The following is a 56,614-nucleotide window of genomic DNA, read 5'->3' on the forward strand; positions in this document are numbered from 1 at the left end:
AGGTGTTTCTCTCTGCCATCGCGCTCGCGGCTCTCGTCATCTTTTGGTTATGAATCCTGACCCTAGCGTGCGGGAACTGGTCCAATAAGGTTTGGGCCAGTGGTGTTTCGCCTAGTGAGCGTTGGCAAAGGGCGCTGCATCCCCCCACAGCTGCCGCACACGGGCATCGCGGCCGCAGGCTTCACGGTAGCGTTTATAGGCGCTGGACTGTCTCTTGGGGCCAAAGCGGGTAAAGACCAGATTGTCGCCCTTGTAATAATCCTGATGGTAATCCTCGGCCCGGTAAAAGGGACCGGCTGGCAGGACTGGCGTGACGATGGTCTGCCCCAGCTCTGCCTGCGCCTTGGCCTTTGCCTGGTCTGCGGTTGTTTTTTCCGCGTCGGAGGACACGAAAACGGCGGTACGGTAGCTTTCGCCGCGATCGCAGAATTGGCCGCCCGGATCGGTAGGGTCGACGGAGCGAAAAAACAGATCCAGCAGATGCGCGCGACTTACCTTGGCCGGGTCAAAGGTGATCTGCACCGCCTCGTAATGACCGGTGCCGCCACGGCCGACCTCCTTGTAGGTGGGGTTCTTGGTGGTGCCGCCGGTGTAGCCAGAAACGGCCTCGGAGACGCCGGGAACCGATTCAAAATCGCTCTCGACGCACCAGAAACAGCCGCCCGCTACGGTCAGCGTTTCCTGCTCGGCCGCATGGGCTTCATATCCGCGCAACAGGCCCGCAGCCAGGATCAGGATGGCCAGGGAAACCTGTTTGATGTGATGCAATGTCTTCATCATCGCCTCCGTTTTTTGAAACCCTGCCGCCGGGCGCGCCTGCGCTCAACCCATGTCATCAAATGTCACGCACTGGTGAGCGCAAGTTATCGCTTGGAAATTGGATCCAATCTGGCTAGCGTGCCGCAAAAGGAGGGTCCTATGACTGAAAAAATGAGTACCCATCAGGCTGAAGAAGATCAGCGCAACGAAGAGATCCTCATCTATCTGAACGGGAAGATCGTGCCCAAGGCCGAGGCCACCGTCAGCGTCTATGACAGCGGTTTCATGCTGGGTGACGGCGTCTGGGAAGGGCTGCGCCTTTACAACGGCACCTGGGCCTTCATCGACGAACACCTGAACCGTCTGTTCGAGGCAGCAAAGGCCATAGATCTGGACATCGGCCTGACCCCGGAGGGGGTGAAACAGGCGGTGCTGGACACGCAGAAGGCCAACGGCATGACCACGGATGCCCACGCCCGGCTGATGGTGACGCGCGGCCCGAAAACGCGGCCCTTCCAGCACCCCAGCCTGTCGCAGCAGGGGCCGACCATGGTCATCATCATGGAGCATTCCCGCCCGCATCTGCCGCGCCCGATCCGGCTCGCGACCGTGCCCCATATTCGCGGCCTGCCGATGAGCCAGGACCCCAAGCTGAACTCCCATTCCAAACTAAACTGTATCCTGGCCTGCATCGCCGCCGAAAAGGCGGGCGCGGACGAAGGGCTGATGCTGGATGTGAACGGCTTTGTGAACACCACCAACGCCTGCAACTTCTTCATCGTGCGCGGTGGCGAGGTTTGGACCTCGACCGGGGATTACTGCATGAACGGCATCACCCGGCAAAAGGTGATCGATCTGTGTCGCGCCAATGACATCCCCGTGCATGAACGCAACTATTCGCTGGTCGACACCTATGGCGCCGACGAGGCGTTTCTGACCGGCACCTTCGGCGCGCAAACCCCGGTGGGCGATATCGACGGACGCCAGATCGGCACGGGCGAAATGGGTCCGGTGACCAAACGGATCAGGGCGCTCTACAAGGGTCTGATCGAGCAGGAGTGCGCCTGATGCGGATTGCAATGTGGTCGGGGCCGCGGAACCTCTCGACGGCGATGATGTATTCCTTTGGCAACCGTGGCGATTGCGCGGTGGTCGATGAGCCCTTTTACGCCGCCTATCTGAAGATGACCGGCCTCGACCATCCCATGCGCGAAGAGATCATGGACAGCCAGAGCCAGGATCCCAAAGTGGTGGCCGATATGCTGATCGGAGATATTCCGGCTGCAAAACCGGTTTATTATCAAAAGCATATGAGTCAGCACATGATCCCCGGCATGCCGCGCGACTGGATGCGGGAGGTGACGAATGTCTTCCTGATCCGTCACCCAGCGCGGGTCATCGCCTCTTATGCGGCGAAACGCGAGAATCCCAACCTGGACGATATCGGCTTTCGTCAGCAGGCTGAACTCTATGAGCTTTGCCGCAGCTGGGGGCAGGAGCCGGTAGTGGTGGACAGCTATGACATCCGCCAGGACCCCGCAGCCAAGCTGGAACAGATGTGCGATGCCATCGGCCTTGCCTATTCGCCCAAGATGCTGAGCTGGCCCAAGGGCGGCCACAAGGACGATGGCGTCTGGGCCGAGGTCTGGTATGGCGCGGTCTGGACCTCTACCGGTTTTGCCGGTGCCGAAGGCGATCTGCCCGAGGTGCCCGAACACCTGCAACCGGTGCTGGAGGAGGCGATGCCCTATTACGAGCAGTTGAAGGCGGTGAAGATCTAAGGCCGCTTCACGGGCAGGCTGGTCAGCCGATCAGCTTGCCCAGTTTCATCGCCACGCCCATGTCGCCGGTGATCTTGATCTTGCCCATCATCACGGCGGTCATCGGGTTCAGCTTGCCGGTCAGCAGCTTTTTCAGATTTTCTTCCGACAGGCGCAGGGTGCAGTCGGTGTCGCTGTCTTCAGTGGTCGCGGTGCCGTCGGCCAGGACGATGACGCCCTCCTCGCCGCAGTCGAATTTCAGCGAGCCGTCAAAGCTTTTTCCGGATAGGCCGGACTGGATACCGGCGGCGATGTCGTGAAGTGCCATCAGGGAATCTCCTCTTGCCTGACGTGAGCGTTAGGCAAGGGATTTGCGCTGGGCAAGCATGACCAAGCGGGAGGCGAGCCTCAGGCGCTTGCCAGTGCCTCGATCGTCAGCGGACAGGGGCTGCCGCTGTAAAATTCATCAAGGACCTGTTTGAATTCGCCCGGTGCATCCGGCACGGCGGCAAACAGCGTCATGGAAGAGCGCAGTTTCTTGGCGTCGACCTTGCCGAGGATCTCGGCGGCGTCCTGATCCGCGTGCGACAGCATCAGGCGGGCGACTTCGACTAGGCGAGCGCTGAGGACCTCGTGGCCAAGATAGGCCTTGGCCTCGGCCAGATCCTCGATCCCGTAAAGCTGTGCCATGTGGGATTTGCCAAGCTCGGCCAGTTGCGGGAAGACGAACCACATCCAGTGGCTCGTCTTTTTACCCACAGAAAGTTCGCTCAGGACATCGGACCAGACCGTGTCCTGGGCTTCGACGAACATTTCCAGCTCTTCTTCGAAATCGTCCTCGAAATCGCCGTCTATGTCGTAGTCGTCACTCATTTTTTCAGCCGACGGTCGCGTGCGGCCAGCAGTTTCAGGCGCAGGGCGTTCAGCTGGATAAAGCCTGCCGCGTCTTCCTGATTGTAGGCGCCGGCGTCTTCTTCAAAGGTCACGTGGGCCTCGGAGTAGAGCGAATGCTCGGAATCACGTGCCACCACAAAGACCGACCCTTTGTAGAGTTTCAGGGTCACGGTACCGGTGACGTGTTCTTGGCTCTTGTCGATCAGGGCCTGCAGCATTTCACGCTCGGGGCTGTACCAGAAACCGTTGTAGATCAGCTCGGCATAGCGGGGCATGATCGAATCCTTCAGGTGGCCTGCGCCACTGTCGAGAGTGATCTGCTCGATACCGCGGTGCGCCTGCAGCAGGATGGTACCGCCGGGGGTCTCGTAGATGCCGCGGGATTTCATGCCGACAAAGCGGTTTTCCACGAAATCCAGACGGCCAATGCCATGCTTGCGGCCATAGTCGTTCAGCGCGGTCAGGATGGTGGCCGGGCTCATCGCCTCGCCGTTGATCGAAACCGCATCGCCCTGCTCGAAACCGATGGTGATGATTTCCGGCGTATCCGGTGCATCCTCGGGGTTCACGGTGCGCTGGTAGACGTAATCGGGGGCCTGTTCGGCGGGATCTTCCAGCACTTTGCCCTCGGAAGAGGTGTGCAGCAGGTTCGCATCGACCGAGAAAGGCGCTTCGCCGCGCTTGTCCTTGGCGATCGGGATCTGGTTCTTCTCGGCGAATTCCAAGAGGCGCGTGCGCGAGGTCAGGTCCCATTCGCGCCAGGGGGCGATCACCTTGATGTCGGGGTTCAGCGCATAGGCCGCCAGTTCGAAACGCACCTGGTCGTTGCCCTTGCCGGTGGCGCCGTGGGCCACGGCATCGGCGCCGGTTTCAGCGGCGATTTCCACGAGGCGCTTGGAGATCAGCGGGCGCGCAATCGAGGTGCCCAAGAGGTACTCGCCCTCATAGAGCGCATTGCCACGGAACATCGGGAAGACGAAGTCTTTCACGAACTCTTCGCGGACGTCTTCGATGTAGATGTTTTCCGGCTTGATGCCCAGCATCTCGGCCTTCTTGCGGGCGGGCTCCAGCTCTTCGCCCTGGCCCAGATCGGCGGTAAAGGTCACCACCTCGCAGCCATATTCGGTCTGCAGCCATTTCAGGATGATCGACGTATCAAGGCCGCCAGAGTAGGCCAGCACAACTTTTTTGGGCGCGGACATGGGTTTTCCTCTTGATCAGAACGTTTGCGGGGTAGCGGGTTTTGCAGAGAAGGGCAAGGTTCGCCGGGTTTTCCTTGTCTTGCTGCGCGCAATACGTGCAAGAAGAAAGGAAAGTTGTTTTTCAGGAGACATTTCCCGTGATCAGTTGGAAGATATTTTCGCATTCCCTCAACATGGTGCTGCGCAACTGGCGCGACGCCCTCCGCATCGCTCTTGTGCCCGTTTTGATCGGAGTTGTGCTGTTTGTGGCCTTCCTTGGTGGGCTGATGTCAGAAGCCATGCATATGGACGCAAACGGCGTTCCGACCGTGGATCCTGCCCTTGCCGGTCCGCTGTTTCTGGCTGCCGTGGTTTTCATCATCCTGGAGCTCTGGGTGTTTGTGAACTGGCACCGTTTCGTGTTGCTTGAGGAATATCCCCAAGGCTGGATCCCGCCTTTTCGTGGCGGGCGCATCCTGGCCTACATCGGTGTGTCTCTGATCCTTGCGCTTGTGATGGGGCTTGTTTCCGCTGTTGTCATCGGAATGGTCGTGATGATGTCTGCTGCGGTCTTTCCGCCCGTTATCGCGATGATCCTGGCCATTGCGGCCTTTGTTTTTGTGGGCGTTTTTCTGTTCCGGCTGTTGCCCATGTTGCCGGCGGCGGCCATCGGCGAACGGCTCAGCATGAGCCAGTCTCTACAGGCGACGCGCGGGACGGCGGGAACGGCGATCATGCTGTTCGTGGTTCTGATCCTCGTGCAGTTGTTGCTGCAGTTCATCGTCGGGGCCTCGATGATGGTCTTTGCGCCGCTTGGCTTCATCTTCTCGCTTGGCGCGGCGTTGGTGATGACGCTGGTTAATGTGAGTATCCTGACCACCCTTTATGGCCATTACGTGCAGGGGCGCCCGATCTGACGACGACCCGCTCACCGGTATTCTTTTGCATGCTTTGCGCCTGCCCCTTGCCTTGGGGGCGGGCTTGCGCCACTGAAAGGGTATGAGCGATTTTCAGACCCGGTTCACAGATGCCGCCCGCGCCGCCGAGGCGGCCATGCGCGAGGTGTTTCCCGCAACGCCTTTGCAGCGCAATGTCCACCTTTCCGAACGCTTCGGGGCGGATATCTACCTCAAGCGCGAGGATCTGAGCCCGGTCCGCTCCTACAAGATTCGCGGCGCGCTTAACGCCATGCGCAAGCAGCCCGATCAGGATCTCTTTGTCTGCGCCTCAGCCGGCAACCACGCGCAGGGCGTTGCCTTCATGTGCAAGCATCTGGGCAAGCGCGGGGTGATCTTCATGCCGGTGACAACGCCGCAGCAGAAGATCCAGAAGACCCGCATGTTCGGCGGTGACAATATCGAGGTGCACCTGATCGGCGACTATTTCGACGACACGCTGTCTGCTGCACAAGAGTGGTGCGCGCGCGAAGGGGGCCATTTCCTGTCGCCCTTTGACGACAGCGATGTGATCGAAGGTCAGGCCTCGATCGCGGTGGAAATCGAAGAGCAGCTTGGCGGGATCCCCGACCATGTGATTTTGCCGGTGGGCGGGGGGGGCATGTCCTCGGGCGTTGCGACCTTTTTTGGCGATGCGGTGCATTGCCTCTTTGCCGAACCCACAGGCGGGGCCTGCCTGCGCGCGGCGCTGACGGCGGGGCATCCGGTGGCGCTGGACAAGGTTGATACCTTTGTCGATGGCGCCGCGGTGGGCACCATCGGCGCGCAGCCCTTTGACCTTCTGAAACACATCCCGCTGCCGGATGTGATCGCCATTTCAGAGGACCGGATCTGCACCACCATCATCGAGATGCTGAATGTCGAAGGCATCGTGCTGGAACCCGCTGGCGCGCTGTCGGTCGAGGCGCTGAACGATGTGCGCTCCTGGATTCGCGGCAAAAGCGTGGTCTGTGTCACCTCTGGCGGAAATTTCGATTTCGAACGTCTGCCAGAGGTCAAGGAACGGGCGCTGCGCTATTCGGGCATCAAGAAATACTTCCTGCTGCGTCTGCCGCAACGGCCCGGCGCGCTGAAGGAGTTCCTCAACATCCTTGGCCCCGAGGATGATATTGCGCGGTTTGAGTACCTGAAGAAGTCGGCGCGCAACTTCGGCTCGGTTCTGATCGGGATCGAAACCAAGCGCCCGGAGAATTTCGCCGCGCTTTTTGCCCGCCTGGATGAGGCAGGCATGACCTATACCGATATCACCAATGACGAAACGCTGGCGCAGTTTCTGATCTGAAAGGTTCTTCTCAGGCAGAGGGGGTACGCTCAGACCGGTAGCTGAGGCCGACAGTCGGTCAACTCAGGTTGGGCAGCTCTGCCAGAAACTGCGTCTTGGATTTTTCATAGGCAGAGATCACCGCGTCCAGATCGACCGATCCGGCGGCGCCGCTTGCCGACTGGCGCTCCCCGGCAAGACAGAGGTCAGAGAAGGCATCAAAACCCAGATTCATTGCGCTGCCTTTGAGGAAATGAAGGTCTTGCTCCAAGGCGCCGCGATCTCCAGTGCGAAGTTTGCTGATGACGCCCTCTACCTCCTCCAGGAAGAGCTCCACAACCTCATCGAAGTCCTCTTCCCCTACTTCCTGGCGAAGTTCCTTGACGCGAGGCCAGTTAATCATAATCCAAGTCCTGCTTCTTGTTTCCCGGTAAGTATTTCATAACGTCCCACGGGTAAATTTAAAGTGAAAGCAGGTGGTGAGTTCAATCTTTCCGCTTCATAACCTGTTAAAGAACTGGCTGGATAATGCCCGCTATTGTGGGCAAATTCCTTGCTAGTGTATTGAGGTGTCGTTAGTTGCTGCCAGACAGTCCCGTGGACCATGAGGAAGACGCTATGAGCGGATCGATCAACCGTGTGCTGGTTGTCGATGATAGTCGGCTGCAGCGCCGGATTCTTGTCGCGTCTCTGAAGAAATGGGGTTTTGACGTTCTGGAAGCCGAGGGCGGCGAACAGGCGATGGAAATCTGCCGGAACGATCCGCCGGATCTTATCCTCAGCGACTGGATGATGCCTGGCATGAACGGTATCGAGTTCTGCCGTGAATTCCGGGCTCAGGGCACTGATAAATATAGCTATTTTATTCTTCTAACCTCCAAGAGCGAAAAGAACGAAGTCGCCGAAGGCCTGGATGCAGGGGCTGATGATTTCCTCACCAAACCGGTCAGCTCGGATGAGCTGCGGGCGCGGATTTCGGCCGGAGAACGGATCCTGCGGATGCAGCGGGAACTGTCGGAAAAGAACCGGATCGTCTCGGAAACCCTGGGTGAGCTGCAGCGGGTTTATGATGCGATCGACAAGGATCTGATTCAGGCGCGCAAGATTCAGGAATCACTGGTGCCGGAGCTGTCCAAGTCGTTTGGCTCCTCGACCGTCAGCCTGCTTTTGAAGCCTTGTGGCCATATCGGTGGCGATTTGGTGGGCATGTTTTGTCCGGGCGTCAACCGAATCGGCTTCTATTCCATCGACGTATCGGGCCACGGTATCACCTCGGCGATGATGACCGCACGACTGGGTGGCTACCTGTCCTCGACCTATTTCGACCAGAACGTCGGCATGGAAAAGCGGTTCAACCGATTCTATGCGCTGCGGCAGCCGGAAGAGGTGGCCAGCATGCTGAACGCCCGCCTGATCGCGGATACCGGCATCGAAGAATACTTCACCATGGCCTATTGCATCGTCGATTTGCGCAGCGGCGTGCTGAAGATGGTGCAGGCCGGGCATCCGCACCCCTTGCTGCTGCGCAAGGATGGAACCGCTGAATTCATCGGCAAAGGCGGGGTCCCCGTCGGTCTGGTGCCGGATATCGGCTACAGCCAGGAAGAGCTGGTGATGGAAAAGGGCGACCGGCTGCTGCTTTACTCCGATGGTTTTACCGAAGCGCGCCTGGAATCCGGTGAGATGCTGGAGGCCGAGGGGCTGCTCGAACTGATCCGCAAATGCGACAGCAGCCAGTCCGGCAAGGAGTTCCTGGACGATCTCTACTGGAACCTGACCCAGATCCTGTCGCCAGAGCACGGGCTGGAGGATGACGTTTCCGCCACCCTGTTCGAATACGAAGGACCGTAATCCGGACCGTATCCCTGCACCGGGATCGCCTCGGCAGGGCTCTCCCGCCAATCGCCTGATGATCAACGATCATCGGCTCTTGTTGGGTCGGGCTGCACGCCAGGGCGTGCAGCGGTCACGCTTCTAACGCCACTCATATACACAACCAACCCTATGGAATCCCACCGCAGCGCGCTTGCGCGCTGCCATGCCCAAGGGGGACCGAAGGCCCAGTGGGCCGTTCAAGTCACGCGCGGGAGTGCCCCCGGGGCTATGTTGTGTGGTGGACGGTCCTCATTTTCCCTACGGGCAGAACCGGGCGGCAAAATGGCGATCCCCGGGGTTGCCGAGGTGCGTAACGGCTTCATCAGCGGGCATCCACAGCGCCTCGTGGCCGGGCTCCAGCGGAGGGCCCAAGCGCTGCAGCGGACGGGCCATATAGATATGGCAGAGTTTCTCCGCCCAGAGATCGTATTCCGGCATGAAGACGAACCGCCGGAACGCACCAAGGCGACGTGGCGCGGCGATACTCCATCCGGTTTCCTCATAAACCTCCCGATGCAGCGCGGGCAGGGGCGATTCGCCGGGGTCGATGCCGCCTCCGGGCAGCTGGATGTCCGGCCCCGGATCCAGCTGGCAGGTCAGCAGCAATTGCCCGTCGCGCGGAAGCAGCGCATAGATTCCGGGCCGCAGCCTGTAGCTTCGCCCCGCTTCGGGCGGCTTTCCAAAACGTCTGATCACATGCGCCCCCTTCACTCCGAATGGCAAAACCCTATATAGGCTCGATATGCCAACCTCCGGCGTGTAAGGAAACCCCATGACACTTGGTTCGAAAATCGCGTGGGACGATACGGTCCTGCCCTTCCAGCTTGATGCCTCGGACATGCGCGGCCGCGTCGCGCGTCTTGACGGCGTTCTGGATGGTATTCTGAAACAGCACGACTATCCGCCCCAGGTGGAGGCGCTGGTGGCCGAAATGGCCCTGCTGACTGCTCTGATCGGCCAGACCATCAAACTGCGCTGGAAACTGTCGCTGCAGGTGCAGTCCAAGGGCGCCGCCGTGCGGATGATCGCCACCGATTACTACGCCCCTGAAAAAGAAGGCGATCCGGCCCGGATCCGCGCCTATGCCAGCTATGATCCCTCCCGGCTGGAGCCCGGCCTGCCCTTTGATCAGGTGGGCGAGGGGTATTTTGCCATCATGATCGACCAGGGCCACGATATGCAGCCCTATCAAGGGATCACACCGCTGGCGGGCGGCTCGCTTTCGGCCTGCGCCGAGGCCTATTTCGCCCAGTCCGAGCAGCTGCCCACGCGGTTCAGCCTCAGCTTTGGGAAATCTTCCGAGCCGGGCGTTTCCGAACGCTGGCGCGCGGGTGGCATGATGCTGCAACACATGCCCAAGGCGTCGCCCTTTGCGGCAGAACTGCAGGGCACCGGGGATATCCTCAATGCGGCGGATCTGATCCCGGAAGAGACCGCGGAAAACTGGAACCGGGTCAATATGCTGCTGGCCACGGTTGAGGATCTGGAACTGATCGGCCCAACGGTCTCGCCGACCGATCTTCTGGTCCGACTGTTCCACGAGGAACAGCCGCGCGTCTATGATGCGCAGGCGGTGCAGTTTGGCTGTACCTGCTCGGAAGAGCGGGTGCGCAACAGCCTGTCGATCTACTCGGCCAAGGATCTGGAGACGATGACCACAGAGGACGGCCGGGTGACCGCCGATTGCCAGTTCTGCGGCGCCCATTACGATCTGGACCCGAAGACGCTGGGCTTTGAGGCCGAAAATCCGCCGTCCTGACCAAAGCGAGCTGAGCGACCGACAATATGTATGACACTCCCGAGGACCTGAAACTGCGCCTTTCCATGGCCGTGCAAAGCCGCCCGGATGCGGGGTCCTCGGATTTTGACCTCAATCCGGAGATGTCCCTGCCGCAGGCGCGCAAGCTGCGCCCGGCCGGCGTTCTGGTGCCGATCTCGTTGGCCTCAGGTGCCCCGCGGGTCATCCTGACAAAACGGTCTTCTGCGCTCAAACACCACCCGGGGCAGATCGCCTTTCCGGGCGGCAAGGTGGACGAGGGCGACCGGGATGTCATCCATACCGCCCTGCGCGAAGCCTGGGAGGAGATCGGTCTGCCGCAGGATCTGCCCGAGGTTCTGGGCGCGCTGCCGACCCATGAAACGGTCACCAGTTTCACCGTCACGCCGGTGGTGGCACTGCTGAGGTCAGAGTTTGACATCCGCCCCGAGGCGGGCGAGGTGGCCGAGGTCTTTTCTGTGCCGCTCTCTCATGTTCTGGATCCGGCCAATTACATCATCGAATCGCGCCGCTGGCGGGGTACGCGGCGGCGGTATTACACTGTGCCCTATGGTCCCTATTACATCTGGGGGGCCACCGCGCGGATGTTGCGCCAGTTTGCAGACCGGATGCAGAGCTGATGCGGATCGACCAACCCTGGCTGCATGCGCCCGAGACGCAGGCCGTCTGCGCCGCGCTGACAGAGGCGGGCGCGCAAGTGCTGTTCGTGGGCGGATGCGTGCGCAATGCACTGCTGGGGGTGCCAGTTTCCGATCTTGATATCGCCACGGATGTGCCGCCGGACACCGTGCTGGCGCTGGCCGAACAGGCCGGGATCCGCGCCGTTCCGACCGGCATCGACCATGGCACCGTGACGCTGATCAAGGCCGGTATCCCGCATGAGATCACCACCTTTCGCAAGGATGTGGACACCGATGGCCGCCGCGCCGTCGTTGCCTTTTCCACCGATATCGCCGAGGACGCCGCGCGCCGGGATTTTACCGTGAACGCGCTTTATGCGCGCCCAGACGGCAGCATTGTCGATCCTTTGGGCGGGATGCCCGACCTTCAGGCCCGGCGCATCCGGTTTATCGGCACAGCAGACCACCGCATCCGCGAGGATTACCTGCGCTCGCTACGCTATTTCCGATTCCATGCCTGGTATGGCGATCAGGCTGCAGGTTTCGATCCCGATGCGCTTGCTGCGATTGCGGCTAACCTCGACGGGCTGGGAAAATTGTCGCGCGAACGGGTGGGGGCAGAACTGTTGAAGCTGCTCGGCGCGCCGGATCCGGCGCCTGAGGTGGCGGTGATGCGCCAGACCGGGGTTCTGGGACAGATCCTGCCGGGTGCGGATGACCGCGCTCTGGCGCCGCTTGTCCATCTTGAGGGCGAGGCTGGGATGCCTGCCGATCCGATCCGGCGGCTGGCTGCGATCAGTGGCGGCGCAGACCTGCAGGAATCGCTCCGGCTCAGCAAGGAACAGGCGCGCAGGCTGGAACGCCTTTATGAGGCTGCAACCGGCACCCTGGGCGCGGGTGAGCTGGGGTATCGGCTGGGCGCGGATCAGGGGCGCGATGCGCTGCTCCTGCGGGCGGCACTGCTCGAGCAACCCCTGGCGCCGGACGCGCTTGCGGCAGCAACTCATGGCAGCAGCCAGACCTGCCCGGTGGCGGCGCGGGACCTGATGCCAGACCTTAGTGGTGCGGCGCTGGGCGCGGCGCTGAAACAGCTGGAATCGGATTGGATCGCCTCGGGGTTTTCCCTTGATCGCGCGGCACTGCTGGCGCGCCTGAACGGCTGAACCTCCGCGAAGTCGCAAGCTGAGACAAAACGGGGTGACAAAAGCGGGTTGGGTGTCTATCCATTGGGCTGTCATGAACGACAGGCACCGGGAGGAATGCTCATGTATTACGGGATCTGGTACAGCTAACGCCGATACCACCCGTTTGTCAGGGGGCCTTGACGGCACCCATCTGACGCATGTCCGCATTCCATAATTTGCTCAAGTGATTGGAGCACCCGCCCATGTTTCGTTTCTTTGAAAACCTCATTGATCCCTATTGTGACTATCCCGAAAAAGACGTGCCCCCGACGCAGCTCTGGCCGTTTCTGCGCGACTATGCCCAGCCCTTCAAACGCGTCTTTGTGTTGACGGCGATGATGTCGGTGGTGGTGGCTGCCATCGAGATCGGGCTGATCTATTACATGGGCAGGGTGGTTGATCTGCTGGGGGGAACGCCCGCTCAGGTCTGGCAGGATCACGGCACCGAGCTGATCGTCGTCGCCCTTTTGATCCTGTTCCTGCGGCCCGCCCTGCAGCTGGTGGATGTGCTGCTGCTGAACAATGCGATCCTGCCCAATTTCGGCACGCTCATCCGCTGGCGGGCACATCGGCATGTGCTGCGCCAATCGGTCAGCTGGTTCGAAAACGATTTTGCCGGCCGCATTGCCAACCGGATCATGCAGACGCCCCCGGCTGCCGGAGAGGTGGTGTTTCAGGTCTTTGACGCCATCACCTTTTCACTGGCCTATCTGGTGGGGGCTGCGGTGCTGCTCTTTGCCGCCGACGCGCGGCTGATGCTGCCGCTGGCGATCTGGTTCGCGCTTTATGCGCTGCTGGTGCGCTGGACCGTGCGGCGCGTGGGCCCGGCCAGCGAAGCGGCCTCCGATGCGCGCTCCACCGTGACGGGGCGGGTGGTGGACAGCTATTCCAATATCCATTCGGTCAAGATGTTCGCCCATGACGATCGTGAGCTTTCCTATGCCAAAGAGGCGATCGAGGATGCGCGCACGACCTTTCAGGAAGAGATGCGGATCTTCACCGTCATGGATGGGGTGCTGGTCATGCTGAACGGGCTGCTGATCGTTGGCGTTGTCGGCTGGGCCTTCCTGTTGTGGATGCAGGGTGCGGCCTCGGTCGGGGTGGTGGCGGCGGCCACCGCACTGACGCTGCGGCTCAACGCGATGACCGGCTGGATCATGTGGGCGCTGACATCGTTTTTCCGCCAGCTGGGCGTGGTGGCCGAGGGGATGCGTACGATTGCCCAGCCAATCACGCTGGTCGATCAGCCTGAAGCGCAGCCTTTGCAACTGAGCGCGGGAGAGATCGAACTGCGGGATCTGTCGCACCATTATGGCCGCGAGGCAGGCGGGCTGGACAGCATCAGCCTGACCATCAAACCAGGTGAGAAGATCGGCCTGATCGGGCGCTCTGGTGCGGGCAAATCGACGCTCGTGAAGCTTTTGCTTCGGTTCTACGATCCGGACCGGGGGCAAATTCTGATCGATGGGCAGGACATCCGGCAGGTGACGCAAGACAGCCTGCGCCAGAATATCGGCATGGTGCAGCAGGACAGCGCGTTGCTGCATCGGTCGGTGCGGGACAATCTGCTCTATGGTCGCCCGGATGCCAGTGAGGAAGAGATGCTCGCCGCCGCCCGGCAGGCCCAGGCGCAGGAGTTCATTCTGGATCTGGAGGACCCGCAGGGGCGCACAGGATATGACGCCCATGTGGGGGAGCGCGGCGTGAAACTCTCTGGCGGGCAGCGTCAGCGGATCACCCTGGCGCGGGTCATTCTGAAGGACGCACCGATTCTGCTCTTGGACGAGGCAACCTCGGCGCTCGATTCTGAGGTCGAAGCCGCCATTCAGGAGACTCTTTATGGCATGATGGAGGGCAAGACGGTGATTGCCATCGCCCACCGCCTGTCCACCATCGCTCAGATGGACCGCATTCTGGTGCTGGATCAGGGACGGATTGCCGAACAGGGCAGCCATGACGCGCTTTTGCAGCAGGGCGGCCTATATGCACAATTCTGGGCGCGCCAATCGGGTGGCTTTCTGAACGCAGAGGCAGAAGAACAATGCTGAAATCCTTTCTCGACCGGCGTCTCAATCCGTTCCGGCCTGCCGCAGGGCCGCCGCCGGAAACGCTTGTGGCCTTTGCGCGCTGGGCGCTGGCGGGGGCCTGGCCGGTGTTGGGGCTGTTCACGATCCTGTCGGTGATGGCCGGCGGTATGGATACGCTCAATGCCTTTCTTCTGGGGTTCATCATCGATACCGCAGTGGATGCCGGGCCGCAGGCCTTCTTTGCCGAACATATGCTGGTGGTGGTGGCCTTTGCGGCCTTCTTCCTGCTGTTTCGCCCGGCGATTCTGGGGCTCGGCGCCTTTGCCAATGCGGTGCTGGTGCAGCCTTTCATTTCGCCGCTGATCCTGTCGCGGATCAACACCTGGGTGCTGGGCCAGTCGGTTAGCTATTTCGACGATGATTTTGCCGGGCGCATCGCGCAAAAGCAGATGCAGACCGCCAATGCCATGACGCAGGTCGCGGTCGAGGGGATCAATGTGGTGATCTTTGGCCTTGCGGCGCTGATCAGTACCTTTGCCCTTCTGGGGTCGATCGATTGGCGGATTACCGGGCTGTTTGCGATCTGGCTCATCGGCTATTTCAGCCTGATCCGCTGGTTCCTACCGCGCGTCCGCGAACGCTCGGGTAAGATGGCCGGGGCGCGGGCCATGGTGTCGGGGCAGGTGGTCGACACGATCACCAATATCAAGACGGTGAAGCTTTTCGCTCATGCCGGTAACGAGGAAGAAAGCGCCAAGGATGCCATGGCGGGCTACCGCGATGCGAGGCTGCATCTTGGCACCCTGTCGGCGAGCTTCCGCTTCTGCCTGATGGGCTGTGCCGGTGTTCTGCCGGTGATGATGATCGGTGCATCGTTGCTCCTGTGGCAGGGAGGGCAGGCCAGCGAAGGCGATATCGTGGCGGCGGGCACCATCGCGATCCGGCTGGCACAGATGACTGGCTGGCTCAGCTTTGCGCTGATGGGGATTTACGCCAACGTGGGTGAGGTGGAGAACGGCATCAAGACGCTGGCCCGGTTCGACCGCATCACCGATTCCGAAGATGCCCGCGATCTGGTGGTGCGCGAGGGACAGGTGCATTTCGATCACGTCAGTTTCTCCTATGGCCGCAATATCGGCGGCGTGCGCAGCATCGACCTGACCATCAAACCGGGGGAGAAACTGGGCATTGTCGGGGCTTCGGGCGCCGGGAAGTCGACATTGGTGTCGCTGCTCTTGCGGCTTTACGATGCCGAAGAGGGGCGCGTTCTGATCGATGGGCAGGACATCACTGGCGTCACACAGGACAGCCTGCGGCGGCAGATCGGCATGGTCACGCAGGAAACTGCCATGTTCAATCGCTCCGCCCGCGACAATATCCTGTATGGTCGCCCCGATGCCAGCGAGGCAGAGCTGATCGCCGCCGCACAGAAGGCCGAGGCGCATGAATTCATTCAGGATCTTGCGGACGGTCAGGGGCGCGAGGGCTATGAGGCGCATCTGGGCGAGCGTGGCGTCAAACTGTCCGGCGGTCAGCGTCAGCGGATCGCCCTGGCCCGCGCGATCCTGAAGGATGCGCCTATCTTGGTTCTGGACGAGGCAACCTCGGCGCTGGATTCCGAGGTCGAAGCCTCAATCCAGACCGCGCTGGAACGGGTGATGGAGGGCAAGACGGTTCTGGCCATCGCCCACCGCCTGTCCACGCTCAGCGAAATGGACCGGATCATTGTGATGGATCAGGGCCAGATGGTTGAGGTGGGCAGCCACGAGGATCTTCTGGCGCAGGGCGGGCGCTATGCGCAGTTCTGGGCACGTCAGTCCGGCGGATTTATCTGCACCGACGAGGACACGACCGAAGCTGCCGAATAGCAACCGGCGCAGGAGGGTTTGTCTGCCCCGTGCCGTTTGGCTCTTTTGCGCCGGGTCTGCGCAGGCTATCTACGCTGCATGACAGATGCAGCCAGAACCACAGCTACGATCACCCGTCTTGGCCAACAGGGCGACGGGGTCGCCGAAGGCCCGTTGTTCGCCCCCCGCACCCTGCCGGGAGAGGTGGTCAGCGGCGTAGTAAGCGGCAGCCAGCTGACCGAAGTGCGGATCGAAACGCCCTCCGAAACCCGCGTGCAGGCGCCGTGCCGACACTATAAATCCTGTGGTGGCTGCCAGTTGCAGCACGCCAGCGATGCCTTTGTCGCCGATTGGAAGGTCGAGGTGGTGAAAACCGCGCTGCGGGCGCAGGGGCTTGAGACCGAATTCCGCCCCATCCATACCTCGCCGTCGCGCAGCCGCCGCCGCGCCACCCTGACCGTGCGCCGCACCAAGAAGGGCGCGATGGCCGGGTTTCACGGGCGTGCATCGGATGTGATCACCCCGATTCCGGATTGCCAGCTGCTGGATCGGGCGTTGATCCGGGCCATCCCGCTGGCCGAGGAACTCGCCATGGCCGGGGCCAGCCGCAAGGCGCCCCTTTCTGTCACGCTGACCACATCCGAGGTCGGGCTGGACGTGATGGTGCGCGAGGGCAAGCCCCTGGATGGCTCCCTGCGGCTGGAACTGGCGCGCATCGCCGGTCAGAACGGCGTGGCCCGACTGACCTGGGGGGATGAGCAGGTGCTGATGGAGCAGCCCCCGGTGCAGGCTTTTGGTCCCGCCCGCGTCTGCCCGCCGCCGGGATCGTTTCTGCAAGCCACCAAGGATGGCGAGGCGGCGCTGCTGTCTGCCGTTCAGGAAATCACCAAAGGCGCAAAACGCCTTGTCGACCTTTTTGCGGGATGCGGCACTTTCGCCCTGCCACTAGCGCAGGATGCCGAAGTTCACGCAGTCGAGGGCGAGCGGGACATGATTGCCGCCCTCGATGCGGGCTGGCGCCGGGCGCAGGGGCTGAAAAAGGTCACCTCTGAAGTCCGCGATCTGTTCCGCAATCCGTTGCTGCCTGAGGATCTGAACCCCTTTGGCGCCCATTTCGACGCTGCGGTCATCGACCCGCCCCGCGCGGGTGGCGAGGCGCAGATTGCCCAGCTGGCACAGGCCCGCACGCCGGTCATTGCCTATGTTTCCTGCAACCCGGTGACCTTTGCCCGCGACGCAAAGACGCTGGTCGCCGCGGGCTATCGTCTGAACTGGGTCCAGGTGGTTGACCAGTTCCGCTGGTCCGCCCATACGGAACTGGCTGCCAGCTTCACGCTGGACAGCTGACAGCCGCCCAACAGACTGGATTGATGAGCGTGATGCAGACCCTTCGCAAGATCCTGGACAGTCACCGGTTCAGCCGGTTCGTGACGACGGTCATCCTGATCAATGCGGTCACGCTGGGGATGGAGACCTCGGCCGGGATCATGGAGCGGATCGGTCCGATCATCCACTTCATCGACTACCTGTGCCTGTCCATTTTCGTTGCCGAGATTCTGGCCAAGCTTTTGGTGGCGCGGCTGCGGTTCTTTGTCAGCGGCTGGAACGTTTTTGATTTCGTCATCGTCGGTATCGCGCTGGTGCCGGGGGCACAGGGGCTGTCGGTGCTGCGGGCGCTCAGGATCCTGCGGGTTTTGCGGGTCATCTCGGTAGCCCCCCGCCTGCGTCGCGTGGTGGAGGGTTTCATTACCGCGCTGCCGGGGATGGGCTCGGTGTTCCTGCTGATGGCGATCATTTTCTATATTGGCGCGGTGATGGCGACCAAACTGTTCGGTCATAGTTTCCCAGAATGGTTCGGTGATCTTGGCCTCAGCGCCTATTCCCTGTTCCAGATCATGACGCTGGAAAGCTGGTCGATGGGAATCGTGCGCCCGGTGATGGAGGTCTACCCCTATGCCTGGGCCTTCTTCGTGCCGTTTATCATGGTCACGACCTTTGCCGTGGTGAACCTTCTGGTGGGTCTTATTGTGAACTCCATGCAGGATGCCCATTCCGAAGAAGACGACCAGCGCACTGGCGCCTACCGGGACGAGGTTCTGGCGCGGCTGGAGGCCATCGAACGGCGCCTTTCCGACAGCGCGGCGGTGGATCAGCAGACAAAGAAGTGATTTCGAGTTCGGAAATTTTCGGGTATTCTGCGCTCTAGGCAGTCAATAAAAACAGGTTCGAAAATGGACAGGCGGTTATTCGGGCTCGGAGCGGTTTCTTGTGCGATGGTTGCAGGGTGCAGCCAGGCTGAGAGCAAGTTCAAAAGCTATTCAGGCCCCGAGGTGACCTCAATCGTGGTCAACAAGGGCGCGCGTAAAATGTATCTTCTCAACAACGAGGATGTGTTGCGCGAATATGAGGTCGATCTTGGCTTTGCGCCGGACGGGGCCAAGCGTGTCGAAGGCGACGGTAAGACGCCGGAAGGCACCTATCTGATTGACCGTCGCAACCCGAACAGCAGCTTTCACCTGTCGGTGGGCATTTCTTATCCCAACTCGGCGGATGTCGCCCATGCTCAATCCTTGGGGAAAAAGCCGGGTGGAGAGATCTTCATTCACGGAGAGCCGAATGACCACAAGGACCGCAAGCGCGCGGCGCGGGTCAAGGATTGGACAGCAGGCTGTATCGCCGTCAAGAACCACGAGATCGAAGAGGTCTACGCCATGGTTCAGACTGGCACCCTGATTTCCCTGCGCCCCTGAGGGCTTCGAGAATCCGCAGCCTGTCCCGATAGCCTGGGGCAGAGCTGCCCGGTGAGCGGGCTTTTAGTTGCCCATCACCAGCGTCCACCAGATCTTACCGTTGGGTTCCTGGTACCAGGAAAAGCCCATGTTGGTGGCCTTGGGATCCAGAATCACCGCGCGGGTACCGCGGTCTTCCATCCAGGCGGTCAGGGTCTGAAGCTCGTTCTCGTAGGTTTCCGAAATCGCCTCGCCCAGCATGGAGCCGGGGTAGCCAGTGCGGGCGACGCGATCCAGCGGCGAGGACCCGTCTGAGCCGAAGTGCCAGGGACGGTTCTGAACCGACATGTCACGCGAATGGGTGGCGGCAGCGGCGTTCAGCTGGGCATTCAGCTGGACCTGCGGGGCAGAGGCCGCCTGGCGCAGTGCATTAACCGAATCGAGCATACGGATCTGTACTTTGTCGGCATTGCGGATCCTGTAGACTGTTCCGCCGCCCTCACCCGTCTGAGGGACCGGAGTACAGGCCGCAGCAAGGGTAACGAAGGCAGCAGCCAGGATCAGGAAAACACGCGTCATCATGCATCTCGCTCAGTTTCATTGTTCCTGCACTTAGCCTTCCTGAGGCGCAGGTGCAAACCTGCGTCGGCCATTCGGGACCCTTAATCGGCGGTTTGATTTGCGACTGAGGCTTAAGAGCCATAATATACCGCCAGTATTTTGATGTTTACCTGCAGGGAAAGACCATGACCCACAGTCTGTTTGATAAACCGTCCCGGCGCCAATTTCTGGCAGGGTCGGCGGCGCTGCTGTCCTCTCCGGCCCTCGCCGAAGGTGTCGCGCAGGACGAGGATGTTGCCTATGATCCCCTGCGCCCGCCGCCAGAGCCGGAACCGCCGGTCAAACGCAATATCTCGGCCTTCCGCGCCAAAAACTGGAGGCCCTATTTCGATAATCTGCGCAAAGGAGCGATTCTCGTCGATATCGACAGCCGGGCGCTGCATTACTGGTCAGAGGATGAATCGGTCTACAAATTGTTCCCCTCTTCGGTGCCCTTGTCCGACGATCTGACCCGCCGGGGTCGGACTTCGGTCATCCGCAAGGTTGATGGCCCCAGCTGGTCGCCGACGCCGAACATGCTGAAACGGAACCCTGAATGGCCAAAATACATCCCGCCAGGACCGGATAACCCATTGGGATCACATGCTTTGTATCTCAGTTGGAAGTTCTACCGCATCCATGGGACCCACGATACGCGCAAAATTGGGCGGAAATCGTCGAACGGCTGCATCGGGCTTTATAACGAGCACATCGCGCAGCTGTTTCAGCTGACCAAGGTGGGCACGCAAGTGTTGCTAATTTGACGACATTGCCGCACGCGCAAGGCTGCCCTTTTAAACAAGCATTTGCATTCCCGAGGGTTACTTGGTTAGAAAAAAATACGAGATAAGTCTTGGGTGCGTAGGCCATTGTTGTGTCCGACGCGAATTCTGGAGGTTAACATGAAAAAACTCGTTATCGCAGCTGCTCTGACTGCCGCCGCTTCCACCGCTTCTGCCGGCAACCTGGCAGAGCCCGTTATCGAAGCACCGGTAATCGTTGAGCAGGCCGAAAGCTCGTCTTCCGGCATCCTGCTGCCGCTGCTGCTGCTGGTCCTGGTTGGCGCAGCTGTCGCAAGCAACTAATTGCTTCTTGCAAGATTTAAAAAGGCGGTGGTTTTCCACCGCCTTTTTTATTGCCTGCTGGCCGGAAACAGAGTGTCCGGTGGGGCCGCCCTCAGAGGGTGGCGACCTCATCCAGAATAAGATCCAGCGTCTGCACGATCATCTCCACGTCATCGCTGTCGATGGTCAGCGGCGGACGAATCTTCAGGATGTTATCCTTGGGTCCTTCGCTGCCGATCAGGATTCGGTGATCGCGCATGCGGTTCTTGACGTATGAACAGATCCCGGTCGCCTCGCTGCCATCTGCGTTGATCAGCTCCAGCCCCAGAAACAGCCCCATGCCGCGCACATCACCGACGCAGGCATGTTTCGCCTCAAGCTGCCGCAGTCCTGCCATCAGCTGGTCGCCCATGGCCTTGGCGTTCTGTTGCAGCCCTTCGTCATCGACGATGTCCAGCACCTCCTTGCCGATGCGGCAGGACAGGGTCGAGCCGCCGAAGGTCGAGAAGAACTCCGGCCCCTTGGCGAAACTGTCGGCAATGGCGCGGGTGGTGACAAGAACACCCAGCGGGTGGCCGTTACCGATGGGCTTGCCCATCACCACGATATCGGGCAGCGCGCCCTGGTGTTCAAAGCCGAAGTAATAGTCCCCGAGCCGTCCCAGACCGGTCTGCACTTCGTCGGCGATGCAGATGCCCCCGGCGGCGCGGACCTTTTCATAGACCGCCGGCAGGTACCCCTTGGGCGGGATGATCTGCCCGCCGACCGAGGGGAAGGTTTCGGCGATAAACCCGGCCAGCCCGTGTCCCTTGTCCTTCAGCTTGGCAATCGCAGGATCGACGAGGTCCGCGAATTTCTGCGCTCGGTTCGCATCGTCGCGTTTGAAGCTGCCGCGATAGTCGTCCGCGACCTCGACCAGTTCCACCCAGTCCGATTGGCCAACGCCGCCCTTGGCGTTGAATTTGTAGGCGGAGATGTCGATCACGCCGGTGGTGTTGCCGTGATAGCCGTGGTCTGGCGTCACCATGCCCTTGGCGCCGGTATGGGCGCGGGCCAGCCGCAGGGCCAGCTCGTTCGCCTCGGTGCCGGAGTTGACGAAGAAACAGACCTCGAACGGGGCTGGCAGTTTCGACAGCACCTTCTCGGCAAAGGCGACCTGCGCAGGGTGCAGGTAGCGTGTGTTGGAGTTCATCCGCTTCAGCTGATCCGCCGCCACCGCCTGAATGCGCGGATGGGCGTGGCCCACGTGAGGCACGTTGTTATAGGCATCGAGATAGGGCCTGCCCCATTCATCGAACAGGTGGTGTTTCCAGCCCCGCAGCAGCATCACCGGATCGGAGTAGGTGAGGCTGAGATTGCCGCCGAAATGCGCGCGGCGCGCTTGCAAGATCTCGCCCTTGTCGGTGGGCTGATAGCAGGTCTTGTCATCGGGCAGATTCATCAGCGCCGCCGGGTTGGGGCAGATCGCGTGCCACAGGTACATCTCGTCCGGGTCACCGACACCGGGCCAGTCCGCCTCGATCCCGTCGGTGGTCATCGCCAGCTGGAAATGCACATGCGGTGCCCAACCGCCGTTCTGTGTGGGATCGCCCAGGCGGCAGAAGGCTTCGCCCCGCGCCACGGTGTCGCCGGGTTTCAGGCGGTCGCAGCATTCCGGATCCAGATGGCCGTAAAGTGTGTAGAAGGTGTCTCCCGCCGGTGTCTCATGGCGCAGAATGATGGTGCCGCCATAGTCCAGATGATGCGCCCGGTTCTCGACGATAAAGACCTCGCCCGCCAGCGGCGCATATAGGGGGGCACCCGCAGGGGCAAAGCCATCCACGCCCAGATGCACGGTGCGCCGGTTGCTGGCCTTCCAGCGCCCCTTGCGAAAGGCGGGCGCGGTGTAGATCAGCCGCGGTTCGTTGTAATAGCCCAGCCAGATGCCGGTGCCGTATTCCTCGCCGACGCGGGCGGCTTCTTCCAGCGGCATATCGAACGGGTTCTGCGGCCAGGTGGCGTTTTCGACCGAGAGCGACCCCATCGGCACGTCGCTCAGATCCGCGCCCATCAGGGGAGCGAAATTGCCGCGTTCTGCATTTAGCCACGTCAGCACCCGATCGGCGCCTTCGACCACCGGCAGGCCGCAGGCGGCGCGCAGGCGGGCGTTCACCAGCTTGGCGTTCAGGTCAAAGCCTTCGAGGAACCGCCAAGCAGGCGCCTGCGAGATGGTCACGTAAGGATCATCGGGGTTCTCTGCGGCCATCAAGGTGGAGTTCACCACTGAGACCGCAAGCCGCGCCCGCAGCAGCGGCCAGATCATGTCCACCTCGCCCGGGTTCAGCGGACAGGCGGAATGATAGCCCGCCACCAGCGCGGCCAGCGCGGCCTCGGGGTCGGGATGGTCCAGAACGATATAGGCGGCCGCGATCGCCAGATCGCAGACGCGCGGCGCGTTGCACATATCGCCAAGGTCGATGAGGCCGGATACCCGGCGCGGTTCGCTGAGTTCTCCCGATACGATGATATTGTAATCATTGGCATCATTGTGGATTGCCTGCTGTGGCAGCTTGACAAGGTCGGGTGCCAGTTCGGCAAAGGCGCCATGAATATCGGTCAGTAGGGCCCTGCGGGCCGGATCGGCAATGCAATCCAGATCATCGGCAATCCACCTGGCCTGCATTAGGTTCCATTTGAAATCCCGCTCAAGGCCCGGATGCTGAAAATCCGCCAGCGCCGCGTCAGTCTGGCCGAGCACCGCGCCAACCTCGTGGATCAGGCTGTCGGATTTCGGTGCGGCCTTGGCGTAGCAGCGGCCGGGCAGTTGGTTGATGACCCAGACCAGCCGTTCAGCGCCGGTTTCATCGGCAATCGCGCACATTGCGGCGCCGTTTCTGGCCCGAATCACGCGCGGGCAGGGCAGATCCGGCGCCGCCCTGGCTATATGGTCGAGGGCCTGCACCTGCATATCGACCAGATCCTGCGCGCAGCCGGGGCGCATCGCCTTGACGATATAGCCGGAGCCATCCGCCGCCAGCGCCAGAAAGTTAAGATCGTATTCGCCATCAAGGCGGGTTAGCTCCGCCTCGATCCCCCAATGTGCCGCAAATGCGGCCGCCCAATGCGCCTGTGTCATAAACCCCCCCGATCCGCCGCTTCGGCGGCAACCCAATATTGGATCCTATTTGAACCGGGGTGCGGCGTTAGTCCACCCAGCCTTTCAAATTCTGTTCGATGACACCGGCCAGTGCTGCGATGTGATCGTCATCATCGTTGAGGCAGGGGATATAGAGGAAGTCCTCGCCCCCCGCCTCTTCAAAGCTTTCCTTGATCTCTTCGTTGATCTCTTCGAGCGTTTCGATGCAGTCGGCAGAAAAGGCCGGGGCGATCACGGCGATGTTCTTTTTGCCTTCCTTGGCCAGCGTGGCGACGTGGTCGACGGTATAGGGTTTCAACCATTCCTCGGGGCCAAAGACCGACTGGAAGGTCGTCGTGATCTCGGTGTCTTCCCAGCCAAGGCGCTCTTTCAGAAGGCGCGTCGTTTTCTGGCACTGGCAGTGGTAGGGATCGCCCTGCATCAGATAGCGTTTCGGCATGCCGTGGTAGGATACGACCAGAATATCAGGGCGACTCGACGCCTTGGCATAGGCCTCTTCGACGGAACGCGCCAGCGCATCGATATAGGCGGGTTCGTCGAAATAGGCAGGAATGGTGCGGGCGGCAGGTTGCCAGGTTTCTTCCATCAGGGCACGGAAGAACTGGTCATTCGCGGTGCCCGATGTGGCGCCGGCATATTGCGGATAGAGCGGCACGAACAGGATCTTCTGGCAGCCCGCCTTGACCATTTCGCGGACCTTGGACTTGGTCGACGGGTTGCCATAGCGCATGCAGAAATCGACCATGACCTGATCGCCATACCGGTCGGACATCACCTTTGCCATCTTGGCGGTCTGGTCCTTGGTGATGGTCATCAGCGGGCTTTCGCCCTTGTCGTGGTTCCAGATGGATTTATAGGCCTCGCCCGAACTGAACGGACGTTTGGTCAGGATGATCAGCTGCAACAGCGGCTGCCATTTCCACGACGGGTAGTCGATCACCCGCTTGTCCGACAGGAATTCGCTCAGATAGCGGCGCATGGGCCAGTAGCTATAGTCATCCGGGGTGCCGAGGTTCGCAAGCAGAATGCCCACCTTTTCCGGCTGCACCTTGGGGTGGTCGGCAGGAGCGTGAACAGGGCATTTTGCAGTTGAGGTCGAATCCAGCATTGATGTGTCCTGTGCGGTTGGGGCTTTGTGTTTCGGCGCAATAGTAATGGCATACGCGGTCAAAGACCAATCGGATCAAATTTGTGCAGCCATCGCGTTTGCCTATTGTCCGAAGTGGCGCGGGCCTAGTCGGGCAGCTTGGTTTCCGGCACTTTCAGGGCATCCGCCAGCCGCATCTGGGCCGAGCCGGGGCGCAGCGGTTTCTGCTGGCTTTCGGAGGGGGACCAGCCGGTCAGGCAGATGAGTTCGAAACTGGCGGGCAGGCGGCCGGTCTCGGTCTCGAAGTGCTGGCGATAGATCTCTTCGGCACGGTGGAACAGGCGTCGCGGGACCGGGCGTTTCAGGCGGGATGTCAGGGCGTTGGTCTCTCCCATGGCCCGCAATTCGCGCATCAGATGCATCAGGTCGCGGTATTCCGCCGTCAGCGGCACCACATCGGCCACCGGCAGGGCGAACCCGGCCCGTTGCAGCAAGGCGCCCAGATCGCGGACCTCGCCCATCGGGGCGATGCGCGGAGATAGCCCGCCCAGTACCTCGGTTTCTGCTCCGGCCAGCGCCACGCGCAGCTCCTGCAATGTCTGCCCGCCCAGCATCACCGCCAGCAGCAGCCCGTCTTCCTTCAGGGCGCGGCGGCACTGGATCAGCTGGCCAACCGGATCATTGGCCCAGTGCAGGCCCATCGCATGGATCACCACGTCATGGGCGCCGGGCTGCAGATCCAGAACATCCTCGTCCGCCACGCAGGTCGCACCGCCAAGGGCACCGTCCCAAATCTCCGCAAAAGGAGACACCACCGCAGGGGCGGTAAAGGTTCTGTTAACCATGCTGAGGCGATCTTCGACCTCGTCCCGTGCCATCTGGTGCAGGAACAGGGCCTCTTGCTGCCGCCGGGCCCGATGCGCTGCCAAAGCCTGCCTGTCAAACAGCTGTGGCTGGTGTTGTGTGTTTTGCGTCATGGGGGGCTACTTAAATGCTGTTGGCGCAGTTTCAAACCGCTGTTTCACTGATCTATCCGCCGCGCTGTCTGGGCTGCGGTGGGCTGGTCGGGCAGGACGCGGGCCTGTGCGGTCCCTGCTGGCGCGAGACGGAGTTCATTTCCGGCACGGTTTGCGAAGGCTGCGGGGTGCCCCTGCCCGGGGAGAGCGACGGATTTCGCATCGAATGCGATGATTGCATGGCGACGCCCCGCCCGTGGAGCCAGGGCCGTGCCGCGCTTGTCTATGGCGGTAAGGCGCGCGAGCTGGTGCTGGCGCTGAAACATGGGGACCGGCTTGATATTGCTCCTCCGGCGGCGGCCTGGATGGCGCGGGTGGCGGAACCTTTGCTGCAGGATAGTCCGCTGGTCTGCCCGGTGCCCCTGCATTGGAGCCGACTTCTGAAACGCCGTTACAATCAGTCCGCCGTGCTGGCCAGGGCGTTGGCACGCCGCGCTGGGCTGCAATATTGCCCCGATCTGCTGCGCCGCCACCGCAGAACACCGTCATTGGACGGGCGGTCGCGGAGCGAACGGTTCCGGCTGTTGGGTGATGTGATCGGGGTGCCGCCGCGCAAGGCGCCTGCCCTGAGCGGTCGCAACGTCTTGTTGGTGGATGATGTTATGACCTCCGGGGCGACCCTGTCGGCCTGCGCCGATGCCTGCCTGCGCGCTGGTGCGGAAGAGGTGCGGATCGTCGTTCTGGCCCGCGTCACGCATGCGTGACCGCTTTGCCGGGGCCTCTGGCAAAGATTGCATTGCGGCCCCATATCCCTCACAAACGCAAAAACCCGAATATATTGGAGACCTGCATGAAACCGGTGGAAATCTACACCTCGCATCTGTGCGGCTTTTGCCACGCCGCAAAACGGCTTTTGAACCAGAAGGGTGTGACCTTTTCCGAGGTCGACGTTATGATGAACCCGAAACGCAAACCTGAAATGATCCAGCGCGCGAACGGGGGCCGCACGGTGCCGCAGATTTTTATCGGCGACACGCATGTGGGCGGTTGTGATGAGCTTTACGCGCTTGAACAGGCCGGCAAACTGGATCAGTTGCTGTCCGCCTGAAACCGGAGACCCACCTGATGCGCGCAGCCCTGTTGCAGATGACCTCAAGCGATGATCCAGCCGAGAATCTGGACAGCGTGCGCGCCATGATGGCCACAGCGGTGGCCGAGGGCGCCGGTTTCGTGCTGACGCCCGAGGTCACCAATTGCCTTTCGACCAGCCGCGCGCATCAGAAAGCCGTCCTGCATCACGAAGAAGACGATCCGACCCTGGCTGCCCTGCGCGACGAGGCCGCGAAACTGGGCGTCTGGATGGTGCTCGGCTCGCTCGGCATCAAGACCCACGATGCGGATGGGCGCTTTACCAATCGCCAGTTCCTGATCGGCCCCGATGGCGGGATCGTCGCCCGCTATGACAAGATCCACATGTTCGATGTGGAGGTCACGCCTGAGGAAACCTACCGCGAATCGGATGGCTATCGCCCCGGCACCCGCGCGGTGCTGGCAGAGACTCCCTTTGCCAGGATCGGCATGACCATCTGCTATGACGTGCGCTTTCCTCATCTGCACCGGACGCTGGCGCAGGCCGGGGCGCAGGTGTTGACGGTTCCGGCGGCCTTTTCCCACGTGACTGGCGCCGCCCATTGGCACACGCTGCTGCAGGCCCGCGCGATCGAAACCGGCTGCTACGTGCTGGCGCCTGCCCAGACTGGGACCCATCCAGCCAGCCGGGGCGCATCGCGCCGCACATTCGGGCATTCGCTGGTTGTGGCGCCCTGGGGAGAGATTCTGGCGGACGCCGGGACCGATCCCGGGGTTGTCTGCGTTGATCTTGATATGGAAAAAGTGGCAGAAGCACGCAAACGTGTTCCTGCGCTGACCCATGATCGAGAGTTCGACGGACCCTGATGGAAGAATCACATTCTCTGGCCGTTTCGCTGTTCAGTGAAATCCTGATGGCCGACCAGCTGGCGCGCTCGCGGCTGGGCAAGGCCCTGCCCAAGGGAATGGAACTGTCGCATTTTTCGGTTCTGAACCATCTGGCACGGGCCGGGCTGGAACGCTCTCCGGCGCAGCTGGCGAAGGCGTTTCACGTTACCCGCGGTGCCATGACCAATACGCTGAACAAGCTGGAGATGGCGGGTTATGTGCATATCCGCCCCGACTGGGATGATGCCCGACGCAAGATGGTGGCGATCAGCCCCGCAGGCAGGCAGGCGCGCGATGCGGCGCTGGCCAGTATCGTGCCGGTAATCTCCGAAGTGGTGGATGAGCTGGGCGGCGACCGGGTGCGCGCCGCACTTCCGATCCTGCGGGAGTTGCGCAGCAAGCTGGAAGACGACTAAGCGCCGCCCGGCGCGGCCTCCATGCCCTTGCGTTTGCCTGTGCCCCAAAAAGAAAGGGATGCCGTGTAACGGGCATCCCTTTCTCAATTTCCCATCTGGCCGCGTGAGTGGTGGCAGCGATCATTTCGCATTGTGCCGATAGGCCATCGGGTACAGCATTCACTCTGTTAAGGGCCAAGGCCCGGTATCGGTCAGACTAAAACCCAACCGATCGGACGGTTTTATACTAAATCGAGTCAAACGCCAAGTACGCAGAGGGATTAGGTCTCCTATACGAAAGGATAGGAGGCGGTTATCCGCCACCTTGTTACGCGGCGGGTTTGGTGCTGGCCGTGACGTAGTTGACCGAAAGATCGCGCGGAGAAATCGACCAGCCCCAGGTCACCGGGTTGAACACGAACCCCTTACGGTCGACTGGCTCCAGCCCCGCCTTGCGCAGCAGCTCGAACAGCTCGTCCGGGGTGATGAATTTATTCCATTCATGGGTGCCGCGCGGCAGCCAGCGCATCACCACCTCGGCGCCAAAGATGGCCATGACATAGCTTTTGGGATTGCGGTTGATGGTGGAACAGATCTGCAAGCCGCCCGGTTTCAGCAACTCCCGCGTTGCGGTCAGATAGCTCAGCGGATCGGCCACATGTTCAACCACCTCCATGTTGAGAACCACGTCGAACTGTTCACCGGCTTCGGCCAGGGCCTCGGCAGTGGTGTGGCGGTAATCGATGGTAAGGCCGGATTGTTCCGCATGAATCCGCGCCACCGGCAGGTTCCCGGCGGCAGCATCGGCCCCCACGACCTCGGCGCCAAGGCGCGCCATCGGTTCCGACAACAGCCCGCCGCCGCAGCCAATGTCGAGAAGGCGCAGGCCCCTGAATGGCTCCGGCTGCGTCAGATCACGGCCGAATTCCCCGGCGATCTGCTGGGTGATGTAATCAAGCCGACAGGGATTCAGCATATGCAACGGCTTGAACTTGCCGTTGGGATCCCACCACTCCGCGGCCATTGCTTCGAATTTGGCGATCTCGGACGGGTCTACCGTGGACTGAGGCGCTTGCATTCCTGTCTCCGTGTGTTCTTTTGTGTCTAACAGACTAGTTAGGTCAGTAATGGACAAATACTCGGACCAAAAGCGCGCAGTGCAGTATCTTTATCCTCCGGTCGATGCCTACGACCAGCGTATGCTGGATGTGGGGCAGGGCCACAGCATTTATGTCGAGCAATCGGGCAACCCCAAGGGCATTCCGGTGATTGTCTGTCACGGTGGTCCCGGCGGCGGCAGCAGCCCGGCGATGCGGCGCTATTTCGATCCCAATATCTATCGGGTGATTCTTTTTGATCAGCGCGGTTGCGGCCGCTCGCGCCCGCATGCCTCTTGCGAGGATAACACCACCTGGCATCTGGTTGCCGATATGGAGGAGATCCGCCGCCTGCTGGAGATCGACAGCTGGCTATTGTTCGGTGGCAGCTGGGGGGCGACGCTGGCGCTGATTTATGCGCAGACGCACCCGGAGCGCGTGCAGCACATCATCCTGCGCGGTGTCTTCCTGATGACACAAAGCGAACTCGACTGGTTTTACGGGGGCGGCGCCGGGCGGTTCTGGCCGGAAACCTGGGCGCGGTTTGTCGCGCTGGTCCCGCATGACGAGCGGCACGATATGATCGCCGCTTATAACAAGCGGCTATTTTCCGGCGATGTGAACGAGGAAATCCGATTCGGTCGTGCCTGGTCATCCTGGGAGAACGCCCTGGCCTCGGTCCATTCTAACGGTCATGGCGGCGAAAGCCCCGGCGATTATGCCCGCGCCTTTGCCCGGTTGGAAAACCACTATTTCATCAATGGCGGTTTTCTGGATTTCGATGGGCAGATCCTCGCCAATATGGGGCGGATTTCCCATATTCCGGGCATCATTGTGCAGGGCCGTTACGACATGATCTGCCCGCCGACCTCGGCCTGGCGCCTGAACGAGCTGTGGCCAAATGCCGAGTTGAAAATGATCCGCAATGCAGGTCATGCCTTGTCGGAGCCGGGAATCAGTGCCGAACTGGTGCGCACGATGGACCGGATTGCCGAGGAGATGCTGCCATGACCCGTATCGACCGCCGCGCGCTGTTCACCTCTGGTGCTGCGGCTGCCTTGCTGGCGGCGACAGGCACGTCATTGGCGGCGGCGCCGCGCGCGGGCGGGGTGTTGCGTCTTGCGGTGCCGCGTCAGGACGGGCTGATGGAGCAGGTGGCGCGTGGCGCCGTCTTCGACACCCTGACAGAGATCGCGCCCGATGGCGTGTTGCGGGGCGAGCTGGCCGAGGGCTGGCACAGCAGCGACGCGGCCAGGACCTGGTCCTTTGATCTGCGCAGCGATGTGCGGTTCCATGATGGCGCGGCCATGACGGCGGCGGATGTGGTTGCCTCGCTGAGCGGGCGCGGTATCGACGGCGCCGAGGTTGCCTTGGTGCAGCAGGTCGCAGACCATCGGATCGAGATCCAGCTGACGGCCGCAAACCCCCATCTTCCTTACCTTCTGGCGGATCCGGCGCATGTCATCGCTCCGGCGGGCCAGGTGGATCTGCCACTGGCACAGGCCGTGGGCACCGGCTGTTACCGCGTCGAGCGGGCGCAGGACGGGCGGCATTTCCGTGCGGCAAAACTGGCCGATCATTACAAGGCCGGGCAGGCAGGCTGGGTGGATACGGTCGAGGTGATCGTCATCCCGGATGCCAGCGTGCGGGCTGAGGCACTGCGTGATGGCTATGTGGATGTGGCCGCCTTGCCCGCGCCAGAAGGGCTGATCGAAAAGGGGGGATTCCTGTATCATCCTTCGGCCAGCGACATGGCGCTGGCGGCGCGCAGCGATGTGGGCATGCCCCGCACCGTGGGCCGCCGCGCGGCGCTGGATGATGGCCGTATTGCCGAACGCTGGTGGCGGACCTGACCGGGGCGCAGGCCCGGTTTCGAACTTCTCCTTGCAGATTCGCCCCATCAAGCGTATATGCCTTTCACAACAGCGGCGCGTTGGGCTCTGGTCCAAGGCTCCACCGGGATTTTCAACGGGCCGCGCGCCCGTTTTTTTGTGTCCGAAAGACAGCTGGAACCCGAATGACCAACGACCTGATTGCCAAAGCCGCGATTGACCGCCGCCTTGCCGAGATCATCACCCCGGTGATCGAGGATCTGGGCTATGAGCTGGTCCGTATCCGGCTGATGTCCGGCAAGACGACAACCTTGCAGATCATGGCCGACAAACCCGATGGCGGGATCGAAGTCGATGATTGCGCCGATATTTCGAATGCCGTCAGCGCGGTTCTGGACGTCGAGGATCCGATCCTTGATGCCTACGCGCTTGAGGTGTCGAGCCCCGGCATCGACCGTCCCCTGACGCGGCTCAAGGACTTTGACATGTTCGAAGGCTATGAGGCCAAGCTGGAAACCGCCGAGCTGATCGACGGTCGCCGCCGCTTCAAGGGCGAGCTGGCCGGTGTCGAGGATGACGAGGTTCTGATCAACATCGAGGAACACGGCGAACCCGTGACCATCGGTCTGAAATTCGACTGGCTGAGCGACGCAAAGCTGGTTCTGACCGACGATCTGATCAAGGAAATGCTGCGCCAGCGCAAGGAGGCTGGCACGCTGAACGAAGATGCTTTTGACGACGTTATCGAAGATACGCCCCTTGAGGGCGAGGTGACCGAAGGGTCCGAAGAGGAGAACAAGTAATGGCCATCACCTCTGCAAACCAGCTTGAGCTGTTGCAAACCGCCGAAGCCGTGGCGCGCGAGAAAATGATCGACCCCGGCCTGGTGGTCGAAGCCATGGAAGAAAGCCTCGCCCGGGCGGCCAAAAGCCGCTACGGCAGCGAAATGGACATCCGTGTGTCCATCGACCGCAAGACCGGCAAGGCCACCTTTACCCGCGTGCGCTCGGTCGTCGAAGATGAAGAGCTGGAAAACTACCAGTCGGAAATGACCGTCGAGCAGGCCAAGCAGTACATGGCCGATCCCAAGGTGGGCGACACCTATGTGGAAGAGGTTCCGCCGGTAGAAATGGGCCGTATCGCGGCCCAATCGGCCAAGCAGGTCATCCTGCAGAAGGTGCGCGAAGCAGAGCGTGACCGCCAGTACGAAGAATTCAAGGACCGCGCCGGTACCATCATCAACGGTCTGGTCAAACGCGAAGAATTCGGCAACGTCATCGTCGATGTGGGCGCTGGCGAAGCGATCCTGCGCCGCAACGAGAAGATCGGCCGCGAAAGCTATCGTCCGAATGATCGTATCCGCTGCTACATCAAGGATGTGCGCCGCGAACCGCGCGGCCCGCAGATCTTCCTCAGCCGTACTGCGCCGGAATTCATGGCCGAGCTGTTCAAGATGGAAGTGCCGGAAATCTATGATGGTATCATCGAGATCAAGGCCGTTGCCCGTGATCCCGGTTCGCGCGCCAAGATTGCCGTGATTTCCTATGATGGTTCGATCGACCCCGTGGGCGCCTGCGTCGGTATGCGCGGCAGCCGCGTGCAGGCCGTTGTGAACGAACTGCAGGGTGAAAAGATCGACATCATCCCGTGGAACGAAGATCAGCCGACTTTCCTCGTCAACGCGCTGCAGCCGGCCGAAGTGTCGAAAGTGGTTCTGGACGAAGAAGCCGGCAAGATCGAAGTTGTGGTCCCCGAGGAACAGCTGAGCCTCGCGATCGGCCGCCGTGGTCAGAACGTACGTCTGGCCTCGCAGCTGACCGGTCTCGACATCGACATCATGACCGAGGAAGAGGAATCGGCGCGTCGCCAGAAGGAATTCGAAGCGCGCACCGGCCTGTTCATGGAAACTCTGGATCTGGACGAATTCTTTGCCCAGCTGCTGGTCTCCGAAGGGTTCACCAGCCTCGAAGAGGTTGCCTATGTGGAGCTCGATGAACTGCTGGTCATCGACGGTGTTGACGAAGGTACCGCCGAAGAGCTGCAGGCCCGGGCCCGTGACTACCTCGAAGCCAAGGCCAAGGCAGCGATTGATGCCGCCCGTGCGCTGGGCGCAGAGGACAGCCTGATTGACTTTGACGGTCTGACACCCCAGATGATTGAGGCACTGGCAAAGGACGGCATCAAGACGCTGGAAGACTTTGCCACCTGCGCGGACTGGGAACTGGCCGGCGGCTGGACCACGGATGGCGGCGAACGGATCAAGGACGACGGTATTCTGGAACCTTTCGGCATGTCGCTGGAAGAGGCACAGGATATGGTCATGACAGCCCGCGTCTTGCTGGGCTGGGTTGATCCCGCCGAACTGGAACCGGAAGTCTCGGAAGATGACGAGGCCGAAGGTGACGAAGAAGCCGCTGACACAGGGGCCGGGGTCTGATCCCCGCTGCTCCTGAAAGGAGACGCTGAATGGCTCGCGGAGGCGCCGAAAAAGACCGGTCAGACGGCCCGGAGCGAAAGTGCATCGCAACAGGTGAGATCCAGCCCAAGCAGGGTCTCATCCGGTTCGTGATGGGCCCCGACGGGCAGGTCGTTGCGGATGTGTTCGGTAAACTCCCCGGTCGGGGCGTTTATGTGACCGCCAGCCGTTCTGCGTTAGATACGGCGGTAAAGAAGAAACTCTTCGCCCGTGGCTTCAAGGCCCAGGTGAAGGTGCCCGAAGACCTTGCAGACGAGGTGGAGCGGCAGGTTCTGCGCCGTCTCGTTGATCTGATCAGCCTGGCCCGCAAGTCGGGTGATGCGGTCGGTGGCTATGAAAAAGTCAAGGATTGGCTGCTGAAGGAAGAGGCGAGTGTGCTGATTCAGGCGGCTGACGGATCCGGGCGTGGAAAGTCGAAACTGAGCACGCCGCACCGGGGGAACTATATCGGTTGCCTCTCTGCGGATGAGCTGGGGATGGCATTTGGGCGTCAAACTGTGATACATGCGGCGCTGGCCTCTGGTGGACTCAGCAAACGTGTTGTAGAGGAAGCGCAACGATTGCAGGGTTTGCGCGAAATGGTGGGCGGCAAGGGCCGCACGGAAGGATAAAGAGCTTTATGAGCGATAGTGACGGCAAAAAGACATTGGGTTTGCGTGGTGGTTCCCGGCCTGGGAACGTGAAACAAAGCTTCAGCCATGGGCGGACCAAGAATGTCGTAGTGGAAACCAAGCGCAAACGCGTTGTGGTTCCCAAGCCGGGTGCGGGTAAAGGCGGCAGTGGTGCGTCTCCCGCGACGGATGGATCCCGTCGACCTGCCGGCATCACCGACGCGGAAATGGCCCGCCGCCTGAAGGCGCTGCAGGCTGCCAAGGCGCGTGAAGTCGAAGAAGCCGCGCAGCGCGAGGCCGAGGAAAAGGCCCGTGCCGAAGAGCGTGAGCGCCGCCGCGCCGAGCAGGAAGCCAAGGAACGCGAACAGCGCGAAGCCGAGGAAAAAGCCCGTCGCAAGGCGGAAGAGGAAGAGCGCAAGCGCCTCGAAGCTGAAGAAGCGGCCAAGCGTGCAGCAGCGGCTCCGGCAGCAGAGCCGGAGAAGGCAAAATCTGCCGGTCCCGCCGCAGGTCGTTCTGCGGCCAAACCCGCAGCGCAGGCCCCGCGCAAAGCCGACCGCGAACGCGAAGAGCGTGGCCGTGGTGGCAAAGGCCGCGACCAAGGTCGCCGTTCGGGTAAGCTGACACTGGGTCAGGCAACCGGCGAAGGTGGCCGTCAGCGGTCCATGGCCGCAATGAAGCGCAAGCAGGAGCGCGCGCGTCAGAAGGCAATGGGCACCGTCGAGCGTGAAAAGGTCATCCGTGACGTGCAGCTGCCGGAAACCATCGTTGTTTCCGAGCTGGCAAACCGTATGGCGGAACGCGTTGGTGACGTGGTCAAATCGCTCATGAACATGGGCATGATGGTCACCCAGAACCAGTCGATCGACGCCGATACGGCTGAACTGATCATCGAAGAATTCGGCCACAAAGTTGTCCGCGTTTCCGACTCTGACGTCGAAGACGTGATCAAAGAGGTCGAGGACAAGGAAGAAGATCTGCAGCCGCGTCCGCCGGTGATCACCATCATGGGCCACGTCGACCACGGTAAAACCTCGCTGCTGGATGCGATCCGCGATGCGCGGGTTGTGGCTGGCGAAGCAGGCGGTATCACCCAGCACATCGGTGCGTATCAGGTGACCACCGATAGCGGCACCGTACTGAGCTTCCTCGATACGCCGGGCCACGCGGCCTTCACCTCGATGCGCTCTCGCGGTGCTCAGGTGACGGATATCGTGGTTCTGGTTGTGGCTGCCGACGATTCGGTCATGCCGCAGACCATCGAGGCGATCAACCACGCCAAGGCTGCCGGTGTTCCGATGATCGTGGCGATCAACAAGATCGACAAACCTGCCGCCGATCCGAACAAGGTGCGTGCCGAGCTGCTGCAACACGAGGTGATCGTGGAAGCCATGTCCGGCGACGTTCAGGACGTGGAAGTGTCCGCCGTGACCGGCCAGGGTCTGGATGAACTGCTGGAAGCCATCGCGCTACAGGCGGAAATCTTGGAACTGAAAGCCAACCCGAACCGTGCCGCCCAAGGCGCCGTGATCGAAGCACAGCTGGACGTGGGCCGCGGCCCGGTTGCCACTGTTCTGGTTCAGAACGGTACTCTGCATCAGGGCGACATCTTCGTTGTGGGTGAGCAGTACGGTAAGGTCCGTGCGCTGATCAACGACAAGGGTGAACGCGTCAAGGAAGCCGGTCCGTCGGTTCCGGTCGAGGTTCTGGGTCTCAACGGCACGCCCGAAGCGGGTGACGTGCTGAACGTGACCGAGACCGAGGCACAGGCCCGCGAAATCGCGGAATACCGCGAGCAGGCCGCCAAGGACAAACGCGCCGCAGCCGGTGCTGCGACCACTCTGGAACAGCTGATGGCCAAGGCTAAGGAAGACGAAAACGTCTCCGAACTGCCGATCCTGGTCAAAGCAGACGTGCAGGGCTCTGCCGAAGCGATCGTTCAGGCGATGGAGAAGATCGGCAACGACGAGGTGCGCGTGCGCGTGCTGCACTCGGGTGTTGGTGCCATCACCGAAACCGATATCGGCCTGGCCGAAGCTTCCGGTGCGCCGGTCATGGGCTTCAACGTCCGTGCCAATACCTCGGCCCGTAACACTGCCAACCAGAAGGGCGTCGAGATCCGCTATTACTCGGTGATCTATGACCTTGTGGATGACGTGAAAGCGGCGGCCTCGGGCCTGCTGTCGGCCGAGATCAAGGAAAACTTCATCGGCTACGCGACTATCAAGGACGTCTTCAAGGTCTCCAACGTCGGCAAGGTTGCCGGCTGTCTGGTCACCGAAGGCGTTGCCCGTCGCTCGGCTGGTGTGCGTCTGCTGCGTGACAACGTTGTGATCCACGAAGGCACGCTGAAAACGCTGAAGCGCTTCAAGGATGAAGTCGCAGAGGTTCAGTCCGGTCAGGAATGCGGTATGGCCTTTGAGAACTACGAAGATATCCGCGCAGGCGATGTCATCGAGATCTTCGAGCGTCAGGAAGTTGAACGTAAGCTCGACTAAGGCGCTGCGACACTCAGAAACAGTCAAAACCCCGGCCTCTGTGCCGGGGTTTTTGCATCTTTGAGGTGGTGGGAGGTCTAGTGCCCGCCAAAACGGCTGAGGGCAGCCGCCGGGCTGCCCTCTATTGCCGTGAGTGATTGGTCTTCAGTGGGTCTTCAGTGTGCCGCGAAAATCGGTGGTATTCGGAGGCGTTCTGCCGCGCCTACCGGCACCCCGTTGCGGTCGTTGATGTGTGCCTGCATGAACCTGTCCCGGACCAGAAAACACGTGCCCAAATAGGTCCACCTGTTGTCTGATCCTTCGTCAGGGAGAAGTTCAAAAAGGTTCACTGCCAGATAGTGTAACCAGTTTTTGACAAATTGGTTAACAAAATCTTGACGACTTGCGCCAAAGCAACAATGGCTAGTGTTTCTACCGACAAATCTCCAATATCCGGTAGTAAATTGCGTCCGGATTGGAGGGGAAATTCGGGGTATGCAGAGGGCAGCCCGCCGGGCGGACCGCCAGTTTTTGAACGCTACAGCCAATCCCGCAGGATCGGAATCAGCGGAATATCGGCCGGAGGCATCGGGTAATCACGCAGCTCTTGCGGCCGCGCCCATTTTAGAACCTGGCCTTCCCGGGCCTGCGGAATGCCCTCCCATTTGCGGCATGCAAACAGCGGCATCAGCAGGTGAAAATCTTCATAGCTGTGGCTGGCAAAGGTCAGCGGCGCTAGGCAGGATTGCCAGGTGTTGATGCCCAGCTCCTCTTCCAGTTCGCGGATCAGCGCCACTTCGGGGGTCTCCCCGGCTTCAACCTTGCCGCCGGGGAATTCCCAAAGCCCGGCCATGGATTTGCCTTCGGGGCGCTGCGCCAGCAGGATCCGCCCTTCGACGTCGATCAGGGCCACGGCCGAGACGAGAACCGTTTTCATGACCGATAATCCGCGTTGATGGTGATGTATTGATGGGTCAAATCGCAGGTCCAGACCGTTGCCGCGCCATCGCCAAGACCCAGATCCACCTTGATCGTGATCTCGTCCTGTTTCATTTGCGCGGCGCCGTCCTCTTCCTTGTATGAGGGCGCAACCCAGCCATTTTCAGCCACCAGAACATCGCCGAAGGAGATCGACAGCAGGTCCCGGTCCGCCGCAGCGCCGGATTTTCCGATTGCCATCACCACGCGGCCCCAGTTGGGATCCTCACCCGCGATTGCGGTTTTCACCAGAGGCGAATTGGCAATCGCCAGCCCGTGGGTCTTGGCATCTGCGTCGCTTTCGGCGCCGGTCACCTGGATCTCGACGAACTTCGTGGCGCCTTCCCCATCGCGGACGACGTGATGCGCCAGATCCAGCATCACGCCCTCCAGCGCCTGCTCAAACTCCGGGTTCCCGGTTGCGTCAACGCCCGATGCGCCGGTCGCACAGAGCATCAGGCTGTCCGAGGTCGAGGTGTCGCTGTCTACCGTGATGCAGTTGAAGGTCCGGTCACAGATTTTGGCCAGCTGCGCCTGCAGCGCGCTTTGCTCGATCTTGGCATCGGTGAAGATATAGACCAGCATGGTCGCCATATCAGGCGCAATCATGCCGGAACCTTTGGCGATTCCGGCGATGTTCACGGTCTGCCCGTCGATGGTGACCGTGGCGCCAGCGCCCTTGGCAAAGGTATCGGTGGTCATGATGGCGGCGGCTGCTGCTTCCAGCGCATCGGCATTCAGCCCATCATTCAGCTCGGCGATCTTGGCGACGATCCGATCATGCGGCAGCGGTTCACCAATCACCCCGGTCGAGGCGGTAAAGACGCGCCCCGCTGGTGCCCCAGTGATGCCGGAGACGGCGGCGACGATCTCTGCCACCGAGGTTTGCCCGTGATGACCGGTAAAGGCATTGGAATTGCCCGAGTTGACCAGAATAGCGGCGCTAGCCGAAGGGTCTGCCCCAAGTTTCTCCTGACAATCGCGCACAGGTGCAGATCGCGTCTTGGAGCGAGTGAACACCCCGGAAACCGTGGTGCCCGGATCCAGTACCGCCAGCATAACATCGGTCCGGTCCTTGTATTTTACACCAGCGGCTGCGGTGGCGAACCGCACGCCTTTGATCGTGGGAAGATCGGGAAATCCGGCCGGAGCCAGTGGAGAACAGGGCAGAGGTTTTGCCATCGGATCAGTTCCTTACCAGGCCAAGATCTTTAATCATCGCCGGGTCCAGCCCTTCGATTTCGGGTCGTTCGATGGTGGCCTCAGCTGTCAGTGCGTTGACGCGATCTTCGACGGCGCGTGTCCGCAGTTCCTGCTCCAGCTCGCCGCGCACTTCGTCAAAGCTGGGCGCGGCAGATTTGCGCCGTTCGCGCAGCAGGATCACGTGCCAGCCGAACTGGGTTTTCACCGGATCAGAGATATCCCCCGACCGCATGGCAAGTACAGCCTCTTCGAATTCGGGAACCATACTACCCAGCCCGAACCAGCCCAGATCACCGCCGCTCGGCCCGGAGGGGCCGGTCGACCGCGCCTTGGCAGTGGTGGCAAAATCGGCGCCGTCTTCCAGCTCCATCTTGATCTTTTTGGCTTCTTCTTCGGTTTCCACCAGAATGTGCGCCGCGTGGAATTCATCGCCGCCATCGCCGGTGGAGTATTTACGGTCATAGGCCGCGCGCAGGGCTTCCTCACCGGTTGCGTTGGCCATCACCATTTCGATGACATCAGCGGCCAGCAATGCCCGGCTTTCGTTTTCGACCGACAGCTCCACGTAGTGGGGCACTTCGCCATGCAGTTGCTGTTTCAGTGCTGTCTGCTGGATCAGCTGGTCCAGAATGGCGTTGTACAGCACCTCGTCCGGCAGTTGCTTGTACTGCTGGGGCAGGTTTTCACGGGCCATGATCATGTGACCAAGGGTGATCTCTTCGCCGTTGACTGAGGCCACCACGGTATTGGCATGCGGTGCGGCCTGTACCGACAAAGGCAGCGCCATCAGGGCCGCAGTTGCCGCGCCTCGCAGAAAAGTGAGACCTTTCAGCATTCAATTCTTCCTATTCCCGGGCCGCAGCATGGCGCGGCGTTGACACTTATATGCCTGCCGCTTACATCGCCTAAGGGCCAATGGCAGGACCGTCGTTTCCACCTTTGTTTATGGGTTGCGGGCAGGGCGGGCAAGCCTGCCTTAGGTCAGAAGCCATGACAGGACCGTGGGAGAGCACATGCTGGGTATCGGAACACTCGCCAAAAAGATTTTCGGCACACCGAATGACCGAAAAATCAAGGCGACGCGGCCGCTGATCGCAAAGATCAACGCGCTGGAACCCGAATTCGAAAAGCTCAGCGACCAGGGTCTGATCGAGAAAACCGAAGAGCTGCGCAAACGCGCGCTGGACGGTGAAGCCCTCGACGCTCTGTTGCCCGAAGCCTTTGCCAACGTACGCGAAGGGGCCCGCCGGGCGCTGGGTCTGCGGGCCTTTGATACGCAGCTTATGGGCGGTGTCTTCCTGCATCAGGGCAATATCGCCGAGATGAAAACGGGTGAGGGTAAGACACTTGTCGCCACTTTCCCAGCCTACCTCAATGCGCTGACCGGTAAGGGCGTGCATGTGGTTACGGTGAACGAATACCTGGCCAAACGTGACAGCGAATGGATGGGCAAGGTCTTTGAACAGCTGGGCATGACGACAGGCGTGATCTGGTCCGGTCAGCCCGACGATCAGAAGATGGCCGCCTACCAGTCCGATGTGACCTATGCGACCAACAACGAGTTGGGCTTTGACTACCTGCGCGACAACATGAAGCCCAGCCTGGACCAAGTGTTCCAGAAGTATCACAACTTTGCCATCGTCGATGAGGTCGACTCGATCCTGATCGACGAGGCGCGTACGCCGCTGATCATTTCCGGCCCGGCTGAAGATCGCTCCGAGCTTTATACCACCATCGACACGGTGATCCCGCTCTTGAGCGAGGAACACTATGAGATCGACGAGAAGACCCGCGGTGTGACCTTCACCGAAGAGGGCAACGAATACCTTGAGCAGAAGCTGATCGAACGCGGCCTGCTGGAAGAGGGGGCCTCGCTCTATGACCCCGAAAGCACCACCGTGGTGCACCACGTTAACCAGGCCCTGCGCGCGCATAAACTGTTCCAGCGTGACAAGGACTACATCGTGCGCGATGGCGAGGTTGTGCTGATCGACGAATTCACCGGCCGCATGATGGCCGGGCGCCGCCTGTCCGAAGGCCTGCATCAGGCCATCGAAGCCAAGGAAGAGGTGCAGATCCAGCCCGAGAACACGACGCTGGCCTCGGTGACCTTCCAGAACTATTTCCGCCTTTATGACCGCCTGTCGGGCATGACCGGTACTGCCATGACCGAAGCCGAGGAATTCGCCGAGATCTATGGTCTGGGCGTAGTCGAGGTTCCGACCAACCGGCCGATTGCACGGGTGGACGAGGACGACCAAGTCTACCGCACCGCGATGGAAAAATACCGCGCGATGATCGAAGAGACCAAGAAGGCCCATGCCAAGGGGCAGCCGGTTCTTCTGGGCACCACCTCGATCGAGAAATCCGAACTGCTGAGCCAGATGCTGCAGCAGGAAGGCATCGAACACAACGTGCTGAACGCGCGCCACCACGAGCAGGAAGCGCAGATCGTCGCCGATGCAGGGCGGCTTGGTGCGGTGACCATCGCCACCAATATGGCTGGCCGGGGTACCGATATTCAGCTGGGCGGCAACGTTGACATCAAGGTGATGGCCGCGCTTGAGGCCAACCCCGATGCCGATCCTGCCGAGCTGCGCGCCGCCGAGGAAGCCAAGCACGCCGAAGAAAAGCAGAAGGTTCTGGACGCGGGCGGCCTGTTCGTGATGGCCTCTGAACGCCACGAAAGCCGCCGCATCGACAACCAGCTGCGCGGCCGTTCGGGCCGTCAGGGTGACCCCGGCCGTACCCGGTTCTATCTCAGCCTCGAAGACGACCTGATGCGGATTTTCGGGTCCGAGCGCCTCGACAAGGTCCTGTCCTCGCTGGGCATGAAAGAAGGCGAAGCGATCATTCACCCCTGGGTGAACAAATCGCTGGAACGTGCCCAGGCCAAGGTCGAAGGCCGCAACTTCGACATGCGCAAGAACGTGCTGAAGTTCGACGATGTGATGAACGACCAGCGCAAGGTGATCTTTGGCCAGCGCCGTGAAATCATGGCGGCAGAGGATCTGTCCGAGATCGTCAATGATATGCGTCACGAGGTGATCGACGACCTGATCGACACTTACATGCCGCCCAAGACCTACGCCGAACAGTGGGACACCGCAGGCCTGCAGGCCGCTGTGCTTGAAGGGCTGGGCATCGACGCGCCGGTGGCCGAATGGGCTGCCGAGGAAGGCGTCGACGACGAACAGATCCGCGAACGGCTTGAGGCCGCAAGCGATGCGCTGATGGCGGAAAAGACCGAAGCCTTCGGTCCGGAAAACATGCGCAACATCGAAAAGCAGGTGCTGCTGCAGACCATCGACGCCAAGTGGCGCGAACATCTGCTGACGCTGGAGCATCTGCGCTCGGTCGTGGGCTTCCGCGGCTATGCGCAGCGTGATCCGCTGAACGAGTATAAGAACGAAAGCTTCCAGCTGTTCGAAAGCATGCTCGACTCCCTGCGCGAAGACGTTGCCAAGCAGCTGAGCCGCGTGCGTCCGATGAACGAAGAAGAGCAGCGCCAGATGATGATGGAAATGGCAGCCCGCCAGGCCGCCATGCAGCAAATGGCCTCCGCTGGCGGCGCACCTGCGCCTGCTGCAGAAGGCGAAGCTGTTGCTGAACTCGCGGAAGAGCCCGCGCCCGGATTTGTCGAGGATGATCCCGAAACCTGGGGCAACCCGTCGCGCAATGACAAATGCCCCTGTGGATCGGGCAAGAAGTTCAAACATTGCCACGGGCGTCTGGCCTGAGATACGCCTGCATCCCCGGTTGAACGCCAGCCGTTTTAACCGGGGATCGGCCCCTGATTTGGCCTGACCGCACGCGGGGGCCATTCAGACAGAGATATTAAAATTCTCTTTATTCTGCCCGAATCTCTCCCGCAGGCGGCCACAAACTGGCCGCCTTTCCCATGCTATACTTCCTTAACCTATCCAGGGTGTGGAGTGTGTGATGATGGACAAACGTATCTTGATCTTGAGCAGCGGAACCGTGGCCTGTGCGCTGGGGATCGGCTTTTTCATGCAGCAGTCCGCCGCTCCGCGTATCTATGAAACACCGGAGATCAGTGCCGCGTCGGTGCAGGTCCCGGCCGATCCGGATCTGTCCGAGCTGACCATCGAGAACATCACGCTGACCTCGGTTCCGCACGAAGATCCGGCGCCGCAGCAGGCAGAGACCGCGCAGGCCGAAGCGGCTGTCGCCAAGGATGACTGCGCCCTGTCGGTCGCAGCTAATGCACTGCCCGGTGCCATGGTGAAACTCGACGTATCCGCGCCCTGCCAGGCGGGAAAGCGGCTGACGGTGCATCATCAGGGCATGATGTTCACGGTGGCGCTGGATGATACGGGCCATCTGACACAAGAGGTGCCAGCTCTGGCCACTTCGGCGGTATTCATCATCGAGCCGCAGGACGGGATGGCCGAAGTCGCAGTGGTGCCGGTGCCGGACCTTTCCGAAATCGACCGCGTCGCGCTGCAATGGACCGGCAACAGCGGTTTTGAAATTCATGCCCGCGAAAACGGCGCCGACTATGGCGCGCCGGGGCATGTCTGGCATGGTTCTGACCCGGCCTCTGGCATGGGCCATATGGTGCGGCTGGGCGATGACAGCCAGCTGGCGCCGCGTCTGGCCGAGGTTTACAGCTTCCCGCGCGCCGCCGAACAAGCCGGAGAAACGGTGGAAATCAGCGTCGAGGCAGAGATCACCGCGATCAACTGTGGCCGTGATGTTGAGGCGCAGGCCCTGACCCTGCATCGGGCTGGCGGGCAGAGTAAACTGCAGACCCGCGACCTGACGCTGGCAATCCCTGATTGCGCGGCCAAGGGTGACTTTCTGGTGTTGAATAATCTGTTGGAAAACCTGAAAATCGCCTCCAACTGATCCGCATTCATTCCAGGATTTCTCATGGCTTTCTTTCGTGCGGCGATTTGCGCCGCACTTCTTCTGTCCGGAACTGTCACATCGCTGGCCGCCCAGGATGTCACGCTGTCTTCTCCCGATGGGGCCGTGGAAATCACCGGCAACCTGTTGGGATTCGACGGAGAATATTACCGTGTCGACACCAAGTTCGGCGAGTTGACCGTCGACGGATCCGGGGTCAGCTGTGACGGTCCGGGCTGTCCCAGCCTGTCCGATTACGTGGCCGAGATCACCCTGTCGGGATCCTCGACCATGGCAGAGGTCCTGCTGCCCGCCCTGATCGAAGGGTTTGCCCTGCGCAACGGCTACCAGACGCGCCGCGATCCGCTGCCCGGCGACAATTTCGAATATGTTCTGCTGCGCGGGGATCGTCCCGCCGCCCGGTTCGATTTTTTCGTCAGCAATACCGACGAAGGCTTTGCTGATCTTCTGGCGGATGAGGCGGATATCGTCATGGCGCTGCGGGAAATCCGCCCGGCCGAGCGCGAACACGCGCAGGCGGCTGGCATGGGGGATATGACGGGCCCGTCGCGTAGCCGGGTTCTGGCGCTTGATGCGATGGTGCCGCTGGTGTCGCCGGAAAACCCGGTGCAGCGTATCTCTCTGCCGCAGCTGGTTGCGATCCTTTCCGGTGAGATCACCAACTGGTCCGAGCTGGGCGGCGCCGATGCACCGATTTCCCTGCACCTGCCGGTCGAAGGCTCAGGCCTGGCCCAGGCGGTTGAGGACAAGCTGCTGGCCCCGGCCAAGGCGACATTAATGCCTGATCTGCGTCGCCATGACCGGCACAGCACGATGGTGCGCATGGTTGCCACGGACCCCTTCGCACTCGCTATCGGCAGTTTTGCCAATACGGGCACCGCGCGAGCGCTGACCCTGACCGGGCCATGTGGGTTCTCCCTGCGCGCGACGCGCCGGTCGATCAAGACTGAGGATTACCCTCTGACCTCTCCCATGTTCCTCTATCTGCCGGAACGGCGGCTGCCCAAGGTGGCGCGGGATTTCCTTAGCTACGTGCGTGGTCCCGGCGCGCAGATCGTGATCCGCAGGGCGGGATTCGTCGATCAGGCGCCGGAACGCGTGTCGATTGCCGCCCAGGGGGACCGGCTGGCCAACGCGATAGAGGCGGCAGGGCCGGAGGTGGATCTGGAAGAACTGCAGCGGCTGACATCTACTCTGCGCGGGCTCCAGAGGCTGACAACATCCTTCCGGTTTGAACCGGGTTCAACCCGCCCCGATGCACAATCCCGCAGCAATATCGAGCAATTGGGCCGGGCGCTGGAGGCCGGGATCTACGATTCGCACAGGTTGCTCTTCGTCGGCTTCTCCGACGGAGTGGGACCGGCTGAGACAAACCGCAAGATCGCCATTAAGCGGGCCAATGCGGTACGCGATGCGGTGGCGGCAGCGGCAGAGACCGCCAATCTCGACCGGGTAGAGATCGACGTGGCTGCCTTTGGTGAGGCCCTGCCCATGGCCTGCGACGACAGCGCCTGGGGCCGCGAGGTGAACCGCCGGGTTGAAGTCTGGGTACGCTGACCCCTGCGGCGGTTGCCAGCACTACAGATATCCGTGGCTGCGAAAGCTCAGTTCTGACGATTTCCCGATGATCAGGTGATCGTGTAGGGTGATGCCAAGCGCGGTCAGGGCGTTCTCAATGGTTGCGGTCATGCTGATATCGCTTTCCGAGGGGGTCGGATCGCCGGAGGGGTGATTGTGCACCAGAATCACAGCGCTGGCGTTCAGCTCCAGCGCCCGCTTGGCGACCTCGCGCGGGTAGACCGGCACATGATCAACGGTGCCGCGGGCCTGTTCCTCATCCGCGATCAGCACGTTCTTGCGGTCCAGGAACAGCACCCGGAACTGCTCGACTTCAGAGTGGGACATGGTGGTGTGGCAGTAGTCCAGCAGCGCATCCCAACTGGATAGCACCTGCCGCTGCATGATGCGGGAACGCGCCATTCGGTGGGCGGCGGCCTCCAGCACCTTAAGGTCGGTGATCACCGCTTCGCCAATGCCCTTTACCTGCAACAGGCGCTCTGCCGGGGCGGTGATGACCCGGTTGAAATCGCCGAAGGTGTCCATCAGCCTGCGGGCCAGCGGTTTGACGTCCTGACGCGGGATCGACCGGAACAGTATCAGTTCCAGCAGCTCATAATCCGGCATGGCTGCCGCGCCGCCCTCCATGAACCGCAGGCGCAGCCGGGCGCGGTGATCCTTGATATAGGACGGTAGGCGTCCGGCAGGCACCAGCGCGGCGCGCGCTTCGTCACTGCAATCAAACAGTGGCAGGGTCTTGTCCCGGAATGCGCCAGCTTTCACCACGATCACCATCGTTGAAGGTATCAGGCCTGTCCTCGGTATTAAGGGCCAGCGGGGTGGGCTGCACAAAGTAAAAACGCCCCACGAGGGGGCGTTTTTGCGATGGTATTCGACCCAAAAGCCGGGGAGGGTTCAGGGATTACCCCTTCATGCCGTCCCAGAAGCTTTTGACCGAGGAGAAGAAGCTGCGGGATTCCGGGTTCGTGTTCTCTTCCGAGAGGTCTTCGAACTCGCGCAGCAGTTCCTTTTGTCGGGAGGTCAGGTTGACCGGCGTTTCCACGGCCAGCTCGATGAACATGTCACCGGGGCTACCGCCACGCAGCGCAGGCATACCCTTGCCGCGCAGACGCATCTGACGGCCGGACTGGCTGCCTTCGGGGATCTGGACGCGGCCACGGCCGCCGTCGATGGTCGGCACCTCGATGGCACCGCCCAGGGCAGCTGTGGCCATCGACACGGGCACCCGGCAATAAAGATTGTTGCCGTCGCGTTCGAACAGATCGTGCGGCGAAACCTCGACAAAGATGTAGAGATCGCCCGGAGGTCCACCGCGCAGGCCCGCCTCGCCTTCACCAGCCAGACGGATTCGCGTGCCGGTTTCCACACCCGCCGGAATATTCACCGACAGCGAGCGGTCCTTTTCCACGCGGCCATGGCCGTGGCAGGTTTTGCACGGGTTCTTGATGATCTGGCCCAGGCCCGAACAGGTCGGACAGCTGCGCTCCACCGTGAAAAAGCCCTGTTGCGCACGCACCTTGCCCATGCCCGAACAGGTCGGGCAGGTGGTGGGTTCGACCCCACCTTCGGCACCGGTGCCCTCGCAGGAGGTACAGGCGACCGAGGTCGGAACCTTGATCGTCTTGTGCAGCCCGGAGAAGGCCTCTTCCAGGGTGACGCGCAGGTTATAGCGCAGATCCGCGCCGCGCGATGCGCGCTGACGCCCGCCTGCCTGGCCACGGCCCCCCATAAAGTCGCCGAACAGGTCGTCGAACACATCCGAGAAGGCCGAGGAGAAATCGCCGCCGCCCGGATGGCCGCCGCGGGGACCGCCGCCACCGCCCATGCCGTTTTCAAAGGCGGCATGACCATAGCGGTCATAGGCTGCCTTCTTCTCGGCGTCCTTCAGAACCTCATAGGCCTCGTTGGCCTCTTTGAACTGCGCTTCGGCATCCGGGTTATCGGCATTGCGATCCGGGTGCAGTTCCTTGGCTTTCTTGCGATAGCCTTTTTTGATTTCCTCGGCGGTGGCGCCTTTGGCCACCCCGAGAATGTCGTAATAGTCGCGTTTTGACATCGGTTTACCCCTTCTGCCTCAACGTAAAACGGGCCAGTCCGGGGTCCGGACCGGCCCGAGGGTCAAGCCAATGATTCAGACCTTAGCGTTTGTCGCCGTCCAGGTCTTCGAATTCGGCATCCACGATGTCGTCGTCGCCCGGGCCGCTGGCTTCGTCAGCAGCTGTGGGTTCTTCTTCACCTTCTTCAGCCTGCGCCTTGTAGATCGCTTCGCCCAGTTTCATCGCCGCTTCGGTGACGTTCTGGATGCCAGCCTTGATCTTCTCGGCATTGGCTTTGTCGCTTTCCAGGTCGTCCTTCAGCGCGGCAACCGCCAGTTCGATCACTTCGACGGTGGACGGGTCCACCTTGTCGCTGTGCTCTTCAAGCGACTTCTCGGTCGAATGGATCAGGCTTTCGGCCTGGTTCTTCGCTTCGATCAGCTCGCGGCGTTCCTTGTCCGCCTCGGCGTTGTCCTCGGCGTCCTTGACCATCTTTTCGATGTCGTCATCGGACAGACCGCCCGAAGCCTGAATGGTGATCGTCTGCTCTTTGCCGGTCGCCTTGTCCTTGGCGCCGACCGAAACGATACCGTTGGCGTCGATGTCAAAGGTCACTTCGATCTGCGGCATGCCGCGCGGTGCCGGCGGGATGTCCTCGAGGTTGAACTGACCGAGCATCTTGTTGTCGGCAGCCATCTCGCGCTCACCCTGGAACACACGAATGGTCACGGCGTTCTGATTGTCTTCCGCGGTCGAGAACACCTGCGACTTCTTGGTCGGGATAGTGGTGTTGCGGTCGATCAGGCGGGTGAAGACACCACCCAGGGTTTCGATACCCAAGCTCAGCGGGGTCACGTCGAGCAGAACAACGTCTTTCACGTCACCCTGCAGAACACCGGCCTGAATGGCGGCGCCCATGGCGACCACTTCGTCCGGGTTCACACCCTTGTGCGGCTCTTTACCGAAGAACTTGGTCACCTCTTCGATGACTTTCGGCATCCGGGTCATACCACCGACCAGAACCACCTCATCAATGTCGGACGCGGACAGACCGGCGTCTTTCAGAGCTGCGGCGCAGGGCTTCATCGAAGCCTTGATCAGGTCGCCAACCAGGCTTTCCAGCTTGGCGCGGGTCAGTTTCATGACCATGTGCAGCGGCTGGCCCGAGGACGGATCCATCGAGATGAACGGCTGGTTGATTTCGGTCTGCGAGCTGGAGGACAGTTCGATCTTGGCTTTTTCAGCGGCTTCTTTCAGTCGCTGCAGGGCCATCTTGTCCTTGGTCAGGTCGACCTGGTGCTCTTTCTTGAACTGATCCGCGAGGTAGTTGACGATGCGCATGTCAAAGTCTTCACCACCGAGGAAGGTGTCGCCGTTGGTCGACTTCACTTCGAACAGGCCGTCGTCGATTTCCAGAATGGTCACGTCGAAGGTACCACCACCAAGGTCATAAACCGCGATGGTCTGGGTGTCTTCCTTGTCGAGACCATAGGCCAGCGCGGCGGCTGTCGGCTCGTTGATGATACGCAGGACTTCAAGACCGGCGATCTTGCCTGCGTCTTTGGTGGCCTGACGCTGTGCGTCGTTGAAATAGGCAGGCACGGTGATGACGGCCTGGGTCACTTCCTCACCGAGGTAGGACTCCGCGGTCTCTTTCATCTTGCCGAGAATGAAGGCCGAGATCTGGCTCGGCGAATACTTCTCACCCTTGGCTTCGACCCATGCGTCGCCATTGCCGCCGCTGATCACGTTGAACGGCAGGTTTTTCTTGTCTTTTGCCAGATCCGCATCGTCAAACCGGCGGCCGATCAGGCGCTTGACGCCGAAGATGGTGTTGTCCGGGTTGGTGACGGCCTGACGTTTGGCGGGCTGGCCAACCAGACGCTCTTCGTCGGTGAATGCGACGATGGACGGAGTGGTGCGGGTCCCTTCGGCGTTTTCAATCACGCGCGGCTGCGAACCATCCATGATGGCAACGCAGGAGTTGGTGGTCCCGAGGTCGATCCCGATAACTTTGCTCATTTTCGATCCCTTTTCTTTTCAAGGCGATTTCCCGAGACCTGGACCCGTTTTGGCATCCAGACCCCGATTTCGGTGCCAGGAGGTCTGCATCTCCCGGCGTCACGGCGTATATAGGGAGCGGAATTTGCCCCTGCAAGCGCCTGAACGCGTCGAGAAAGACGATTCAATGCGCTTTTTTGCATGGGCCGTGGTTAAGAATGGAATAATGGCGATGAGCAAGCTGCGCCTGCGCGGGTTCGAGATTTACAAAAGCCATCTGACCCCCGATGCGCAGCGGAACCTGATCGCGGCGTTGCGCCCGGTTCTGAAGGCGGCGCCGCTGTTTTCGCCTGTGGTGCCTGGAGGCGGGCAGATGTCGGTGCGCATGACCTCGGCTGGGGCGTTCGGCTGGTATTCCGACGCCGAGGGCTACCGCTACGCTCCAAAGCATCCGCGCGGCAGCGACTGGCCCGCGATCCCGGAACCGATTCTCGACATCTGGCGGGAACTGACGGGGTTGGAGCGTCTGCCCGATTGCTGTCTCATCAACTACTACGGCGAAGACGCGCGCATGGGTCTGCATCAGGACAAGGACGAGGCGGATTTCTCCTATCCGGTTGTGTCCATTTCCCTTGGTGATGACGGGCTGCTGCGCCTTGGCAATCCGACACGCGGCGGCAAGACGGATTCGCTCTGGCTCAATTCCGGCGACGTGGTGGTCATGGGCGGAGAGGCGCGGCTGGCCTATCATGGGGTGGACCGGATCCGGTTCAAGTCTTCGCGGCTCTTGCCCAAAGGTGGGCGGCTCAATCTGACGCTGCGCGTTGTGACTTAAAGCGTTGGACCAGGTCGGGGGCTGCGTCTTTCAGCCAATGTACGTCGGCGCAGGCTGTCACCGCGGCCTCTGCGGCGCTGTTGAAACGGCGATCACCAAAATAGCCGATAGAAAACCAGCCGCGTCCGTCTTCGGGTTCGCGCCGGAACAGGTCAAACCCGAACGAGCCATCATCCCGCCGGAAGATATCGACGCAGATGCTGTTGGTGCCGTCAGGCAGGTTGACCGAAGCAAGAACGTGGTATGGGTGCGCCACTATCGGCGCGCGCTCCAGCTGAGCGAGACGTGGCGGCGGGTGTAGAATTCACCCATCAGGCCGATCATCACCAGCACCAGACCCACCCAGGCGGCGTATTGCCATGTGCTGTGGTGGGGATTGTAGTTGATGAAGACATAGCCGCGCGACTGGTCGATGCAGTGGAACAGTGGGTTCCAGTCGAACATGGCCAGCATGAAGGTCGGCAGGGTATTGGCGAGGAACATCTTGCCCGAGGCGATCATGTTGGCGCGCTGGTAGATCATCGAGAAGATACCAACGAGGCTGGGTGCCCAAGGCTTCATCACCAGAAAAACAAGCCCGACCGCCGCGCCAGTGAACCAGGCCAGCAAAACCATACCAAAGGCGCCGATGGGTTGTTCGATATGCACCGGGGTAAAGGCGACGTGATAGACGAACAGGATGATCAGCAGCGACAGCACCTGGATATAAAGTGAGCCAAGCGCCGCTGACAGGATCGCCACCATGGTGTTCATCGGCGCGTGCTGCATCATCGGGCTGCTGGGCCCCTCTGCGCCGGCGACGGCGCTGACGGTTTTGGTATGGGTGAGGAACAGGAAGATCCCCGACAGCACATAAAGCAGAAAGTCGCCGCGAATGGCCGAGCCGCGCATGCCCAGAACCGCGAACATGATGTAAAAGGCCGCGACGAACAGAACAGCCTGCAACAGGTTGAGCCCCAGTGCGATCAGTGCGTTGTTGTGTTTCGACCGTACGCTCCGCACGACCGAATGAAAGACCACCTCGCCCATGGCGATGAGTCCGGAAACCGACGTTTTTTGCGTGCGAACCTGAAACATGTGGCCTGTAATCTGCGTTTGTTGCGGATTGGGGGACGGGCTGCTTGCCGTTCCAAAACAGAGCCACCATAAGGGGGCGCAGGAAAATTTTCAATTAACCCCTGGTCTGGGAGACGCCGAATTGACCTATGAAGAGCTCGTACCCGTGATCCGCCGGCTGGCGATCGAAGCCGGCAACAAGATCATGGAGATCTACAATTCGGATGATTTCGATGTGAAGGTGAAATCGGACGACAGCCCCGTCACCGCCGCTGACGAGGCCGCGGATGCTCTGATTTCGGCAGGCCTGCGTGCGGCGTTCCCGGATATGATGCTGGTCACCGAAGAGCAGAGCGCCTCGCACAAGGAACGCGGTGACACCTTCCTGATCGTCGACCCGCTGGATGGCACCAAGGAATTCATTCACCGCCGCGGCGATTTCACCGTGAACATCGCGCTGGTGGAAAAAGGCGTGCCGACCCGCGGCGTCGTCTATGCCCCGGCCAAGGAGCGCATGTTCTTCACTCTCGCTGATGGCTCTTCGGTAGAGGAAACCGGTGCCTTTGACCCTGAGACTGTTGGAGCCACATCTCCGATCCGCGTTGCCTCCAGCGACAATGCGGCGCTGATGGTGGTGGCCTCGAAATCGCACCGGGATCAGGCGACCGACGACTACATCAACAAGTACAGCGTCAAGGACATGAAGAGCGCGGGCTCTTCGCTTAAGTTCTGCCTCGTGGCCACCGGCGAAGCGGATCTTTACCCCCGCGTGGGCCGCACCATGGAGTGGGATACAGCGGCCGGCCACGCGGTCCTGTCGGGTGCAGGTGGCAAAGTGGTGCGTTTCGACGATCATTCCCCCCTTGTTTACGGCAAAGAGGGCTATGCGAACCCGTTTTTCATCGCTTACGCTCCGGGCGTTGAATTGAAAGAGGCCTGATGTCTGTCCTGATCGTCATCCCCGCGCGCTACGCGTCGACACGCTATCCGGGCAAGCCGCTTGTGGAATTGACCGGAGCCACCGGTGAAAAGCAGACCCTGATCGAACGATCCTGGCGGGCGGCCTGTGCTGTCGATGGGGTCGACCGGGTCGTTGTCGCGACGGATGACGACAGGATTCGCAGCGCGGCAGAAGGTTTTGGCGCCGAGGTCGTGATGACCTCGGAAAGCTGCGCCAACGGCACCGAGCGCTGCGCCGAGGCCCATGCGGCGCTGGGCGGCGACTACGAGGTCGTCGTGAACCTTCAGGGGGATGCGCCGCTGACGCCGCATTGGTTCATCGAGGATTTGGTCAAAGCTCTGCGCGCAGCCCCGGGCATGGGGTTGGCGACGCCGGTGCTGCGCTGTGATGGCGCAACGCTCAACAGTCTTCTGGCAGATCGGCGCGCGGGCCGCGTCGGTGGCACCACTGCGGTCTTCGCTGCGGACCACAGTGCGCTCTATTTCTCCAAAGAAGTGCTGCCTTTTTGTGCAAATGCCTATAAGGATGGCGAAAATACGCCAGTTTTCCACCATGTGGGCGTCTACGCCTACCGTCCTGACGCACTTGCCGCCTATCCTGATTGGCAGACAGGGCCGCTGGAAACCTTGGAAGGGCTGGAGCAGCTTCGTTTTCTTGAAAACGGTCGCAAGGTTCTGTGTGTCGAAGTCACCGCGCGGGGGCGCGAATTCTGGGAGCTGAACAATCCGGAAGATGTGCCCAGGATAGAGGAGATGATGTCCCGTATGGGGGCGGCCTAACCAACGGGACGCCAACGGCAGGTCTCTGAATAGGGGCAAAACATGGCCCAATGTCATCAAAAACCCTTTTTTTGGTGTTTTTGTATAGGGTGAAACGGACAGGGATTGCGCAACAGGTGAAGTGCGCGACCCTGTGGGGCCGGAACCAGTGAGGGCAGTATGCCCCGAAAATAATTGAGAGAACACCATGCGTAAAAAAGTGACGAAGGCGATTTTCCCTGTGGCGGGTCTGGGTACACGGTTTTTGCCTGCGACCAAATCGGTGCCCAAGGAAATCATGACGCTGGTGGATCGCCCCCTGGTGCAATATGCCATCGACGAGGCTCGCGAGGCGGGGATCAAGGAATTCATCTTCGTAACCTCGCGCGGTAAGGGGGCATTGGAAGACTATTTTGACCAAGCCCCGATATTGGAGCAGGAGCTGCGCAAGAAGGGTAAGGATGCGCTGCTCGAAACTCTGAAGCACACCAATATGGAAAGCGGCGCCATCGCCTATATCCGCCAACATCAGGCCCTGGGTCTGGGCCATGCGGTCTGGTGTGCGCGGCGGCTGATTGCCAACGAACCCTTCGCGGTGATCCTGCCCGACGATGTGATCGCGGCGGAAACCCCCTGTCTCAAGCAGATGGTCGAGGCCTATTCCGAAACCGGCGGTAACATGGTTGCGGCGATGGAAGTCGCACCGGAAAAGGCTGGTGCCTATGGTGTTCTGGATGTGAAGAACGACATGGGATCGGTGGTCGAGGCCCGTGGCATGGTCGAAAAACCGGCTATGGGCGAGGCGCCCTCCAATCTGGCGGTGATTGGCCGTTACATTCTTGAGCCCTCGGTGCTGCGCAATCTCAACAAGATGAAGCAGGGGGCGGGCGGCGAGATTCAGCTGACCGACGCCATTGCCCAGGACATCGAAAAAGATGTGCCTGTTTACGGCTATCGCTTCCGCGGCCAGCGCTTTGATTGCGGTTCCAAGGCAGGTTTCCTGCAGGCCACTGTCGCCTTTGCCCTGGGGCGTGAGGAATTGCGGGACGAGCTGTTGCAGTATATCACCGAAATCGCTCAGGTCGGACAGGCTGCCGAGTAGGAAACACTGGCCAGCCTCTGGTTTTGAGACCGGGTAATACAGGATCGAATTAGGGGTATACGGACAGTGGCAAATGTTCTGGTGACCGGCGGTGCCGGCTATATTGGCTCGCATGCATGCAAGGCGCTGAAGGCGGCGGGGTTTACACCCGTCACTTATGACAATCTGGTCACCGGTTGGCAGGACGCAGTCAAATTCGGCCCGTTTGAAAAGGGCGACCTTGCGGATCGTGCCCGTCTCGACGAGGTCTTCGCCACCTATCAGCCGGTCGCGGTGATGCATTTCGCGGCCCTTAGTCAAGTCGGGGAGGCGATGAGCCAGCCAGGCCGCTACTGGGCCAATAACACAGGTGGATCTTTGAACCTGATCGAAGCCGCGGTTGCTGCCGGGTGCCTTGATTTCGTGTTTTCCTCAACCTGTGCCACCTATGGCGAACATGACAACGTGGTGCTGGACGAGAACACGCCGCAGCTGCCGCTCAACGCCTATGGCGCCAGCAAACGTGCGGTCGAGGATATCCTGAAGGATTTCGGTGCCGCCTATGGGCTGCGTTCGGTGATTTTCCGCTATTTCAACGTGGCTGGCGCCGATCCCGAGGCTGAAGTCGGCGAATTCCACCGTCCCGAAACCCATCTGGTGCCGCTGGTGCTGGATGCGATCGACGGCAAACGCGATGCGCTGACCATCTTCGGCACCGATTACGACACCCCCGATGGAACCTGCATCCGCGACTATGTGCATGTCTGCGACCTGGTTGATGCCCATGTTCTGGGTCTCCAGTGGCTGAAGGATGGCAAGGGCAGCCAGATCTTCAACCTCGGTACCGGCAGCGGGTTTTCGGTGCGCGAGGTCATGGACAAGGCCGAAGAGGTCACCGGCAGCAAGGTACCTTGCACCGTGGGGCCGCGTCGGGCGGGCGATTGCACCAAACTGGTGTCGGGATCGACCCGGGCGATCACAGATCTGGGCTGGAACCCACAGCGTTCCAGTCTTGAGATGATGATCGCTGATGCCTGGAAATGGCATCAGACGGGCAATTACGAGGCCTGAGCATGGAGCCGCCCCGCTCCGCCGCCGAGATGCCGGATATCGGCTGGCGTGCGGCCTACCGAATGCGGTGGAAACGGCGGCGGCTTCTGTGGCGCTCCTGGCGCTCACGTCACCAGCTGAGCCTGTTGCGCGATCAGACCGCGGCAATCGGGGCAGAGGACATTCTGGCCTTTGTTGTGCTGCGCAACGAGGCGACGCGGCTGCCGTATTTCCTGGACTATTACCGGCGCCTCGGCGTCGGGCACTTCCTGATCATCGAAAACGGCAGTGATGATGGCAGCGCAGAGATGCTGCGGCAGCAATCCGATGTCTCGCTCTGGCAGACGTCCGCGGGCTACAAGGCCTCCCGCTTCGGGCTGGACTGGCTGACCTTCCTGCTGATGACCTATGGCAGGGATCACTGGTGCCTGACGGTGGATGCGGATGAACTGCTGACCTATGGCGGCATTGCCAACCATGATATGCGTGCGCTGACCGAACTGCTGGACCGCAGCGGGCAGGTCGGGTTTGGCGCCATGATGCTGGATCTTTATCCGCGCGGGCCGCTGAATCAGGTCAGCTACAGGCCGGGTCAGAACCCGCTGGAGGTTTTGCAGTGGTTCGATGCGGTGCCTTACCGTGCGGTCCGGCAGCACCCGATGGGAAACCTGTGGCTGCAGGGCGGCGCGCGGGAGCGGGTGTTCTTTGCCGGGGAGCCACATCGCTCTCCGACGTTGAACAAGATCCCGCTGATCCGCTGGAACCGCCGCTACGCCTATGTGAATTCGACTCATGCGGCGCTGCCGCCGGCGCTGAACGCCCTATAAGACGGGCCGGGCGGGCCGCAGCCGTCGGGCGTGCTGCTGCACACAAAATTCCTGCCCGAAATTGTCGCAAAATCGGCAACAGAAAAGCAGCGAAAACAGCACTTCCATACGTCCGAGGATTTCGATCCTTATTACGATCACCTGACCTCGGCCCCGGACCTGTGGTTTGAGAAAGCTTTGAAATACACAGGGCCAGAGCAACTGGCCGATCTGGGGTTGATGCGGGCGCCCGAGTGGTAGGGTGTGAATTGCCCGGGTTCGGTGGTGCGTGTAGCCCCCGTAACTGTTTCTAAATTCGTTGTTAATAGAATTGGCGCGTGACATATTGCACGCAGGCAGTCGCGCGCCGGGGCCTACCCGCGCGGAGCGTACAGGGTCGGAAACAGACGGATATGGAGTAGCCGTGGGTCTTTGGGATTCTTACCGTATGCGTGTACGGCGCAGGTACAGGCTGGCCCGAGCCTTGCGTAAATCCCGTGAACTGAAGACCATTCAGGACAAAACCGGCCAGATCCGGCCGGATGATATCCTGCTGGTTTCCACGATGCGGAACGAGAAAATCCGCCTGCCCTACTTTCTCGACTATTACCGCGATCTGGGAGTCGATCACTTTCTCCTTGTCGATAACGGATCGCAGGACGGCACCCGCGACTATCTGCAAGGCATGCCGGATGTGTCCCTCTGGCATAGTGATGCGAGCTATCGGCGGGCAAACTACGGCGTGGACTGGATGAATGCGCTGAAACGCCGCTATGCCCATGGGCATTGGGTGTTGGTGGTCG

Annotated in this window: 55 protein-coding genes (1 of these 55 cut by a window edge); 36 read left to right on the top strand and 19 right to left on the bottom strand. The window is 61.1% G+C overall.

Annotation, left to right across the window (positions count from 1 at the left end):
• Positions 1-111 precede the first annotated feature (111 nt).
• On the bottom strand, positions 112-777 hold the full coding sequence (msrA, locus tag C6W91_RS10085; RefSeq protein ID WP_065273652.1) for a peptide-methionine (S)-S-oxide reductase MsrA: 666 nt from the start codon (positions 775-777) through the stop codon (positions 112-114).
• 141 nt (positions 778-918) lie between these two features.
• On the opposite strand from msrA, the gene C6W91_RS10090 reads away from it, so the two are divergent.
• On the top strand, positions 919-1,827 hold the full coding sequence (locus C6W91_RS10090) for a D-amino acid aminotransferase (RefSeq protein ID WP_065272049.1): 909 nt from the start codon (positions 919-921) through the stop codon (positions 1,825-1,827).
• Positions 1,827-2,540 carry an HAD family hydrolase gene (locus C6W91_RS10095; RefSeq protein ID WP_274836044.1) on the top strand — a complete coding sequence of 238 codons (714 nt, stop codon included), beginning with the start codon at positions 1,827-1,829 and terminating at the stop codon, positions 2,538-2,540. Before C6W91_RS10090 ends, C6W91_RS10095 begins: the two co-directional genes overlap by 1 nt.
• A 22-nt stretch (positions 2,541-2,562) precedes the next feature.
• Here C6W91_RS10095 and C6W91_RS10100 read toward each other — a convergent pair whose 3' ends face one another.
• From C6W91_RS10100 to C6W91_RS10110, 3 genes are all read right to left on the bottom strand, one after another.
• Positions 2,563-2,847, bottom strand: coding sequence for an SCP2 sterol-binding domain-containing protein (locus tag C6W91_RS10100; protein WP_274836046.1), 285 nt, complete (start codon positions 2,845-2,847; stop codon positions 2,563-2,565).
• Between the two features lie 80 nt (positions 2,848-2,927).
• Positions 2,928-3,392, bottom strand: coding sequence for a DUF1810 domain-containing protein (locus C6W91_RS10105; RefSeq protein ID WP_274836047.1), 465 nt, complete (start codon positions 3,390-3,392; stop codon positions 2,928-2,930).
• Positions 3,389-4,615, bottom strand: coding sequence for an argininosuccinate synthase (locus C6W91_RS10110; RefSeq protein WP_274831730.1), 1,227 nt, complete (start codon positions 4,613-4,615; stop codon positions 3,389-3,391). The genes C6W91_RS10105 and C6W91_RS10110 overlap by 4 nt, the downstream gene beginning before the upstream one ends.
• A 137-nt stretch (positions 4,616-4,752) precedes the next feature.
• On the opposite strand from C6W91_RS10110, the gene C6W91_RS10115 reads away from it, so the two are divergent.
• Both C6W91_RS10115 and ilvA read left to right on the top strand, forming a co-directional pair.
• Positions 4,753-5,511, top strand: a complete 759-nt coding sequence (locus tag C6W91_RS10115; protein ID WP_274831729.1) for a hypothetical protein — start codon at positions 4,753-4,755, stop codon at positions 5,509-5,511.
• An 82-nt stretch (positions 5,512-5,593) separates the two neighbouring features.
• Entirely contained in the window at positions 5,594-6,832 is a 1,239-nt protein-coding gene (ilvA, locus tag C6W91_RS10120; RefSeq protein ID WP_274837866.1) for a threonine ammonia-lyase IlvA, read from the top strand.
• Between the two features lie 58 nt (positions 6,833-6,890).
• Here the strand turns inward: ilvA and C6W91_RS10125 are convergent, their stop codons facing one another.
• On the bottom strand, positions 6,891-7,214 hold the full coding sequence (locus C6W91_RS10125; protein WP_065272056.1) for an Hpt domain-containing protein: 324 nt from the start codon (positions 7,212-7,214) through the stop codon (positions 6,891-6,893).
• A 215-nt stretch (positions 7,215-7,429) separates the two neighbouring features.
• On the opposite strand from C6W91_RS10125, the gene C6W91_RS10130 reads away from it, so the two are divergent.
• Positions 7,430-8,662, top strand: coding sequence for a PP2C family protein-serine/threonine phosphatase (locus tag C6W91_RS10130; RefSeq protein WP_370570785.1), 1,233 nt, complete (start codon positions 7,430-7,432; stop codon positions 8,660-8,662).
• Positions 8,663-8,944: 282 nt separating this feature from the next.
• Here C6W91_RS10130 and C6W91_RS10135 read toward each other — a convergent pair whose 3' ends face one another.
• Positions 8,945-9,382 carry an NUDIX hydrolase gene (locus C6W91_RS10135; protein ID WP_274837868.1) on the bottom strand — a complete coding sequence of 146 codons (438 nt, stop codon included), beginning with the start codon at positions 9,380-9,382 and terminating at the stop codon, positions 8,945-8,947.
• A 76-nt stretch (positions 9,383-9,458) separates the two neighbouring features.
• Here C6W91_RS10135 and C6W91_RS10140 point away from each other — a divergent pair, with 76 nt between their 5' ends.
• From C6W91_RS10140 to C6W91_RS10175, 8 genes are all read left to right on the top strand, one after another.
• Positions 9,459-10,445, top strand: a complete 987-nt coding sequence (locus C6W91_RS10140; protein ID WP_274829333.1) for an Hsp33 family molecular chaperone HslO — start codon at positions 9,459-9,461, stop codon at positions 10,443-10,445.
• A gap of 65 nt (positions 10,446-10,510) precedes the next feature.
• Positions 10,511-11,083: a CoA pyrophosphatase gene (locus C6W91_RS10145; RefSeq protein WP_370570793.1), complete on the top strand. Its 573-nt coding sequence runs from the start codon at positions 10,511-10,513 to the stop codon at positions 11,081-11,083.
• Positions 11,083-12,246 carry a CCA tRNA nucleotidyltransferase gene (locus C6W91_RS10150; protein ID WP_274837870.1) on the top strand — a complete coding sequence of 388 codons (1,164 nt, stop codon included), beginning with the start codon at positions 11,083-11,085 and terminating at the stop codon, positions 12,244-12,246. The genes C6W91_RS10145 and C6W91_RS10150 overlap by 1 nt, the downstream gene beginning before the upstream one ends.
• 224 nt (positions 12,247-12,470) lie before the next feature.
• A complete protein-coding gene (locus C6W91_RS10155; RefSeq protein WP_274837871.1) occupies positions 12,471-14,315 on the top strand; it encodes an ABC transporter ATP-binding protein in 1,845 nt (614 codons plus the stop codon).
• A complete protein-coding gene (locus tag C6W91_RS10160) occupies positions 14,309-16,162 on the top strand; it encodes an ABC transporter ATP-binding protein (RefSeq protein ID WP_274837872.1) in 1,854 nt (617 codons plus the stop codon). Before C6W91_RS10155 ends, C6W91_RS10160 begins: the two co-directional genes overlap by 7 nt.
• 78 nt (positions 16,163-16,240) lie before the next feature.
• Positions 16,241-17,488, top strand: coding sequence for a class I SAM-dependent RNA methyltransferase (locus C6W91_RS10165; RefSeq protein ID WP_274836053.1), 1,248 nt, complete (start codon positions 16,241-16,243; stop codon positions 17,486-17,488).
• A 23-nt stretch (positions 17,489-17,511) separates the two neighbouring features.
• The gene (locus C6W91_RS10170) at positions 17,512-18,309 is read left to right on the top strand and encodes an ion transporter (RefSeq protein ID WP_274836054.1); all 798 of its coding nucleotides are present in this window, start codon (positions 17,512-17,514) and stop codon (positions 18,307-18,309) included.
• Positions 18,310-18,372: 63 nt separating this feature from the next.
• Positions 18,373-18,891, top strand: coding sequence for a murein L,D-transpeptidase family protein (locus C6W91_RS10175; RefSeq protein ID WP_065272064.1), 519 nt, complete (start codon positions 18,373-18,375; stop codon positions 18,889-18,891).
• Between the two features lie 63 nt (positions 18,892-18,954).
• Here the strand turns inward: C6W91_RS10175 and C6W91_RS10180 are convergent, their stop codons facing one another.
• On the bottom strand, positions 18,955-19,449 hold the full coding sequence (locus C6W91_RS10180; protein WP_065273655.1) for a CAP domain-containing protein: 495 nt from the start codon (positions 19,447-19,449) through the stop codon (positions 18,955-18,957).
• A gap of 167 nt (positions 19,450-19,616) precedes the next feature.
• Here C6W91_RS10180 and C6W91_RS10185 point away from each other — a divergent pair, with 167 nt between their 5' ends.
• Both C6W91_RS10185 and C6W91_RS10190 read left to right on the top strand, forming a co-directional pair.
• Positions 19,617-20,234 (top strand): L,D-transpeptidase, encoded by a 618-nt coding sequence (locus C6W91_RS10185; RefSeq protein ID WP_065272065.1) that lies wholly within the window; start codon positions 19,617-19,619, stop codon positions 20,232-20,234.
• A gap of 138 nt (positions 20,235-20,372) precedes the next feature.
• Positions 20,373-20,555: a hypothetical protein gene (locus tag C6W91_RS10190; RefSeq protein ID WP_065272066.1), complete on the top strand. Its 183-nt coding sequence runs from the start codon at positions 20,373-20,375 to the stop codon at positions 20,553-20,555.
• A 91-nt stretch (positions 20,556-20,646) separates the two neighbouring features.
• Here C6W91_RS10190 and C6W91_RS10195 read toward each other — a convergent pair whose 3' ends face one another.
• From C6W91_RS10195 to C6W91_RS10205, 3 genes are all read right to left on the bottom strand, one after another.
• A complete protein-coding gene (locus C6W91_RS10195) occupies positions 20,647-23,649 on the bottom strand; it encodes an aminotransferase class III-fold pyridoxal phosphate-dependent enzyme (protein ID WP_274837873.1) in 3,003 nt (1,000 codons plus the stop codon).
• A 67-nt stretch (positions 23,650-23,716) separates the two neighbouring features.
• Positions 23,717-24,778 (bottom strand): ferrochelatase, encoded by a 1,062-nt coding sequence (gene hemH / locus C6W91_RS10200; RefSeq protein WP_274837874.1) that lies wholly within the window; start codon positions 24,776-24,778, stop codon positions 23,717-23,719.
• Positions 24,779-24,903: 125 nt separating this feature from the next.
• The gene (locus tag C6W91_RS10205) at positions 24,904-25,734 is read right to left on the bottom strand and encodes an SAM-dependent methyltransferase (RefSeq protein ID WP_274837875.1); all 831 of its coding nucleotides are present in this window, start codon (positions 25,732-25,734) and stop codon (positions 24,904-24,906) included.
• Between the two features lie 14 nt (positions 25,735-25,748).
• Here C6W91_RS10205 and C6W91_RS10210 point away from each other — a divergent pair, with 14 nt between their 5' ends.
• The 4 genes from C6W91_RS10210 to C6W91_RS10225 all read left to right on the top strand — a co-directional run bounded on the left by C6W91_RS10210 (position 25,749) and on the right by C6W91_RS10225 (position 28,106).
• Positions 25,749-26,477, top strand: coding sequence for a ComF family protein (locus tag C6W91_RS10210; RefSeq protein ID WP_274837876.1), 729 nt, complete (start codon positions 25,749-25,751; stop codon positions 26,475-26,477).
• A gap of 86 nt (positions 26,478-26,563) precedes the next feature.
• Positions 26,564-26,821, top strand: coding sequence for a glutaredoxin 3 (gene grxC, locus C6W91_RS10215; RefSeq protein WP_370570786.1), 258 nt, complete (start codon positions 26,564-26,566; stop codon positions 26,819-26,821).
• A 17-nt stretch (positions 26,822-26,838) separates the two neighbouring features.
• On the top strand, positions 26,839-27,669 hold the full coding sequence (locus C6W91_RS10220; protein WP_370570787.1) for a carbon-nitrogen hydrolase family protein: 831 nt from the start codon (positions 26,839-26,841) through the stop codon (positions 27,667-27,669).
• Entirely contained in the window at positions 27,669-28,106 is a 438-nt protein-coding gene (locus C6W91_RS10225) for a MarR family winged helix-turn-helix transcriptional regulator (RefSeq protein ID WP_065272072.1), read from the top strand. Before C6W91_RS10220 ends, C6W91_RS10225 begins: the two co-directional genes overlap by 1 nt.
• 307 nt (positions 28,107-28,413) lie before the next feature.
• Here C6W91_RS10225 and ubiG read toward each other — a convergent pair whose 3' ends face one another.
• Positions 28,414-29,163 (bottom strand): bifunctional 2-polyprenyl-6-hydroxyphenol methylase/3-demethylubiquinol 3-O-methyltransferase UbiG, encoded by a 750-nt coding sequence (gene ubiG, locus C6W91_RS10230; protein ID WP_274836062.1) that lies wholly within the window; start codon positions 29,161-29,163, stop codon positions 28,414-28,416.
• Between the two features lie 49 nt (positions 29,164-29,212).
• Between ubiG and pip the strand changes: the two genes are divergently transcribed.
• The 6 genes from pip to infB all read left to right on the top strand — a co-directional run bounded on the left by pip (position 29,213) and on the right by infB (position 36,596).
• Complete coding sequence (gene pip, locus C6W91_RS10235) at positions 29,213-30,193, top strand: prolyl aminopeptidase (protein WP_065272074.1); 981 nt, start codon at positions 29,213-29,215, stop codon at positions 30,191-30,193.
• On the top strand, positions 30,190-31,035 hold the full coding sequence (locus tag C6W91_RS10240; RefSeq protein ID WP_274837878.1) for an ABC transporter substrate-binding protein: 846 nt from the start codon (positions 30,190-30,192) through the stop codon (positions 31,033-31,035). Before pip ends, C6W91_RS10240 begins: the two co-directional genes overlap by 4 nt.
• A gap of 164 nt (positions 31,036-31,199) precedes the next feature.
• Positions 31,200-31,817, top strand: a complete 618-nt coding sequence (gene rimP, locus C6W91_RS10245) for a ribosome maturation factor RimP (RefSeq protein WP_274837879.1) — start codon at positions 31,200-31,202, stop codon at positions 31,815-31,817.
• Positions 31,817-33,451: a transcription termination factor NusA gene (gene nusA, locus C6W91_RS10250; RefSeq protein WP_065272078.1), complete on the top strand. Its 1,635-nt coding sequence runs from the start codon at positions 31,817-31,819 to the stop codon at positions 33,449-33,451. The genes rimP and nusA overlap by 1 nt, the downstream gene beginning before the upstream one ends.
• 29 nt (positions 33,452-33,480) lie before the next feature.
• Positions 33,481-34,101, top strand: coding sequence for an RNA-binding protein (locus C6W91_RS10255; RefSeq protein ID WP_274831714.1), 621 nt, complete (start codon positions 33,481-33,483; stop codon positions 34,099-34,101).
• A gap of 8 nt (positions 34,102-34,109) precedes the next feature.
• A complete protein-coding gene (gene infB / locus C6W91_RS10260; RefSeq protein WP_065272080.1) occupies positions 34,110-36,596 on the top strand; it encodes a translation initiation factor IF-2 in 2,487 nt (828 codons plus the stop codon).
• Positions 36,597-37,113: 517 nt separating this feature from the next.
• Here the strand turns inward: infB and mutT are convergent.
• From mutT to C6W91_RS10275, 3 genes are read right to left on the bottom strand one after another with little or no spacing between them, the layout of a single operon-like run.
• Positions 37,114-37,512: an 8-oxo-dGTP diphosphatase MutT gene (gene mutT, locus C6W91_RS10265; RefSeq protein ID WP_065272081.1), complete on the bottom strand. Its 399-nt coding sequence runs from the start codon at positions 37,510-37,512 to the stop codon at positions 37,114-37,116.
• Entirely contained in the window at positions 37,509-38,735 is a 1,227-nt protein-coding gene (argJ, locus tag C6W91_RS10270; protein ID WP_370570788.1) for a bifunctional glutamate N-acetyltransferase/amino-acid acetyltransferase ArgJ, read from the bottom strand. The genes mutT and argJ overlap by 4 nt, the downstream gene beginning before the upstream one ends.
• A 4-nt stretch (positions 38,736-38,739) precedes the next feature.
• A complete protein-coding gene (locus C6W91_RS10275; RefSeq protein ID WP_274829347.1) occupies positions 38,740-39,591 on the bottom strand; it encodes a peptidylprolyl isomerase in 852 nt (283 codons plus the stop codon).
• A gap of 178 nt (positions 39,592-39,769) precedes the next feature.
• Between C6W91_RS10275 and secA the strand changes: the two genes are divergently transcribed.
• The 3 genes from secA (at position 39,770) to C6W91_RS10290 (ending at position 45,206) form a co-directional block, all read left to right on the top strand.
• The gene (gene secA / locus C6W91_RS10280) at positions 39,770-42,496 is read left to right on the top strand and encodes a preprotein translocase subunit SecA (protein ID WP_274829348.1); all 2,727 of its coding nucleotides are present in this window, start codon (positions 39,770-39,772) and stop codon (positions 42,494-42,496) included.
• A 205-nt stretch (positions 42,497-42,701) separates the two neighbouring features.
• A complete protein-coding gene (locus C6W91_RS10285) occupies positions 42,702-43,628 on the top strand; it encodes a hypothetical protein (RefSeq protein ID WP_274844709.1) in 927 nt (308 codons plus the stop codon).
• A 24-nt stretch (positions 43,629-43,652) separates the two neighbouring features.
• Entirely contained in the window at positions 43,653-45,206 is a 1,554-nt protein-coding gene (locus C6W91_RS10290) for a substrate-binding domain-containing protein (RefSeq protein WP_274836071.1), read from the top strand.
• A gap of 21 nt (positions 45,207-45,227) precedes the next feature.
• Here the strand turns inward: C6W91_RS10290 and radC are convergent, their stop codons facing one another.
• From radC to dnaK, 3 genes are all read right to left on the bottom strand, one after another.
• Positions 45,228-45,989 carry a DNA repair protein RadC gene (gene radC / locus C6W91_RS10295; protein ID WP_370570789.1) on the bottom strand — a complete coding sequence of 254 codons (762 nt, stop codon included), beginning with the start codon at positions 45,987-45,989 and terminating at the stop codon, positions 45,228-45,230.
• A 139-nt stretch (positions 45,990-46,128) separates the two neighbouring features.
• Positions 46,129-47,283: a molecular chaperone DnaJ gene (gene dnaJ / locus C6W91_RS10300; RefSeq protein WP_274837882.1), complete on the bottom strand. Its 1,155-nt coding sequence runs from the start codon at positions 47,281-47,283 to the stop codon at positions 46,129-46,131.
• A gap of 82 nt (positions 47,284-47,365) precedes the next feature.
• A complete protein-coding gene (gene dnaK / locus C6W91_RS10305) occupies positions 47,366-49,285 on the bottom strand; it encodes a molecular chaperone DnaK (RefSeq protein ID WP_065272089.1) in 1,920 nt (639 codons plus the stop codon).
• A 211-nt stretch (positions 49,286-49,496) separates the two neighbouring features.
• Here dnaK and C6W91_RS10310 point away from each other — a divergent pair, with 211 nt between their 5' ends.
• Positions 49,497-50,099, top strand: a complete 603-nt coding sequence (locus C6W91_RS10310; protein ID WP_274829352.1) for an alpha-ketoglutarate-dependent dioxygenase AlkB — start codon at positions 49,497-49,499, stop codon at positions 50,097-50,099.
• On the opposite strand, the gene C6W91_RS10315 is transcribed toward C6W91_RS10310, so the two are convergent.
• On the bottom strand, positions 50,071-50,355 hold the full coding sequence (locus C6W91_RS10315; protein ID WP_065272091.1) for a hypothetical protein: 285 nt from the start codon (positions 50,353-50,355) through the stop codon (positions 50,071-50,073). The genes C6W91_RS10310 and C6W91_RS10315 overlap by 29 nt on opposite strands.
• Positions 50,355-51,176, bottom strand: a complete 822-nt coding sequence (locus tag C6W91_RS10320; protein ID WP_065272092.1) for an ABC transporter permease — start codon at positions 51,174-51,176, stop codon at positions 50,355-50,357. The genes C6W91_RS10315 and C6W91_RS10320 overlap by 1 nt, the downstream gene beginning before the upstream one ends.
• Positions 51,177-51,297: 121 nt before the next feature.
• Here C6W91_RS10320 and cysQ point away from each other — a divergent pair, with 121 nt between their 5' ends.
• From cysQ to C6W91_RS10355, 7 genes are all read left to right on the top strand, one after another.
• Positions 51,298-52,095: a 3'(2'),5'-bisphosphate nucleotidase CysQ gene (cysQ, locus tag C6W91_RS10325; protein WP_274831707.1), complete on the top strand. Its 798-nt coding sequence runs from the start codon at positions 51,298-51,300 to the stop codon at positions 52,093-52,095.
• Positions 52,095-52,895 carry a 3-deoxy-manno-octulosonate cytidylyltransferase gene (locus C6W91_RS10330; RefSeq protein ID WP_274831706.1) on the top strand — a complete coding sequence of 267 codons (801 nt, stop codon included), beginning with the start codon at positions 52,095-52,097 and terminating at the stop codon, positions 52,893-52,895. Before cysQ ends, C6W91_RS10330 begins: the two co-directional genes overlap by 1 nt.
• 187 nt (positions 52,896-53,082) lie before the next feature.
• Complete coding sequence (galU, locus tag C6W91_RS10335; protein ID WP_274836072.1) at positions 53,083-53,976, top strand: UTP--glucose-1-phosphate uridylyltransferase GalU; 894 nt, start codon at positions 53,083-53,085, stop codon at positions 53,974-53,976.
• A 66-nt stretch (positions 53,977-54,042) separates the two neighbouring features.
• The gene (galE, locus tag C6W91_RS10340) at positions 54,043-55,026 is read left to right on the top strand and encodes a UDP-glucose 4-epimerase GalE (protein ID WP_065272096.1); all 984 of its coding nucleotides are present in this window, start codon (positions 54,043-54,045) and stop codon (positions 55,024-55,026) included.
• Positions 55,027-55,028: 2 nt separating this feature from the next.
• Positions 55,029-55,832, top strand: coding sequence for a glycosyltransferase family 2 protein (locus C6W91_RS10345; RefSeq protein WP_370570790.1), 804 nt, complete (start codon positions 55,029-55,031; stop codon positions 55,830-55,832).
• A gap of 30 nt (positions 55,833-55,862) precedes the next feature.
• Entirely contained in the window at positions 55,863-56,072 is a 210-nt protein-coding gene (locus C6W91_RS10350; RefSeq protein WP_370570791.1) for a hypothetical protein, read from the top strand.
• Positions 56,073-56,259: 187 nt separating this feature from the next.
• A protein-coding gene (locus C6W91_RS10355) for a glycosyltransferase family 2 protein (RefSeq protein ID WP_274837884.1) crosses the window boundary here: on the top strand, positions 56,260-56,614 show its start. Its footprint extends 632 nt past the window's final position; 355 of the gene's 987 nt are visible here — the first part of the coding sequence; it begins with the start codon at positions 56,260-56,262; the stop codon falls past the right edge of the window.

The sequence above is a fragment of the Phaeobacter sp. SYSU ZJ3003 genome (genome assembly GCF_041300735.1).
Lineage (GTDB): Bacteria > Pseudomonadota > Alphaproteobacteria > Rhodobacterales > Rhodobacteraceae > Phycobacter > Phycobacter gallaeciensis_A.

Coding starts and splice junctions, on each gene's coding strand:
- C6W91_RS10210 (WP_274837876.1), top strand. CDS start 25,749: ATGCTGTTGGCGCAGTTTCAAACCGCTGTTTCACTGATCTATCCGCCG.
- msrA (WP_065273652.1), bottom strand. CDS start 777: ATGAAGACATTGCATCACATCAAACAGGTTTCCCTGGCCATCCTGATC.
- C6W91_RS10125 (WP_065272056.1), bottom strand. CDS start 7,214: ATGATTAACTGGCCTCGCGTCAAGGAACTTCGCCAGGAAGTAGGGGAA.
- C6W91_RS10225 (WP_065272072.1), top strand. CDS start 27,669: ATGGAAGAATCACATTCTCTGGCCGTTTCGCTGTTCAGTGAAATCCTG.
- C6W91_RS10145 (WP_370570793.1), top strand. CDS start 10,511: ATGGCCGTGCAAAGCCGCCCGGATGCGGGGTCCTCGGATTTTGACCTC.
- C6W91_RS10185 (WP_065272065.1), top strand. CDS start 19,617: ATGACCCACAGTCTGTTTGATAAACCGTCCCGGCGCCAATTTCTGGCA.
- C6W91_RS10285 (WP_274844709.1), top strand. CDS start 42,702: ATGGACAAACGTATCTTGATCTTGAGCAGCGGAACCGTGGCCTGTGCG.
- secA (WP_274829348.1), top strand. CDS start 39,770: ATGCTGGGTATCGGAACACTCGCCAAAAAGATTTTCGGCACACCGAAT.
- C6W91_RS10110 (WP_274831730.1), bottom strand. CDS start 4,615: ATGTCCGCGCCCAAAAAAGTTGTGCTGGCCTACTCTGGCGGCCTTGAT.
- mutT (WP_065272081.1), bottom strand. CDS start 37,512: ATGAAAACGGTTCTCGTCTCGGCCGTGGCCCTGATCGACGTCGAAGGG.
- ilvA (WP_274837866.1), top strand. CDS start 5,594: ATGAGCGATTTTCAGACCCGGTTCACAGATGCCGCCCGCGCCGCCGAG.
- C6W91_RS10290 (WP_274836071.1), top strand. CDS start 43,653: ATGGCTTTCTTTCGTGCGGCGATTTGCGCCGCACTTCTTCTGTCCGGA.
- argJ (WP_370570788.1), bottom strand. CDS start 38,735: ATGGCAAAACCTCTGCCCTGTTCTCCACTGGCTCCGGCCGGATTTCCC.
- C6W91_RS10220 (WP_370570787.1), top strand. CDS start 26,839: ATGCGCGCAGCCCTGTTGCAGATGACCTCAAGCGATGATCCAGCCGAG.
- C6W91_RS10275 (WP_274829347.1), bottom strand. CDS start 39,591: ATGCTGAAAGGTCTCACTTTTCTGCGAGGCGCGGCAACTGCGGCCCTG.
- C6W91_RS10155 (WP_274837871.1), top strand. CDS start 12,471: ATGTTTCGTTTCTTTGAAAACCTCATTGATCCCTATTGTGACTATCCC.
- dnaJ (WP_274837882.1), bottom strand. CDS start 47,283: ATGTCAAAACGCGACTATTACGACATTCTCGGGGTGGCCAAAGGCGCC.
- C6W91_RS10170 (WP_274836054.1), top strand. CDS start 17,512: ATGAGCGTGATGCAGACCCTTCGCAAGATCCTGGACAGTCACCGGTTC.
- C6W91_RS10095 (WP_274836044.1), top strand. CDS start 1,827: ATGCGGATTGCAATGTGGTCGGGGCCGCGGAACCTCTCGACGGCGATG.
- grxC (WP_370570786.1), top strand. CDS start 26,564: ATGAAACCGGTGGAAATCTACACCTCGCATCTGTGCGGCTTTTGCCAC.
- C6W91_RS10310 (WP_274829352.1), top strand. CDS start 49,497: ATGAGCAAGCTGCGCCTGCGCGGGTTCGAGATTTACAAAAGCCATCTG.
- C6W91_RS10180 (WP_065273655.1), bottom strand. CDS start 19,449: ATGACGCGTGTTTTCCTGATCCTGGCTGCTGCCTTCGTTACCCTTGCT.
- C6W91_RS10330 (WP_274831706.1), top strand. CDS start 52,095: ATGTCTGTCCTGATCGTCATCCCCGCGCGCTACGCGTCGACACGCTAT.
- pip (WP_065272074.1), top strand. CDS start 29,213: ATGGACAAATACTCGGACCAAAAGCGCGCAGTGCAGTATCTTTATCCT.
- C6W91_RS10130 (WP_370570785.1), top strand. CDS start 7,430: ATGAGCGGATCGATCAACCGTGTGCTGGTTGTCGATGATAGTCGGCTG.
- C6W91_RS10100 (WP_274836046.1), bottom strand. CDS start 2,847: ATGGCACTTCACGACATCGCCGCCGGTATCCAGTCCGGCCTATCCGGA.
- C6W91_RS10150 (WP_274837870.1), top strand. CDS start 11,083: ATGCGGATCGACCAACCCTGGCTGCATGCGCCCGAGACGCAGGCCGTC.
- nusA (WP_065272078.1), top strand. CDS start 31,817: ATGGCCATCACCTCTGCAAACCAGCTTGAGCTGTTGCAAACCGCCGAA.
- infB (WP_065272080.1), top strand. CDS start 34,110: ATGAGCGATAGTGACGGCAAAAAGACATTGGGTTTGCGTGGTGGTTCC.
- hemH (WP_274837874.1), bottom strand. CDS start 24,778: ATGCTGGATTCGACCTCAACTGCAAAATGCCCTGTTCACGCTCCTGCC.
- C6W91_RS10190 (WP_065272066.1), top strand. CDS start 20,373: ATGAAAAAACTCGTTATCGCAGCTGCTCTGACTGCCGCCGCTTCCACC.
- ubiG (WP_274836062.1), bottom strand. CDS start 29,163: ATGCAAGCGCCTCAGTCCACGGTAGACCCGTCCGAGATCGCCAAATTC.
- galU (WP_274836072.1), top strand. CDS start 53,083: ATGCGTAAAAAAGTGACGAAGGCGATTTTCCCTGTGGCGGGTCTGGGT.
- C6W91_RS10205 (WP_274837875.1), bottom strand. CDS start 25,734: ATGACGCAAAACACACAACACCAGCCACAGCTGTTTGACAGGCAGGCT.
- C6W91_RS10175 (WP_065272064.1), top strand. CDS start 18,373: ATGGACAGGCGGTTATTCGGGCTCGGAGCGGTTTCTTGTGCGATGGTT.
- C6W91_RS10165 (WP_274836053.1), top strand. CDS start 16,241: ATGACAGATGCAGCCAGAACCACAGCTACGATCACCCGTCTTGGCCAA.
- C6W91_RS10160 (WP_274837872.1), top strand. CDS start 14,309: ATGCTGAAATCCTTTCTCGACCGGCGTCTCAATCCGTTCCGGCCTGCC.
- C6W91_RS10345 (WP_370570790.1), top strand. CDS start 55,029: ATGGAGCCGCCCCGCTCCGCCGCCGAGATGCCGGATATCGGCTGGCGT.
- C6W91_RS10195 (WP_274837873.1), bottom strand. CDS start 23,649: ATGACACAGGCGCATTGGGCGGCCGCATTTGCGGCACATTGGGGGATC.
- C6W91_RS10240 (WP_274837878.1), top strand. CDS start 30,190: ATGACCCGTATCGACCGCCGCGCGCTGTTCACCTCTGGTGCTGCGGCT.
- C6W91_RS10090 (WP_065272049.1), top strand. CDS start 919: ATGACTGAAAAAATGAGTACCCATCAGGCTGAAGAAGATCAGCGCAAC.
- dnaK (WP_065272089.1), bottom strand. CDS start 49,285: ATGAGCAAAGTTATCGGGATCGACCTCGGGACCACCAACTCCTGCGTT.
- C6W91_RS10105 (WP_274836047.1), bottom strand. CDS start 3,392: ATGAGTGACGACTACGACATAGACGGCGATTTCGAGGACGATTTCGAA.
- C6W91_RS10320 (WP_065272092.1), bottom strand. CDS start 51,176: ATGTTTCAGGTTCGCACGCAAAAAACGTCGGTTTCCGGACTCATCGCC.
- C6W91_RS10255 (WP_274831714.1), top strand. CDS start 33,481: ATGGCTCGCGGAGGCGCCGAAAAAGACCGGTCAGACGGCCCGGAGCGA.
- rimP (WP_274837879.1), top strand. CDS start 31,200: ATGACCAACGACCTGATTGCCAAAGCCGCGATTGACCGCCGCCTTGCC.
- C6W91_RS10140 (WP_274829333.1), top strand. CDS start 9,459: ATGACACTTGGTTCGAAAATCGCGTGGGACGATACGGTCCTGCCCTTC.